This window comes from Aquimarina algiphila (assembly GCF_947494415.1).
In the GTDB taxonomy this organism is placed as follows: Bacteria; Bacteroidota; Bacteroidia; order Flavobacteriales; family Flavobacteriaceae; genus Aquimarina; species Aquimarina algiphila.
The window spans coordinates 1-57,671 of sequence record NZ_CANLVC010000018.1; the positions used below are offsets into that span (position 1 = coordinate 1).

61 protein-coding genes and 1 pseudogene (1 of these 62 running past the window's edge) are annotated in these 57,671 nt (G+C 32.1%); 47 read left to right on the forward strand and 15 right to left on the reverse strand.

Going from position 1 to position 57,671, the window contains the following annotated elements:
• Positions 1-195, reverse strand: a pseudogene (locus tag PQF96_RS28145) (GNAT family N-acetyltransferase); the annotation flags it as partial.
• Between the two features lie 21 nt (positions 196-216).
• Complete coding sequence (locus PQF96_RS28150) at positions 217-669, reverse strand: SRPBCC family protein (protein WP_271770345.1); 453 nt, start codon at positions 667-669, stop codon at positions 217-219.
• Between the two features lie 168 nt (positions 670-837).
• On the opposite strand from PQF96_RS28150, the gene PQF96_RS28155 reads away from it, so the two are divergent.
• From PQF96_RS28155 to PQF96_RS28185, 7 genes are all read left to right on the forward strand, one after another.
• Positions 838-2,793 carry a peptidylprolyl isomerase gene (locus tag PQF96_RS28155; RefSeq protein ID WP_271770347.1) on the forward strand — a complete coding sequence of 652 codons (1,956 nt, stop codon included), beginning with the start codon at positions 838-840 and terminating at the stop codon, positions 2,791-2,793.
• 104 nt (positions 2,794-2,897) lie between these two features.
• Positions 2,898-3,746: a peptidyl-prolyl cis-trans isomerase gene (locus tag PQF96_RS28160; RefSeq protein ID WP_143917750.1), complete on the forward strand. Its 849-nt coding sequence runs from the start codon at positions 2,898-2,900 to the stop codon at positions 3,744-3,746.
• On the forward strand, positions 3,709-5,217 hold the full coding sequence (locus PQF96_RS28165) for a peptidylprolyl isomerase (RefSeq protein ID WP_109438072.1): 1,509 nt from the start codon (positions 3,709-3,711) through the stop codon (positions 5,215-5,217). The genes PQF96_RS28160 and PQF96_RS28165 overlap by 38 nt, the downstream gene beginning before the upstream one ends.
• A gap of 1 nt (position 5,218) precedes the next feature.
• Positions 5,219-6,175 (forward strand): AAA family ATPase, encoded by a 957-nt coding sequence (locus PQF96_RS28170; RefSeq protein ID WP_109438073.1) that lies wholly within the window; start codon positions 5,219-5,221, stop codon positions 6,173-6,175.
• A 187-nt stretch (positions 6,176-6,362) separates the two neighbouring features.
• Positions 6,363-6,794 (forward strand): hypothetical protein, encoded by a 432-nt coding sequence (locus PQF96_RS28175; RefSeq protein ID WP_271770349.1) that lies wholly within the window; start codon positions 6,363-6,365, stop codon positions 6,792-6,794.
• A 628-nt stretch (positions 6,795-7,422) separates the two neighbouring features.
• The gene (locus PQF96_RS28180; protein WP_271770350.1) at positions 7,423-10,200 is read left to right on the forward strand and encodes a bifunctional aconitate hydratase 2/2-methylisocitrate dehydratase; all 2,778 of its coding nucleotides are present in this window, start codon (positions 7,423-7,425) and stop codon (positions 10,198-10,200) included.
• 204 nt (positions 10,201-10,404) lie between these two features.
• On the forward strand, positions 10,405-12,672 hold the full coding sequence (locus PQF96_RS28185) for an aconitate hydratase (protein WP_271770352.1): 2,268 nt from the start codon (positions 10,405-10,407) through the stop codon (positions 12,670-12,672).
• 131 nt (positions 12,673-12,803) lie between these two features.
• Here PQF96_RS28185 and PQF96_RS28190 read toward each other — a convergent pair whose 3' ends face one another.
• On the reverse strand, positions 12,804-12,986 hold the full coding sequence (locus PQF96_RS28190) for a hypothetical protein (protein WP_271770354.1): 183 nt from the start codon (positions 12,984-12,986) through the stop codon (positions 12,804-12,806).
• A gap of 213 nt (positions 12,987-13,199) precedes the next feature.
• Between PQF96_RS28190 and PQF96_RS28195 the strand changes: the two genes are divergently transcribed.
• The 3 genes from PQF96_RS28195 (at position 13,200) to PQF96_RS28205 (ending at position 16,186) form a co-directional block, all read left to right on the forward strand.
• Positions 13,200-13,868 carry a Crp/Fnr family transcriptional regulator gene (locus PQF96_RS28195; protein WP_109438078.1) on the forward strand — a complete coding sequence of 223 codons (669 nt, stop codon included), beginning with the start codon at positions 13,200-13,202 and terminating at the stop codon, positions 13,866-13,868.
• 72 nt (positions 13,869-13,940) lie between these two features.
• Complete coding sequence (locus PQF96_RS28200; RefSeq protein WP_271770356.1) at positions 13,941-15,359, forward strand: hypothetical protein; 1,419 nt, start codon at positions 13,941-13,943, stop codon at positions 15,357-15,359.
• Between the two features lie 266 nt (positions 15,360-15,625).
• Positions 15,626-16,186 carry a TlpA family protein disulfide reductase gene (locus PQF96_RS28205; protein WP_271770357.1) on the forward strand — a complete coding sequence of 187 codons (561 nt, stop codon included), beginning with the start codon at positions 15,626-15,628 and terminating at the stop codon, positions 16,184-16,186.
• Between the two features lie 13 nt (positions 16,187-16,199).
• Here the strand turns inward: PQF96_RS28205 and PQF96_RS28210 are convergent, their stop codons facing one another.
• The 5 genes from PQF96_RS28210 to PQF96_RS28230 all read right to left on the reverse strand — a co-directional run bounded on the left by PQF96_RS28210 (position 16,200) and on the right by PQF96_RS28230 (position 20,723).
• Positions 16,200-16,655: a sterol desaturase family protein gene (locus PQF96_RS28210; RefSeq protein ID WP_370444677.1), complete on the reverse strand. Its 456-nt coding sequence runs from the start codon at positions 16,653-16,655 to the stop codon at positions 16,200-16,202.
• 21 nt (positions 16,656-16,676) lie between these two features.
• Positions 16,677-17,516, reverse strand: coding sequence for a phytoene/squalene synthase family protein (locus tag PQF96_RS28215; protein WP_109438083.1), 840 nt, complete (start codon positions 17,514-17,516; stop codon positions 16,677-16,679).
• Between the two features lie 35 nt (positions 17,517-17,551).
• A complete protein-coding gene (locus PQF96_RS28220) occupies positions 17,552-19,045 on the reverse strand; it encodes a phytoene desaturase family protein (protein WP_143916554.1) in 1,494 nt (497 codons plus the stop codon).
• A 25-nt stretch (positions 19,046-19,070) separates the two neighbouring features.
• Positions 19,071-19,967, reverse strand: coding sequence for a MerR family transcriptional regulator (locus PQF96_RS28225; protein WP_109438085.1), 897 nt, complete (start codon positions 19,965-19,967; stop codon positions 19,071-19,073).
• Positions 19,968-20,165: 198 nt separating this feature from the next.
• Positions 20,166-20,723 carry an RNA polymerase sigma factor gene (locus PQF96_RS28230; RefSeq protein WP_109438086.1) on the reverse strand — a complete coding sequence of 186 codons (558 nt, stop codon included), beginning with the start codon at positions 20,721-20,723 and terminating at the stop codon, positions 20,166-20,168.
• Between the two features lie 88 nt (positions 20,724-20,811).
• Here PQF96_RS28230 and PQF96_RS28235 point away from each other — a divergent pair, with 88 nt between their 5' ends.
• A complete protein-coding gene (locus PQF96_RS28235) occupies positions 20,812-21,984 on the forward strand; it encodes a FecR family protein (protein WP_271770359.1) in 1,173 nt (390 codons plus the stop codon).
• A 165-nt stretch (positions 21,985-22,149) separates the two neighbouring features.
• Positions 22,150-25,392, forward strand: coding sequence for a TonB-dependent receptor (locus PQF96_RS28240; protein WP_271770361.1), 3,243 nt, complete (start codon positions 22,150-22,152; stop codon positions 25,390-25,392).
• Positions 25,393-25,966: 574 nt separating this feature from the next.
• Here PQF96_RS28240 and PQF96_RS28245 read toward each other — a convergent pair.
• Positions 25,967-27,208, reverse strand: coding sequence for an OmpP1/FadL family transporter (locus tag PQF96_RS28245; RefSeq protein WP_271770363.1), 1,242 nt, complete (start codon positions 27,206-27,208; stop codon positions 25,967-25,969).
• A complete protein-coding gene (locus PQF96_RS28250; protein ID WP_271770365.1) occupies positions 27,201-28,520 on the reverse strand; it encodes a DUF4270 family protein in 1,320 nt (439 codons plus the stop codon). The genes PQF96_RS28245 and PQF96_RS28250 overlap by 8 nt, the downstream gene beginning before the upstream one ends.
• A gap of 223 nt (positions 28,521-28,743) precedes the next feature.
• Between PQF96_RS28250 and PQF96_RS28255 the strand changes: the two genes are divergently transcribed.
• From PQF96_RS28255 to PQF96_RS28275, 5 genes are all read left to right on the forward strand, one after another.
• The gene (locus PQF96_RS28255) at positions 28,744-29,628 is read left to right on the forward strand and encodes a DUF6268 family outer membrane beta-barrel protein (RefSeq protein WP_271770367.1); all 885 of its coding nucleotides are present in this window, start codon (positions 28,744-28,746) and stop codon (positions 29,626-29,628) included.
• Between the two features lie 3 nt (positions 29,629-29,631).
• Entirely contained in the window at positions 29,632-30,645 is a 1,014-nt protein-coding gene (locus tag PQF96_RS28260) for a Kelch repeat-containing protein (protein WP_271770369.1), read from the forward strand.
• A gap of 64 nt (positions 30,646-30,709) precedes the next feature.
• Positions 30,710-31,060, forward strand: a complete 351-nt coding sequence (locus tag PQF96_RS28265) for a DUF4907 domain-containing protein (RefSeq protein ID WP_271770371.1) — start codon at positions 30,710-30,712, stop codon at positions 31,058-31,060.
• Positions 31,061-31,081: 21 nt separating this feature from the next.
• Entirely contained in the window at positions 31,082-32,113 is a 1,032-nt protein-coding gene (locus PQF96_RS28270; RefSeq protein WP_271770373.1) for a sensor histidine kinase, read from the forward strand.
• Position 32,114: 1 nt separating this feature from the next.
• A complete protein-coding gene (locus tag PQF96_RS28275; RefSeq protein ID WP_109438094.1) occupies positions 32,115-32,849 on the forward strand; it encodes a LytR/AlgR family response regulator transcription factor in 735 nt (244 codons plus the stop codon).
• Positions 32,850-32,886: 37 nt separating this feature from the next.
• On the opposite strand, the gene PQF96_RS28280 is transcribed toward PQF96_RS28275, so the two are convergent.
• Positions 32,887-33,768 carry a helix-turn-helix domain-containing protein gene (locus PQF96_RS28280; protein WP_109438095.1) on the reverse strand — a complete coding sequence of 294 codons (882 nt, stop codon included), beginning with the start codon at positions 33,766-33,768 and terminating at the stop codon, positions 32,887-32,889.
• A 159-nt stretch (positions 33,769-33,927) separates the two neighbouring features.
• Between PQF96_RS28280 and PQF96_RS28285 the strand changes: the two genes are divergently transcribed.
• The 6 genes from PQF96_RS28285 to PQF96_RS28310 all read left to right on the forward strand — a co-directional run bounded on the left by PQF96_RS28285 (position 33,928) and on the right by PQF96_RS28310 (position 41,186).
• On the forward strand, positions 33,928-35,106 hold the full coding sequence (locus PQF96_RS28285) for an AGE family epimerase/isomerase (protein WP_271770375.1): 1,179 nt from the start codon (positions 33,928-33,930) through the stop codon (positions 35,104-35,106).
• Positions 35,107-35,421: 315 nt separating this feature from the next.
• Positions 35,422-36,492, forward strand: coding sequence for a glycoside hydrolase family 26 protein (locus PQF96_RS28290; protein WP_271770377.1), 1,071 nt, complete (start codon positions 35,422-35,424; stop codon positions 36,490-36,492).
• Between the two features lie 38 nt (positions 36,493-36,530).
• On the forward strand, positions 36,531-37,925 hold the full coding sequence (locus tag PQF96_RS28295) for an MFS transporter (protein WP_271770379.1): 1,395 nt from the start codon (positions 36,531-36,533) through the stop codon (positions 37,923-37,925).
• A gap of 12 nt (positions 37,926-37,937) precedes the next feature.
• Positions 37,938-39,125: a glycoside hydrolase family 130 protein gene (locus PQF96_RS28300; RefSeq protein WP_271770381.1), complete on the forward strand. Its 1,188-nt coding sequence runs from the start codon at positions 37,938-37,940 to the stop codon at positions 39,123-39,125.
• Positions 39,126-39,385: 260 nt separating this feature from the next.
• Positions 39,386-39,640: a hypothetical protein gene (locus PQF96_RS28305; protein ID WP_271770384.1), complete on the forward strand. Its 255-nt coding sequence runs from the start codon at positions 39,386-39,388 to the stop codon at positions 39,638-39,640.
• 253 nt (positions 39,641-39,893) lie between these two features.
• Entirely contained in the window at positions 39,894-41,186 is a 1,293-nt protein-coding gene (locus tag PQF96_RS28310) for a tyrosine-type recombinase/integrase (protein WP_271770386.1), read from the forward strand.
• A 37-nt stretch (positions 41,187-41,223) separates the two neighbouring features.
• Here the strand turns inward: PQF96_RS28310 and PQF96_RS28315 are convergent, their stop codons facing one another.
• Both PQF96_RS28315 and PQF96_RS28320 read right to left on the reverse strand, forming a co-directional pair.
• Positions 41,224-41,712 (reverse strand): hypothetical protein, encoded by a 489-nt coding sequence (locus tag PQF96_RS28315; protein ID WP_271770388.1) that lies wholly within the window; start codon positions 41,710-41,712, stop codon positions 41,224-41,226.
• A 20-nt stretch (positions 41,713-41,732) separates the two neighbouring features.
• Positions 41,733-41,894 carry a hypothetical protein gene (locus PQF96_RS28320; protein ID WP_271770390.1) on the reverse strand — a complete coding sequence of 54 codons (162 nt, stop codon included), beginning with the start codon at positions 41,892-41,894 and terminating at the stop codon, positions 41,733-41,735.
• 519 nt (positions 41,895-42,413) lie between these two features.
• Here PQF96_RS28320 and PQF96_RS28325 point away from each other — a divergent pair.
• The 4 genes from PQF96_RS28325 to PQF96_RS28340 all read left to right on the forward strand — a co-directional run bounded on the left by PQF96_RS28325 (position 42,414) and on the right by PQF96_RS28340 (position 44,484).
• Entirely contained in the window at positions 42,414-43,034 is a 621-nt protein-coding gene (locus tag PQF96_RS28325) for a hypothetical protein (RefSeq protein ID WP_271770392.1), read from the forward strand.
• A gap of 228 nt (positions 43,035-43,262) precedes the next feature.
• Complete coding sequence (locus PQF96_RS28330; protein WP_271770394.1) at positions 43,263-43,424, forward strand: hypothetical protein; 162 nt, start codon at positions 43,263-43,265, stop codon at positions 43,422-43,424.
• Entirely contained in the window at positions 43,387-44,193 is an 807-nt protein-coding gene (locus PQF96_RS28335) for a hypothetical protein (protein WP_271770396.1), read from the forward strand. Before PQF96_RS28330 ends, PQF96_RS28335 begins: the two co-directional genes overlap by 38 nt.
• Before the next feature lie 18 nt (positions 44,194-44,211).
• Positions 44,212-44,484, forward strand: coding sequence for a hypothetical protein (locus tag PQF96_RS28340; RefSeq protein WP_271770398.1), 273 nt, complete (start codon positions 44,212-44,214; stop codon positions 44,482-44,484).
• 2 nt (positions 44,485-44,486) lie between these two features.
• Here PQF96_RS28340 and PQF96_RS28345 read toward each other — a convergent pair whose 3' ends face one another.
• Positions 44,487-44,918 carry a hypothetical protein gene (locus tag PQF96_RS28345; RefSeq protein ID WP_271770400.1) on the reverse strand — a complete coding sequence of 144 codons (432 nt, stop codon included), beginning with the start codon at positions 44,916-44,918 and terminating at the stop codon, positions 44,487-44,489.
• A 107-nt stretch (positions 44,919-45,025) separates the two neighbouring features.
• On the opposite strand from PQF96_RS28345, the gene PQF96_RS28350 reads away from it, so the two are divergent.
• The 19 genes from PQF96_RS28350 (at position 45,026) to PQF96_RS28440 (ending at position 54,992) form a co-directional block, all read left to right on the forward strand.
• Complete coding sequence (locus tag PQF96_RS28350; RefSeq protein WP_271770402.1) at positions 45,026-45,358, forward strand: hypothetical protein; 333 nt, start codon at positions 45,026-45,028, stop codon at positions 45,356-45,358.
• Complete coding sequence (locus PQF96_RS28355; protein WP_271770405.1) at positions 45,351-45,578, forward strand: helix-turn-helix domain-containing protein; 228 nt, start codon at positions 45,351-45,353, stop codon at positions 45,576-45,578. Before PQF96_RS28350 ends, PQF96_RS28355 begins: the two co-directional genes overlap by 8 nt.
• Before the next feature lie 205 nt (positions 45,579-45,783).
• On the forward strand, positions 45,784-45,972 hold the full coding sequence (locus PQF96_RS28360; RefSeq protein WP_271770407.1) for a hypothetical protein: 189 nt from the start codon (positions 45,784-45,786) through the stop codon (positions 45,970-45,972).
• A gap of 62 nt (positions 45,973-46,034) precedes the next feature.
• Complete coding sequence (locus PQF96_RS28365) at positions 46,035-46,250, forward strand: hypothetical protein (protein ID WP_271770409.1); 216 nt, start codon at positions 46,035-46,037, stop codon at positions 46,248-46,250.
• 2 nt (positions 46,251-46,252) lie between these two features.
• The gene (locus tag PQF96_RS28370; protein ID WP_271770411.1) at positions 46,253-46,642 is read left to right on the forward strand and encodes a hypothetical protein; all 390 of its coding nucleotides are present in this window, start codon (positions 46,253-46,255) and stop codon (positions 46,640-46,642) included.
• A 7-nt stretch (positions 46,643-46,649) separates the two neighbouring features.
• Entirely contained in the window at positions 46,650-48,002 is a 1,353-nt protein-coding gene (locus PQF96_RS28375) for a hypothetical protein (RefSeq protein WP_271770413.1), read from the forward strand.
• Positions 48,002-48,253 (forward strand): hypothetical protein, encoded by a 252-nt coding sequence (locus PQF96_RS28380; protein ID WP_271770415.1) that lies wholly within the window; start codon positions 48,002-48,004, stop codon positions 48,251-48,253. Before PQF96_RS28375 ends, PQF96_RS28380 begins: the two co-directional genes overlap by 1 nt.
• A 27-nt stretch (positions 48,254-48,280) precedes the next feature.
• Positions 48,281-48,598: a hypothetical protein gene (locus PQF96_RS28385; protein ID WP_271770417.1), complete on the forward strand. Its 318-nt coding sequence runs from the start codon at positions 48,281-48,283 to the stop codon at positions 48,596-48,598.
• Between the two features lie 33 nt (positions 48,599-48,631).
• Complete coding sequence (locus tag PQF96_RS28390; protein WP_271770418.1) at positions 48,632-48,910, forward strand: hypothetical protein; 279 nt, start codon at positions 48,632-48,634, stop codon at positions 48,908-48,910.
• A complete protein-coding gene (locus tag PQF96_RS28395) occupies positions 48,897-49,160 on the forward strand; it encodes a hypothetical protein (RefSeq protein WP_271728726.1) in 264 nt (87 codons plus the stop codon). The genes PQF96_RS28390 and PQF96_RS28395 overlap by 14 nt, the downstream gene beginning before the upstream one ends.
• A gap of 118 nt (positions 49,161-49,278) precedes the next feature.
• Positions 49,279-50,154: a phosphoadenosine phosphosulfate reductase family protein gene (locus tag PQF96_RS28400; protein ID WP_271770420.1), complete on the forward strand. Its 876-nt coding sequence runs from the start codon at positions 49,279-49,281 to the stop codon at positions 50,152-50,154.
• Positions 50,155-50,165: 11 nt separating this feature from the next.
• The gene (locus PQF96_RS28405; RefSeq protein ID WP_271770422.1) at positions 50,166-50,660 is read left to right on the forward strand and encodes a hypothetical protein; all 495 of its coding nucleotides are present in this window, start codon (positions 50,166-50,168) and stop codon (positions 50,658-50,660) included.
• A 3-nt stretch (positions 50,661-50,663) separates the two neighbouring features.
• On the forward strand, positions 50,664-51,281 hold the full coding sequence (locus PQF96_RS28410; RefSeq protein ID WP_271770424.1) for a hypothetical protein: 618 nt from the start codon (positions 50,664-50,666) through the stop codon (positions 51,279-51,281).
• A gap of 17 nt (positions 51,282-51,298) precedes the next feature.
• Positions 51,299-51,478, forward strand: a complete 180-nt coding sequence (locus PQF96_RS28415) for a hypothetical protein (RefSeq protein ID WP_271770426.1) — start codon at positions 51,299-51,301, stop codon at positions 51,476-51,478.
• Between the two features lie 11 nt (positions 51,479-51,489).
• Positions 51,490-52,596, forward strand: coding sequence for a DNA cytosine methyltransferase (locus PQF96_RS28420; RefSeq protein WP_271770428.1), 1,107 nt, complete (start codon positions 51,490-51,492; stop codon positions 52,594-52,596).
• The gene (locus PQF96_RS28425; protein ID WP_271770430.1) at positions 52,586-53,446 is read left to right on the forward strand and encodes a DNA adenine methylase; all 861 of its coding nucleotides are present in this window, start codon (positions 52,586-52,588) and stop codon (positions 53,444-53,446) included. Before PQF96_RS28420 ends, PQF96_RS28425 begins: the two co-directional genes overlap by 11 nt.
• 268 nt (positions 53,447-53,714) lie before the next feature.
• The gene (locus PQF96_RS28430) at positions 53,715-53,975 is read left to right on the forward strand and encodes a hypothetical protein (protein ID WP_271770432.1); all 261 of its coding nucleotides are present in this window, start codon (positions 53,715-53,717) and stop codon (positions 53,973-53,975) included.
• The gene (locus PQF96_RS28435) at positions 53,959-54,525 is read left to right on the forward strand and encodes a hypothetical protein (protein ID WP_271770434.1); all 567 of its coding nucleotides are present in this window, start codon (positions 53,959-53,961) and stop codon (positions 54,523-54,525) included. Before PQF96_RS28430 ends, PQF96_RS28435 begins: the two co-directional genes overlap by 17 nt.
• A 323-nt stretch (positions 54,526-54,848) precedes the next feature.
• Positions 54,849-54,992, forward strand: a complete 144-nt coding sequence (locus PQF96_RS28440; protein ID WP_271770436.1) for a hypothetical protein — start codon at positions 54,849-54,851, stop codon at positions 54,990-54,992.
• A gap of 619 nt (positions 54,993-55,611) precedes the next feature.
• Here the strand turns inward: PQF96_RS28440 and PQF96_RS28445 are convergent.
• Positions 55,612-55,917 carry a hypothetical protein gene (locus PQF96_RS28445; RefSeq protein ID WP_271770438.1) on the reverse strand — a complete coding sequence of 102 codons (306 nt, stop codon included), beginning with the start codon at positions 55,915-55,917 and terminating at the stop codon, positions 55,612-55,614.
• A gap of 284 nt (positions 55,918-56,201) precedes the next feature.
• On the opposite strand from PQF96_RS28445, the gene PQF96_RS28450 reads away from it, so the two are divergent.
• Positions 56,202-57,671: the 5' portion of a hypothetical protein gene (locus tag PQF96_RS28450; protein ID WP_271770440.1), read on the forward strand. Its footprint extends 99 nt past the window's final position; only the first 1,470 of its 1,569 coding nucleotides appear in the window; its start codon is at positions 56,202-56,204; its stop codon lies off the right edge, out of view.

Here is a 57,671-nt window from a genome sequence, read left to right on the forward strand (position 1 = left end):
GTAAGAGCATAATGAAGCAATTCCGACTATTTTTTTATTTAGTGTATAGCAAGCAAAAATTAGAGAGTCGTTTGTTTCTGATAGTAGGTCTTTTATTGGGATTTGTACTTTATTATGGCTTAACTGTCTAAATAACTTTTGGATATCTTCTGAGATATAAGAATTTATAGTTTTTTTACTTAAAATTTCAATCAATCTTTATCAATTTTAGAATTACTAATTGTTGATTACACTTTTTCCTTCTTCAGCAAAAGATTTAAAATCCTGCATATACGAATATGACTGTTTCTTAAAAGCACTTGGCATGATAAATCCCATAAACTTCATAAAACCACTAAATTTGAATTCATTTTTTGAAGTCCATTTTGTATTTCCATTAGAAAGTTCTTCAAAATAATTTTCTTGAATATTATATACATTTTTAGCATCAAATGTAAGGTGAAGCGCCTCAGGAAGATCAAGAAAAGTAATTGTTTCAATCATTTCTATTTCTCGTTTACCCATTTTGTACGTTAATTTTGAAATAGCTCCCGTTTTTCCTTTTTGACCGCTAAGATGTTCCATGCCTATAAAACCTTTTTGCCAATATTTTAGGTTTTCTTCATTGTCGAATTTTTCAATCACCTGATTTCTAGGTAATTTGATCTCTATGTCTAGTGTATATTCCATTGTGTGATTTATTGTTTGTTAGTTGTGTAATTTGAATACAATATACGTAGATCATAAAAATTTTAAAAGCTAATACTACAGCAGTATTTATGTCGTTAGAAAAGAAGCTTGTAAAACGTCTTAATATTATTATTTTTGTCCGATTGAGGACTTCATTATACACAAATCATGCGCAAAAAGTCATTATTGTTTTTTTTAGGAGGTGTTTTTTTAACATTAACTTATGCTCAGGAACCCAAAGATGTATTATTTACTATAGATAATTCTCCGGTTTATATTTCCGAATTTAAAAAGGTATATCTAAAAAATATTGATCTTGTTAAGGACGATTCGCAAAAAGATGTAGATGAATATTTAGATCTTTTTATAAACTATAAACTAAAACTCAAGGAAGCAAAGAAACTTGGTTTAGATAAGAAAGAGAGTTATTTAAAGGAATTAGATGGGTATAGAAAGCAATTAGCAAAGGGATACCTTACAGATACCAAAACGTCTGATGCGTTGATAAAAGAGGCATATGATCGATCATTGGAGCGAATACATGCAAGCCATATATTGATCACTGTGAAACCAAATGCATTAGAAAAAGATACGATAGCAGCTTATGAAAAAATAATTGAAGCCAGAAATAAGATTATTAATGGAGATTCATTTGATGCTGTAGCCAAAGCCTATAGCCAGGATCCATCTGCCATCAAAAATGGTGGAGATTTGGGATGGTTTTCTGCTTTTAGAATGGTATACCCATTTGAAGATGCAGCATTTAAAACTAAGGTCGGTGAAGTTTCTGAACCATTTAGGACACAATTTGGATATCATATTGTAAAAGTTAATGGTAGAGAGAAAAAAAGGGAAGAAGTCACAGTGGCACATATAATGGTTGCTATTAATGGAAATAGAACAGCAGAAGAAGCGAAGAGTAGAGTTCAGGAAATCAATCAGCAACTTCAACAAGGAATTTCTTTTGCTTCTTTGGCAAAACAGTATAGCGATGATCCCAGTACAGCTATTAATGGGGGTAAAATTCGACGTTTCGGACAAGGAGCATTAAATTCAGAGAAATTTGAAAAAACAGCATTTAGTTTAACAGAAAAAAATGAAATTTCTGAGCCAATACAAACAAAATATGGTTGGCATATTATTCAGTTAATAGAGAAACATCCTCCAAAAACTTTTGAAGAACAAAAAGAAGAGCTTACCAAAAAAGTGAAGAGAGATAGCAGATCTAAACTCGTTACCGTATCATTTATTAATTCACTAAAAGAAAAGTATTCCATCAACAGAAATGAAGAGGCTGTTTCGTATTTCAAAAAAATTGTTCCTGATACTTTTCTTACTACAGAATGGAATATTCCTGAGGATAAGAATCTAGAGAAGCAATTTTTTAGGATAAAGGAAAAAGGATTTTCATACATGGATTTTGCAAAATTCTTACAGAACAATCAGGGCAGGGTAGCTGGTTACCAAGATGTTTCTGTTTTTCTAGAAGAAATGTACGATCGATTTGAATCTTCTTCGTTACTAGAATATTATGAGAATCATCTTGAAGAAGATAATCCAGATTTTGCAAGTGTCATTGGAGAATATCGTGACGGACTTTTACTTTTTGATCTTATGGAATCTAAAATATGGAATGTATCTAAGACTGATTCTGTTGGGCTTAAGAAATTTTACGAGATTCAAAAAGATAAGTATACACAGAATGAAACGTATAAGGTAGTCAAGGCTTCTTCTTCAAAACCAGAAGTGATAACTAAAGTAGAGAAGTTGTTAAAAACTCAAAAATCAATAGAAGAAATCAAAAAAGAAATCAATAAGGATGATATTGTTCTAGTGATTTTTTCTGAAGAGGAATTCATAAAAGGTGAGGATACATTCCCTAAAGATTTGTCTCCAGAAAAAGGGAAAATAATGATTACAGAAGGAGAGAGTTTTGTGACTTTGATTATGATAAAAGAAATCTTACCTTCAAGGATCAAAACATTTGAAGAAATCAAAGGCGAAGTTATTAATGATTTTCAAGAAAATGTAGAAGAACTATGGCTTAATCAATTGAGAACAAAATACTCGGTAAAGGTCAATAAGAAAATATTAAAAAGGGCTAAAAAAGAATTATCTATATAAATAAAGTAAATATAATAACCTCTAAATATTTACTTCGAACCGAAATTATTATTGGTTTTACAATTTTTGGGATTGTTTTTGGATAAATAAAAAGATTAAGACTTGTGAAATATTATAACTTAATACTATTGTTATTAATAGTTGTTTCTTGCCAGAATTTTAAAAATCAAATTAAAAAAGAAGCAATAGCTAGAGTAAATGAGACCTATTTGTATAAAGAGGACATCAAAACACTAGTGCCCAAAAACACTTCTGAAGCGGACAGCGTAAATATTGTCAATAATTATATCAATACCTGGGCGACTCGTCAATTATTTATTGATAAGGCTAAACTAAACCTTACTGAAGAAGAATTAAAAGAATTTGATGATTTAGTAGAAAGTTATAAAAGTACTTTATATATCAATGCGTATAAGAATGCTGTTATTAATAAGGCGATCAATATGGATATAACAAATCAGGATTTGGAGACGTATTATGATCAAAATTTGAAAAATTTTAATCTCAATGAGGAGTTAGTAAAATTACGTTACTTACATTTGCCACCTGATTATGGAAATATTGTTGCAACGCAACGACAATTAAATCGTTTTAATGAAGAGGATGTAGAGGAATTAGGAGGAAAAAAAAATGAATACCTATCCTATTCTTTAAATGATTCTGTCTGGATAAAGCTAGAACAGGTGTTTAGTAAAATACCAGTTTTAAGAAAACAGGAGAAGACAAAATTTCTGAAAGAAGGAAAATATATACAACTTAGAGATTCTACTGGGGTATATATGGTAAAAATAAAAGATGTTTTAAAACATAATGAAATAGCTCCATTAGAGTATATAAAACCTACAATACGGCAAATTATCCTGAATAGGAGAAAGCTGGAACTGATTAAAAAAATAGAAAAAGATATTACAAGAGATGCAGTTGAGAACAAACAATTTGAAGTCTATGATTAAAACTACCGCGCTTTGCGTTATGTTCATTATTGGTGTAGGAGTAGAACTTTATTCCCAAGAGATTATTGAAGAAGTATCTCAGGATACCATAGTGAAACAAGATACCATCGCAGGCCAGAGTGCTGCTATTGTTAATGATAGTATCAATCCAAAAATCGATACTGTAAAACCACCTTTCCAAAGAGTAAAAATAGATGGTGTAGCGGCAGTGATTGGAGAAAATGTGATTCTGGATAGTGATGTTGATATAGCTTACAGACAATTACTTAGTGAAGGAGTTTCATCCTCGGATGTAAGCCGTTGTGAGCTTGCCGGAAGTTTGTTTGAAACAAAATTATATGCGCATCATGCCGTTCAGGATAGTATAGTAGTAAAAGATGCCGAAGTTAATTCTATGGTTGATCAACAGTTAAACTATATGACGAATGAGTTGGGGACTGTAGAAAAAGTATTAAGATTTTATAAAAAAGATAACTTAGAAGATTTTAAGAAAGAACTTTTTGAAATCAACAAATCAAATAGGTTATCAGAGCAGATGAGAGCTAAGATTATTGAAGATATTGAAATCACACCAGAAGAAATTAGAGAATTCTTTGATGATATTCCAGAAGAAGAAAGACCGCTTTTTGGAACCGAACTCGAGCTAGCTCAAATTGTTATAGAACCAGAAATTCCTCAAGAGGAAGAACAAAAGGTGATCGATAGGTTAAATCAGTTTAGAGAAGATATTGTTGAGAATGGGAGCAGTTTTGCAACCAAAGCGGTACTGTATTCTCAAGATCCGGGATCTAAATCTACAGGTGGTAAATATACATTAGATCGCCAGACAAACTTTGCAAAAGAATTTAAAGATGTTGCTTTTAGCTTACAAGAAGAAGAAGTAAGCGAACCTTTTAAAACAGATTTTGGATGGCATATTGTAAAAGTAGATAAAATAAGAGGAGAAGAAATAGATGTAAGACATATACTTCTTGTTCCTGATGTAACAAGAGCAAGTGTAGACGAAGCTAAAAGATTAATAGATTCTCTTCGTACAAGTATCGTTTCTGGTTCTATTGAATTTAAGGAAGCTGCTAGAAAATTCAGTGATGAAAAAGAGACTAGAGAAGACGGTGGACAACTACTTAATCCAACTACAGGAGATACTCATTTTGAACTTACCAAAATTGACCCTATATTGTACGATCAAGTATCCAAATTAAAAACGAATGACATCTCTTTGGTTATTCCAGATCAGGATCGTCAAGGTAGAAAAAAGTTTAAATTGATTACAGTACTTAACCGATATGATGAACATATAGCAGATTATGCTAATGATTATCGAAAAATACAAGAATTAGCGTTGAGGAAAAAACAAATTGACGCTATTCGTAAATGGCAGAGTGAAAAAATCATGGATACCTATATAAAAGTAAACGGTGAGTACAGAGACTGCGAGTATAGTGGTAACTGGTTAAAAAACGAAAAATAATATGTCAGACGACGTAGCAGCTATTGAAACCTTAGTAAAAAAACATTCAGAACTTAAAAAAGAAATTTCCAAAGTAATTATTGGGCAGGAGAAGGTTATCGATCAGATACTTCTTTCAGTTTTTTCTGGGGGGCATGCATTACTTATCGGTGTGCCTGGTTTGGCTAAAACACTCATGGTAAATACAATTTCGCAAGCTCTGGGATTAGATTTTAAAAGAATTCAATTTACGCCGGATTTAATGCCTAGTGATATATTAGGTAGTGAGATTTTAGATGAAACAAGGCATTTTAAATTTATTAAAGGTCCTATTTTTTCTAACATTATTCTTGCAGACGAGATAAACCGTACTCCTCCTAAAACTCAAGCTGCACTATTAGAGGCTATGCAAGAAAGAGCTGTAACCGTTGCAGGACATCATTATAAACTTGATTTACCCTACTTTGTTTTGGCAACACAGAACCCTATAGAACAAGAAGGGACATATCCTTTGCCAGAAGCACAATTGGATAGATTTATGTTTGCAATAGAATTAAAGTATCCAAGTTTTCAGGAAGAAGTAGATGTTGTAAAGAGTACCACAGGAGATAAAACTAATACTGTTAATTCGTTATTTAAAGCACAGGAAATTATTGATTTTCAACATCTGATTCGTAGAATACCAGTTGCAGATAATGTAATCGAATATGCAGTAGGTATGGTTGGTAAAACAAGACCTAATGGAGAAACAGCTACAGAATTAGTGAAAAATTATATTGACTGGGGAGCAGGGCCAAGAGCATCTCAAAACCTTATTCTTGCTGCCAAGGCTAATGCTGCGGTAAAAGGTAAATTTTCTCCTGATATAGAAGATGTGCAAGCAGTTGCTATGGGAATTCTTCGCCATAGAATTATAAAGAATTATAAAGCTGAAGCTGAAAATGTAACTGTAGAAGATGTGATTAGTAGCTTATTCTAAAAAACTACTATAATTATTATCTTAATATAAAAAACTTATAAAGTTTTTGCTCTTGTACGAATAAAATTTACAGATTCTTCACTAATTACTATTGTGTCAATCAAAATTAAACCTTCTTTATTTTTGAAAGTCTAATGTATAGAACGTTCAAAAGAAATGTATTGTTTAATAAAAAGATAATAATAGAATGAAAAATTATGTAATATATGCTTTGGTGTTTTCGGTATTTATTGGAGTTTCATCAGTCTCTGCACAATCAAATGAAGAACATGTAAAGCGTAAAGAATTAAGAAAAGAGTTTCATCAAAGTCTCTCAGAAAATCAAAAGGCTCAATTAGAAATCAAAAAGAAATTACGAAAGGAGCATAAAAATACTATGAAAGCTACCTTTACCGAAGAACAACTTGCTATTGTTAAAAATCGTGAGATTTCTAGAAAAGAGAGAAAAAAAACCTTGGACTCTACCTTAAGTGCCGAACAAAAAGAATTGTCCAAAAATCATAAAGAGATGATGAAAATAGAGGATGAAAAATTTAAAGCAACACTTTCAGAGACTCAATTGATACAATATGAAGAATTAAGGAAGAGAAAAGGTAAAAAAAAAAGAGGACGTAAATAGGGATAATTAATATTTGCAGATAAAAATGAAGTTGTAATATGACTTCATTTTTTATATATAGACAATTTTGCTATTATTTTAATTAATTTTTAAGAGTTAACTATAACGTTTTCGTAAATCGATTTAATGAGCAAGTATTTTCTTTTATAAAATTTTATTGATTCTGTAGTATTCATAAATTTAATTTGTGAATTTCGATAAATGACCCCCCTATTTTTTTTAAAAACGTAAAAAGATAGGATTAGAACTATTCATTTAAGAAAATCCTTTAAAATTCGTATTTTCGCAGGACTTTTCAATACTTAAAAATAATAAGATATGGCATTCGATATCAATATGATAAAAATGGTATATGCCTGAATTGTAGAAGAAGTATGTATTACATGTAAAGTCTTACATATCTGTTATTATATATTGAAAAAGTTTTATGTTCACACCTTTTGAAAACTAAAACAATTAGAATATATACAAGCTGTAAGGATGATGTAGATTTATCTACTGATTTTATAATTTGTCATGAGACAACTATACAAATTGAATTGTTGTAATTTCAAGAGGCAAGAAAAGGAAATTTATGTGCTATCTAAATAATCACATTTGACATTCGAAGAATTCTATTTTATACTATATGAACACTTATAAGGATTACATCAGGGAGATCGAAGAAAGAAAATCTATGGGATTACACCCTAAGCCAATTGATGGAGCTGAGTTATTAAGCGAAATTATTTCGCAAATCAAAGATAAGAATAACGAACATCGAGAAGATTCCCTTAGTTTTTTTATATATAATACTTTACCTGGTACGACAAGTGCCGCTAGTGTAAAAGCTAAATTTTTAAAAGAAATTATTCTTGGTGAATCTGTTGTTGAAGAGATTACGCCTGCTTTTGCATTTGAGCAATTATCACATATGAAAGGTGGTCCTTCAGTAGAAGTATTATTAGATTTAACTTTGGGGAATGATGAGGCTGTTTCTCAAGAAGCAGCTAAAGTTTTAAAAACGCAAGTTTTTCTTTATGAGGCAGATACAGAACGTTTGAAACTGGCTTATGATGCAGGAAGTGTTGTTGCTAAAGATATTATTGAAAGCTATGCTCAAGCAGAATTTTTTACTAAATTACCAGAGATTGATGAAGAAATAGAGGTTGTTACCTATATCGCGGGAGTAGGTGATATTTCTACAGATTTATTATCTCCGGGAGCAGATGCACATTCAAGATCAGATCGTGAATTACATGGTCAGTGTATGTTTGAGCACAATAAAGATATGCAAAATGAATTGTTAGCGCTAAAAGAGCAACACCCTGATAAACGTGTAATGTTAATTGCAGAAAAAGGAACCATGGGAGTGGGATCTTCACGAATGTCAGGTGTAAACAATGTAGCATTATGGACTGGTATTTCATCTAGCCCATATGTTCCATTTATTAATATAGCGCCAGTAATAGCTGGTACAAATGGTATTGCACCAATTTTCTTAACAACAGTTGGGGTAACAGGTGGTATTGGTATTGATTTAAAAAACTGGGTGAAGCAAAAAGATGCTGATGGAAACACGGTCGTTGATGAAGATGGAGAACCAGTATTAAAGCAAGCATATTCCGTTGATACAGGTACAGTACTTACCATAAATACGAAGACAAAGAAATTGTATAACGGAGATAAAGAATTAAAAGATATTTCAACAGCGTTGACTCCTCAAAAAATGGAGTTTATCAAGGCAGGAGGTTCTTATGCTGTCGTTTTTGGTAAAAAATTACAAACGTTTGCCGCTAAAACTTTAGGAATTGATGTTCCTCAAGTATATGCTGAATCAAAAGAAATCTCTATAGAAGGACAAGGGTTAACTGCTGTTGAAAAAATATTCAATAAAAATGCAGTAGGAACTACTCCGGGTAAAACATTACATGCTGGTTCTAACGTTAGAGTTGAAGTAAACATTGTAGGTTCTCAAGACACTACTGGTTTAATGACTTCTCAAGAATTAGAGATGATGGCTGCTACAGTAATCTCTCCAATTGTAGATGCAGGGTATCAATCAGGATGTCATACAGCTTCAGTTTGGGATGATAAGTCTAAAGCTAATATTCCAAGATTAATGAAGTTTATGAATGACTTCGGATTAGTTACTGCGCGTCATCCTGAAGGGAAATATCATGCAATGACTGATGTAATTCATAAAGTATTAAATGATATAGCAGTTGATGATTGGGATGTAATCATTGGTGGAGATTCGCATACACGTATGGCAAAAGGTGTTGCCTTTGGAGCGGATTCCGGAACAGTTGCTTTAGCATTAGCTACAGGTGAGGCTACGATGCCAATTCCACAATCTGTAAAAGTAACTTTTAAAGGCAATATGAAAAGTTACATGGATTTCCGTGATGTTGTTCATGCTACTCAGGAACAGATGTTAAATCAGTTTGAAGGTGAAAATGTTTTCCAAGGAAAAATTATAGAAGTGCATATTGGTACATTAACTTCTGATCAAGCATTTACATTTACAGATTGGACTGCCGAAATGAAAGCAAAAGCATCTATCTGTATTTCTGAGGATGATACTTTAATCGAGTCATTAGAAATCTCTAGAGATCGTATTCAGATTATGATTGATAAAGGGATGGATAATCCGAAGTTGGATCTTAAAGGGTTAGTTGATAAAGCAAACAACCGTATCACTGAAATTAAAACAGGAACTAAATCGGCATTAAAACCAGATGCAGACGCTAAATATTATGCTGAAGTTGTCATTGATCTAGATAAGATTGTGGAACCAATGATAGCTGATCCAGATGTGAATAATGAAGATGTATCTAAGCGTTATACGCATGATAATATTCAACCATTATCTTTCTATGGTGGAACAAAGAAGGTAGATTTAGGTTTCGTAGGATCTTGTATGATCCATAAAGGAGATATGAAAATTTTAGCTCAAATGTTAAAAAACATTGAAGCTCAACAGGGTGAAGTTAACTTTAATGCTCCCTTAGTTGTAGCGCCTCCAACATACAATATTGTGGATGAGTTAAAAGCAGAAGGCGATTGGGATGTTTTAGTTAAATATTCAGGTTTTGAGTTCGATGATAGTGCACCAAAAGGGTTGGCACGTACAAAGTATGAGAATATGTTATACTTAGAACGTCCTGGATGTAACCTATGTATGGGTAACCAAGAAAAAGCAGAACCGGGGGATACGGTGATGGCTACTTCTACACGTTTATTTCAAGGAAGAGTTGTTAGAGATGCTGATGATAAAAAAGGAGAATCTCTGTTATCTTCTACGCCAGTTGTGGTTTTATCTGCTATTTTAGGTAGAACGCCTACTATGGAAGAGTATGAAGCTGCTGTTGATGGAATTATATTAACTAAATTTAAACCCTCACAAAAACAATTAGTAGTTTAGTAATTAAGTTACTTTTTTAAAAATAAAAATAAAGCCTGAGTGAAAACTTGGGCTTCTTTTATTTATAAATCATGTTTCTTTTGTGATAAGTGTACTATCAATTTTTTGCTTATTTATAATCGATATAATCAATAGCATTCTGGGTGTTTTCAATTTGTTTTTTTGTTAAATTCGTAGAGATAACATAAATAAAATAATTGTCCTATGGCATTCGATATCGAAATGATAAAAAAGGTCTACAATCAAATAGCTGATCGTGTAAATGCGGCACGTGAGGTTACTGGTAAGCCTTTAACATTAGCAGAGAAAATTTTATATGCCCACCTTTGGGATGGTAAAGTAGAAACCGCATTTGTAAGAGGTAAAGATTATGTTGATTTTGCCCCCGATCGTATTGCTTGTCAGGATGCTACAGCTCAGATGGCGTTGCTGCAATTTATGCAAGCGGGTAAAAACAAAGTTGCAGTTCCAACAACTGTACATTGTGATCATTTAATTCAGGCTAAAGTAGGAGCTGATAAAGATTTGCAATCTGCATTAAACACGAGTAGTGAAGTATTTAATTTCTTAGAGTCTGTATCAAATAAATATGGAATTGGATTTTGGAAACCTGGTGCAGGTATTATTCATCAGGTAGTGTTGGAGAATTATGCATTTCCAGGAGGTATGATGATAGGAACTGATTCTCATACTGTAAATGCAGGAGGTCTAGGTATGGTTGCTATTGGAGTTGGTGGAGCAGATGCGGTAGATGTAATGGCAGGAATGCCTTGGGAATTAAAGTTTCCTAAGTTAATAGGTGTAAAATTAACTGGTAAGTTATCAGGTTGGACAGCACCAAAAGATGTGATATTAAAAGTAGCTGAAATTCTTACTGTAAAGGGAGGAACAGGAGCTATTGTAGAGTATTTTGGTCCTGGAGCCATTGCAATGTCATGTACAGGTAAAGGTACAATTTGTAATATGGGTGCCGAGATTGGAGCTACTACATCAACATTTGGTTATGATGAATCTATGGAGCGTTATTTGAGAGCTACAGATCGTAGTGATATCGCTGATGCAGCTAATGCTGTAAAGGAACATCTTACCGGTGATGTCGAAGTATATGCAAATCCAGAACAATATTTTGATCAGGTAATTGAAATTAACTTATCTGAATTAGGCCCATTATTAAATGGACCTTTTACTCCTGATTTATCTACAGAAGTTGGTGATACAATGACCGAAAAAGCAAAAGCTAATGATTGGCCATTAAAAGTAGAATGGGGATTAATAGGTTCTTGTACAAACTCTTCTTATGAAGATTTGTCTAGAGCGTCTTCTATTGCTCAGCAGGCAATTGATAAAGGCTTGAAAATGAAGTCAGAATTAGGAATTAACCCTGGTTCTGAGCAAGTACGTTTTACCGCAGAGCGAGATGGGTTATTAGATATTTTTGAAAAATTAGATGCCAAGATTTTTACTAATGCTTGTGGACCTTGTATCGGGCAATGGGCTAGGTATAGTGATCCCAAAAATGCACCTAAGAATAGTATTGTCCACTCTTTTAATAGAAATTTTGCAAAACGAGCAGATGGTAATCCAAATACACATGCTTTTGTTGCATCTCCAGAGTTAACTGCGGCAATAGCAGTTGCAGGACGTTTGGACTTTAATCCGTTAACGGATAAATTAATTAATGAAGATGGACAAGAGGTAATGTTTGATGAGCCTACTGGATGGGAGTTACCTCCAAAAGGTTTTGAAGTAGAAGATGCTGGATATATAGCTCCAGAAGAAGATGGTGCAGGTGTTGAAGTTTCTGTAGATCCAAACTCAGAACGTTTAGAATTATTAACTCCTTTTGAGCCTTGGGATGGTAAAAACATAACAGGAGCTAAACTATTAATTAAAGCATTTGGTAAGTGTACAACAGATCATATCTCTATGGCAGGTCCTTGGTTACGTTACCGTGGTCATTTAGATAATATATCGAACAACTGTTTAATTGGAGCTGTAAATGCATACAATAAAAAAACCAATTTTGTAAAAAGCCAGTTGAACGGTGAATATGATGGTGTACCTAATGTGCAAAGAACATATAAAGCTGCAGGAGTACCTACTGTAGTTGTAGGAGATCATAATTATGGAGAAGGATCATCACGTGAGCATGCCGCTATGGAACCTCGTCACCTTGGTGTACGTGCAGTAATTGTGAAATCATTCGCACGTATTCATGAAACAAACCTTAAAAAACAAGGAATGTTAGGTTTAACGTTTGCAAATGAGGCAGATTACGATTTGATCTTAGAAGATGATACTTTTAACTTTACAGATTTAGATCAATTTGCTCCTGGTAAACAACTAACATTAGAAGTTGTCCATGCTGATGGTTCTAGTGATACTATTATGCTTAATCATACATATAATGATTCGCAAATAGATTGGTTTAGAGAGGGGTCTGCGTTGAACTTAATCAAGAAACAAAATTAATAAGAGATAAATAAATTATTAAATAAAAAAACTCCTAAAATTTAAATTTTAGGAGTTTTTATTTTAAGCTATCATATATTTCTAAGTTATTTTGAATAAGAAATAATGTAGTGCTTCAAAATGGTGATTAATTAAATAGGAAAGCATTCTACGCTAATCATAACGCAAAATTTGTATTCTGGAGGAAGTGCTTCATATTCACTGCAAGAAACTACTATAGGTCCTGTGTAACCACTGCAAGGTCCACCTCCGTTAATTTTCCTTTGTTGAGCTCTGTTTAAGCTTTTTCCAAAATTTAAAAGTGTTTTTTTCATATTGTTTTTGTGTAATACTCCCCGAACTTAAATAAAACACTCAGGGAATGTGTCTTTACACTAAAATAATGCTTTTTCTAAAGGAAATTATTAGAGTAATGTTAATATGATATAGTTTATAAAACTTTAAATAAAGTTGTGTAAATAATAATGTAAGGATGCTAAGCGTTTTACGACTTAAATGCATAACTAACATCTTAAAACATAATCATCATGGGTGCTGTCTGGTTTTTCGAGGATGCAAACCTCTTCAAAGTATTATGTCCTCATAAATTTAAAAGGTATAAAAAAGACCACGATTTTGACGCTTATCGAAAGAATGACTATATCTATTTTGAGGAAGATTCTGCTAATAAAGTATATCTTATCGAAAAAGGAAAAGTTAAGATAGGATATTATGCAGAAGATGGTTGCGAAGTCGTAAAAGCAATCTTAACTAAGGGAGAGATTTTTGGAGAAAAAGCTATTTTAGGAGAAAATATAAGAACAGAATTTGCTCAATCTGTGGATAATACAACTTCTATTTGTCCTATTGGAGTAGAAACCATGCACGGGCTTATGAGAGATAATCAATCTTTTAGTCTTAGAATTTATAAATTTATTGGTATGCGTTTTAAACGTTTAGAAAGAAGATTGCAATTACTTCTTTTTAAAGATACTAAAACAAGATTGTTAGAATTCTTAAACGAACTTAAAGAGGATTATGGACATTGCTGTCCTGATACAGGAGATATGGTAATAGAACATCCTTACACTCAAAAAGATATCGCAAACTTGATAGGAACATCAAGACCTACCTTAAATATCATTCTAAACGAATTAAAAGAATCTAATATTATCGATTTTAATAGAAAAGAAATTCGATTAAAAATTGTTGCCTAATGTTAGATGGCTAACATTTTAAAAGTATAGTTGTTAATATTTTTATGGTCTAATAATCATAAAAACAAAGCAATGTTAAAAAAACTAATTATAGGGGTGTTAGCTGTAGGTTTTATAGCTGTCTCTTGTAGTGATGACGATGACAATACAATAGTGGTCAACGCGGGAACTATCTCAGGAGGTCCTTTCTCCTTTGATGTTGATGGAGAACCTGATCTTGTAACAGGTATATCTTTAGATGATACAAATGTTTCAGGATCTAATAGTACTTGGGTAATTACAGATGATGCAGGAACTATTCTAGGATTACCACCAAATATAACAGCGGTAGAAGGAGTGAATTTTGATGACGCAGGTACAGGAACTTGTTTTATTTGGTATTTACGTTATGAAGATGGATTGGACGGATTAGAAGCTATGAGTAATACTAGTGATCTAAACGGAACTTTTGATTTTTCGAATTCTATTGAAGTAGTTCGTAATCAGGTAACGAATGCAGGAAGAATCTCGGGAGGTCCATTCGAATTTAATGTGGATGGAGAGGCAGATATGGTAAGTGGTATCGAATTAGATGATTCTAATGTTTTTGGAGCTAACGGTACTTGGGTGATTACTGATGATATGGGTACAATTCTTGGGTTACCACCAACACTAGCAGATGTAGAAGGTGTGAATTTTGATGGAGCAGGAGCAGGAGTTTGTTTCATTTGGTATTTACGTTATGAAGATGGTTTACAAGGATTAGCGGCTATGAATAACACCAGTGATCTAAACGGAACCTTTGACTTTTCGAATTCTATTGAAGTAGTTCGTAACCAGGTAACGAATGCTGGGACTTTATCAGGAGGACCTTATACTTTTTGCGTAGATGGTACACCTGATATGGTAAGTGGTATTATGTTAGATAATACTAATGCATTTGGAGCAAATAGTACTTGGGTGATTACTGATGATATGGGTACAATTCTTGGATTACCACCAACATTAGCAGATGTAGAAAATGTTGATTTTGATGATGCAGGAGCAGGAACTTGTTTTATTTGGTATTTACGTTATGAAGATGGTCTACAAGGATTAGCAGCTATGAATAATACTAGCGACCTTGTTGGTACATTTGACTTTTCTAACTCTGTTGAAGTGGTGCGTAATAAGCCTGATGGAGGAACAATTACTGGAGGTCCTTTTACCATTACAGTAGATGGTACACCTGATATGGTAAGCGGTATTGCATTAGATAATACTAATGTTTCTGGTAAAAACGGAACATGGGTAATTACTGATGATACTGGTGTAATTCTTGGGTTACCATCAACAATAGCAGATGTAGAAAATGTAGATTTTAATGCAGCAGGAGTGGGAACTTGTTTTATCTGGTATTTACGTTATGAAGATGGATTACAAGGGTTAACAGCAATGAGTAATACTAGTGGTCTTGATGGATGTTACGATTTTTCAAATTCTATTGAAGTTACTCGTAATCCTGTCCCTTAAAAAAATACACAAACAATCGGTTATACAATTGGACTTAATGATTTAACCTTTTTTATAAAGGTATAAAATAACAGTTCGTTGTTTATTTGTTAGTTTTTAAAGCGCAATCTTAGATTGCGCTTTATTAGTTTTACAATTGAGTTAAATATAAAATATGTGGATACTATAACTTATTAAGATCTCAGGGATATCATAATTTTGTTTGTGTAATTTTGTAAGTTGCAGTGTTTTTTAAGACGAAACATGTATTGAATAATTTTTGGAATATGAAATTTAATAAAAAGAACATTTCTAACATCGTTTTTGCTATCGTATTGGTATTGTTTTTTATCCCAAATACTAGAGGGATGATGCAGATATTTCTAACTAGAATTTTCTCCTTTAGTCCAGGAATTGTTGAAGTAGATGAACGAACACAAGTTGCTTCTTATAATTGGAAATTACATGGTGTAAATACAGCGTCGATTAATTTTGATACAGCCAAAGATAAAGTTGTTTTAATAAATTATTGGGCTACATGGTGTCCACCATGCATTGCTGAAATGCCTTCTTTGCAAAAACTCTATAACGATTATAAGGATAAGGTTGTGTTTTTATTTGTTACTACAGATGACGACCCCGAGCTTCATAAGTTTATGAATAATAAAAATTATGATTTCCCTGTGTATAGATCTTTATCAGAACTACCAAAACCATTTGTAAATAATCCTATTCCTCAGACCTATATTATTAGTAAAAAGGGAGATATAGTTATAGATAAAACAAATGCTGCAAATTGGAATTCATCCAAAGTAAGAGAAACTATAGATAATCTTTTGGCAGAATAAATAGTAAATAATACTACTTTTTGAAATATTTAAATGGAACTACTAGCATTCCAAAACATTCTCCTTTTTCTTTGCCAATATTTTTATGATGCATTTTATGAGCTCTTCTAACACCTTTTGCGTACCAATTATTTGCATTTCTCAATAGCTTAAAACGTTGATGAATAAAAATATCATGAACCACAAAATATGCAATACCATATGCCAAAATCCCTAGACCTATCGGTCTTCCTACCCAAAATGTGAGGGAATCATGAAATAAAATACAAGACATACTGACTACTGCATAAAACACAAAGAATAAATCATTGCGTTCCCACCAACTACCATGATCTTTATGATGATGATCTCTATGCAAAGACCATAAAAAACCATGCATTACATATTTATGAGTAAACCAAGCCATAAACTCCATAATAGAAAATGCGGCTAGAAAAACTAATATTTGAATAAAGATTTTCACAAGCATAAGATTTGTACAAAAATACGGTTAAATTAGATTTAATCTATAGTCAAAATATGATTTGGCTAATAAACCAAATTTTTGGTAATTTGGGACTCGTATGCGAGCATTTTTTATTTCCAGAGAAGGAGTTTTTTTAAGTTTTTTTAACAATTTACGATAATAAATAAATGCAGTATATACCCCAAACTTTGCTTCGACAGGAAGTTTTAAAATTCCTTTAAGCCCTTTTTCAAAATCGTCTTCTATCTCTTTTATAATCCTAAGTTTTGAATCTTCATCTAACCTGTTAAGATCAGTATTAGGGAAATAAGTTCTTTCCAAATTTTCGTAGTCGGCTTTAAGGTCCCGTAAAAAGTTAACTTTTTGAAATGCAGATCCTAAATGCATTGCACTTTCTTTGAGTCCGTCATACTTATTCTGGTCTCCATTAACAAAAACCTTCAAACACATCAATCCAACCACATCTGCAGATCCGTAAATATATTCTTTGTATTCTAAATCCGTTAGGTATTTGGTCTTATGAAGATCTAGTCTCATGCTTTTCATAAAGGCTTCATAAAGTTCGGGATTAATATTGTATTGATGTACAGTTTTTTGAAAAGCATTAAGAATAGGGTTTAAGCTAATTCTATTTTCAATTGCTTTATACATTTCTTCTTCAAAATCATTAAATAATTTTTCTTTGTCATAATCATGAAATGTGTCTACAATTTCATCTGCAAACCTTACAAAACCATAAATATTGTATATGTCTTGTCGTATAGAATCTGATAACATTTTTGATGCTAGCGAAAATGAAGTACTGTATGAATTGGTGACAATTTTACTACAACTATAGGATACTGTATCAAAAATTGCTTTCATATGGATTGAGTTTAGTTAAGAGTTGTTGAGATGGTTTATGTTGTGATTAGTTCTAGTTCTTTATGTTGTTGATATTCGGCTTCAATTAATCCTGCTACTAGCTTACCAGAAATTAGTGATGGTGGCACCCCAGGGCCAGGAACAGTAAGCTGTCCTGTGAAGAATAAATCTTTTACTTTTTTACTTTTCAATTTGGGTCTAAGGAAAGCAGTTTGTAAAAGTGTATTCGCCATTCCATATGCATTTCCTTTATACGAATTATATTCTTTAATAAAGTCTTTTACACAAAAGGACTCTTTAAAGATAATATTATTTTTAACATTTTGTTCTGTTAAAGCTTCGAAACGGGTAATAATTTTATCAAAATACTGTTCTCTTAATTCATCTGTATCTTCTATACCTGGAGCTAATGGAATAAGAAAAAAACCATTTTCATTACCTTCCGGAGCAGATTTAGCATCTGTTAATGAGGTGAAATTAGCGTAAAATAGAGGTTGATCAGGCCATTTAGGAGAATCATATATATCTTTTGCGTGTTTATCAAAATCAGTATCAAAAAATAAGTTATGATGATTTATGTTTTTTAATTTCTTATCAAAGCCTACATAAAATAATAAGGAAGAAGGAGCAAAGGTTTTTTTGTCCCAATATTTTTCAGAATACTGTCGATGTTCTATATTTAATAATGTTTCTCCATGGTGATAATCTGCGCCACATAATACAATATCGGCATCGATCTTTTTATCATTTACTACAATACCATTAGCTTTTCCGTTTTCAACGACAATTTTTTTGACATTAGAATCCGTATGAATTTTAACACCCAGAGATTGGGCTAATTTTCCCATTCCAAGTATTACTTCATACATGCCTCCTCTTGGGTGCCATGTTCCTAATCCAAAATCTGCATAATTCATGAAACTATAAAATGCAGGAGTATCGCTTGGTTTGGCTCCCAGAAACAGGACTGGAAATTCGAGTATTTGAATTAGTTTTGGGTTTTTGAAATCTTTACGAACCTCTTTAGAAATTGTGCTGAAAAACTGACCTATCCTTTGGATGGTTTCTTTAGTTACTAATTCTAATGGAGAAACCCCGGGTCTATAAACCAGATTTTTTATGGCTATCTCATAATTGTTTTGAGCAGTAGCGATAAATTTTTTCAATTTAGTAGAACTCCCTTTTTCTTCATTCTCAAAGGCTGTATATATTTTGTCTAACGTGTCTTCTATCGCAATACTTTCTTTGTTTTCAAAAAATACTTTGTATGCTGGGTTTAGTTTATCAAGAGTGTAAAAGTTAGAAGCAGTTGTATTAAAATCATTGAAAAAACTCTCAAATACGTCGGGCATCCAATACCAAGAAGGGCCAATATCAAATGTGAACCCCTCCTTTTTTAATTGTCTTGCTCTCCCTCCAATAGTAGAGTTTTTTTCATAAATAGTAACCTCATATCCTAGTTGCGCGAGGTAACACGAAGCAGAAAGAGAAGAGAAGCCAGAACCAATGATCGTTATTTTTTTTGACATAACTAGAGAAATGGATGTTTACTTTTTAAAGTTCGGAAATTAATGCACTAATTGTATTGAAATAACGATGATTTTGCACATTACTTTTATCAATATGCATAATCTGCTTACCTAGCATCCAAAGTTCATTTGCCTTTTCTGTACAGACAATTTTGTTAAAATCATCTACATAACTAGAAATATTATCTTTTTCAGGTTTTATAGTAAAATAGGATACAAATATAGTTTCTTCATGAAAAGAAAGCATATTAGGTAAACTATCTAAAGGAATACTTGGCCCGAGATATATCGCTTTGTACCCATGTAATAAAATCTCATAATTTACATATAATAACCCCAATTCATGTATTTCATTCTCGGGAAGAAATAATACAAATGCTTTATCTTGTTTTGTTGGTTTAGAATATTGAAGTTTTTCTATGTTTAATAACAATTTTTGTTTAATCAAATTAGTGATAAAATGTTCATGCGAAGGACTAATAGTATTCGTTTGCCATAATAATCCTATCTCTTTGAGAAGTGGTATGAAAACATCTACAAATATTTGCCTGAAATTTCTCTTACTTTCAAGTTGTTCGTAGGTTCCTAAAAATAATTCAAGATCATAATTAAGCATTGCAATCTTAAAGGAATTTATCGCTTGATTTTTAGTACTGTTATCGGATACAATACTTCTAACATATTCATTAATTTGTTGTTCATCCAGTTTAGAGATTCTGGATATTTTGTATCCACTATTAACCAAATAGGTAACATTAAGTAGCTTTTGAAGACTCTTTAAGTTGTAAGTCCTTATATTAGTTTCAGTACGATTAGGAGAAAGTAGATTATAGCGTTTTTCCCATATTCTTATGGTGTGAGCTTTTACACCACAAAGATTTTCTAAGTCCTTAATACTAAAAATTTGTTTAACGTTGTTCACCTTTTTTCAAAAATAGTTAAACAAACTTAAGCAAAAGAAAACACTTATTTTTCCATTATTTGTTAAAATAATTAAGATAATTGTTAAAAAAAGATTCTATTATGGTAATAACTGCCTTTTCTTGATGGTATCTAATACTAAAGTTTAATAAAACTTAATTTTTTAAAAAATGAAATTAAAATTTTGATTTTGAATTGTTTATAAGAAAAAAATAGAAACATTAGTTTTTAGAAAGCGCAACGCTTTACTAATATGAACTTCGACAGTTTTGGTAGAAATTCCCAAAATAACAGCAATTTCTTTATGTTTTTTTTGTTCTAATCGACTTAACTTAAATACTTCCCTACATTTTTTTGGGAGCTTTTCAATAGCTTTTTCAAGTTTGGACCAATCTGTGTCTAATTGACTTTCTTCTATCTCATTGTATGTATCAAATATTACTTCCCACTTTAACGTATCCAAAGCATCGTATTCTTTCTTCTTTTTTCTTAGATGCATCAAGAATTCATTATGACAAGCTCTAAAAAGATAGTTTTTTAAAGAAGTAGTAATGTTTAATGAAGACTTTTTTTCCCAAAGTCTGAGTAGAACATTTTGCACAAGGTCTTCTGATAATGAAGAATCGTGAGATAGTTTATATACATAGTTATAAAGCCACGAATAATATCTATCAAATAATATTCTATAGCTATGCTGATCGCCTTTTGTAAGCCCTTGAATCAGTAATTTTTCTATGTCACGTGTATTAGTATTCATTATGAAAATCGTAGACTAAATTAAAAAAAATAAAATAAAGTAAGGGATTTGTGGTTTTTCTGCATCTTTTAATTAGAAAATGCAAAGAATGGATAATTATTTAACAATAATTGAAAGATATCTTGAAGGTAGTATCTCAGCTTCAGAGAAAAAAACTTTACAAGAATGGCTTGCTGAAGAAGAAAATCATGAGATACTTTTCAGACAAAAAATAAAAGAATGGTATGCTAAACAAAAAGATATCCCGGTAGATTCAAATGATGCTTATATACGTTTTAAGCAAACTATAGATGAAAAGGCTAAAGAAGAAATTGTATTTAGACCATGGATTAAGATTATAAAATATGCTGCAATTTTAGGAGGAGTAATTTTAGCAGGATACTATTATACTACACTAGACAGGTTTACTCATAAGACAAATACAGAGATTGTAGAGTCAAGTACATCATCAATGGATAAGATCAAAATAACGGATGAAGAAGGTGCTATAACCTTAATGAGTTTTGATGATAAAACAGATATAACAAACGCAAGTGGAAATTTAATAGGGAAAAAAGATCAACATCAATTTATAGTGCAGCCAAATGAGGCTACAACTGAGACTAAATATATGGAAATCTCCATTCCGAAAGGAAAGCTCTTTCAACTAACACTGTCTGATGGGACAAAAGTCTGGTTGAATGCGGCTAGTACTCTAAAATTTCCACAACACTTTATTGCATCTGAAAAACATAGAACCGTTTACCTCGAAGGAGAAGCATTTTTTGATGTCACTACGAATAAAAAACAACCTTTTGTTGTAAAAACATCTACTGTGGATGTAGAAGTGTTAGGTACACAATTCAATGTGTCTTCTTATGCAGAGGATACAACAGTAAAGACCACTTTGGTAGAAGGTGCAGTAGTTGTAAATGATCAGAGTGAAAATACAGGTTCATTAAAACTCTCTCCAAGTTATCAGGCTATTTATAGTAAAGAAAAGAATGTTTTAGATAAGAAGAAAGTAAACACCATGTTATATACTTCATGGATGGATAGGAAGATTATTCTACAAAATGAATCTTTTGCAGAAGCATATAAAAGAATCGAACGAGCGTATAATGTTACTATAATTAGTCAGAATAGAAAATTAAATAACACAAATTTTACAGGAGAATTTGACATAGAAAATATTGAAGAAATCCTAAAAACATTTTCAGGAACTTTAAAATTTACTTATGAAATAGATCAAAATAAAATTTTAATACATCCAGAAAACTAATGGCAAGATTCATTAGTAATATTAAAAACAATAAAAACCTCATTGCTTATGTAAACACAAAATGATTACAATTTATTAGTAAAAAAAAAGGAAGTGCTGCTACACTTCCCTTACTGATTCGATTATTATATAACTGAGTACTTAACAATCAAACTTTTCAAAAATATGAAAAAAATGGGTAATCGTGCGCTATTTTCACACATAGCACACCAATCAATTGCATTAAAAATGAAACTCACACTAGTCTTATTTTGTTTTTCTATCTTTCAGATGATGGCTACATCTGGCTTTTCGCAAGGTAAAATAGAACTAGACTTTAAAGAAACTCCAATATCAGAAGTTCTTGAAGCTATTAAAAATCAGACATCTTACAAATTTTTCTATATTAATGATGAAATAAACCTTAAAAAAAAGACGACCATACGAGTTGATCGAGAAACCTTAGATAATGTTTTGCAACTCTTGTTTGACCATACAGATATTTCTTATACCATTATTGGTAAACAAGTTGTGTTGAAAAAAACTCCATTACTTGAAAATAAAACGGAGGTTCAACGAGAGATTAAAGGAAATGTAAAAGATTCTAATGGAAGTCCCCTACCAGGAGCAAACGTACTGGTAAAAGGAACGTCAACTGGGGCGCAAACAGATTTTGAAGGTAACTTTGTTATCGATTTACCAGAAGAAAACAATATTTTGGTGATTTCTTATATTGGTTTTGAGACTACAGAAGTAGATGCAGAAGGTAAAGACTTTATATCGGTAACTTTAAAAGATGCATCAGCACAATTAGATGATGTTGTAATAGTTGGTTCTAGAAACCCTAGTCGTACAGCTACAGAGACTGCAGTAGCTATTGATGTTATCGATATTACAGAAATTGCATCACAAGGCCCGCAGACTTCTGTAAACGAAATCTTAAATTATGTTGCTCCTTCTTTTACTTCTCAGACTCAAACTGTTTCTGATGGAACAGATCATATAGATCCTGCATCTCTACGAGGCCTGGGACCAGATCAGGTTTTGGTATTAATCAATGGAAAAAGAAGACATAATACTTCTTTGGTTAATGTAAATGGTACTGTTGGAGCTGGTAGTGTGGGAACAGATATGAATGCAATTCCTACTGCTGCTATTAGACGAATAGAAGTGCTACGTGATGGAGCTGCAGCACAATATGGTTCGGATGCTATAGCAGGTGTGATTAATATCGTATTGAAAAAAGCAACCGGGAAATTAGATCTTACCGTTACTACAGGAGCTAATTTTAGTGAAAATTCTAATCAGTTTGAAGGAGGGAGTGATGGTGAAAAAGTAAAATTAGAAGCTAATTATGGTTTAGCCATAGGAGAAAATGGAGGCTTTATAAATTTTACGGGATCTTTGTCCACAAGAGAACCTGCATTACGTAATCGTGATTATCAAGGAGATATTTTTAGAGGATTTCATGGTGCAGAACGAGTTTTTGCTACAGGTGGAGGAAATGTGGCAGAAATGACATTAGCAGATTACCAAACAGCAGCACAAGGGATAACCTATCTCGATCAAGCTACTAGAGACCAAATAGCAACATTAGATGTTGGTAATGCAGCTGATGTAGAAACTTTAAGAGGTTTACTGGATGTTGATGTTGATGAAGATGAATTAACAGCCCGTGGGTTAACTCGTGAAGATTTTAGATTTAAAGTAGGAACGGCCAAATTAAGAGAAGGTAAATTCTTTGCAAATATGTCAATTCCGCTTAGTGAAGATACAGAGTTATATAGCTTTGGGGGAATTAGTTATCGACAAGGATTAGCTTCTGGATTTTATCGAAGACCAGCACAAGGAGATGGTAGAGCAAATACTCCTGCTTTTCCTAATGGTTTTTTACCTAGTATAGGAACCGATATTGTTGATAAATCAATCGCATTAGGAATCAAAGGTAAAATTAAGGATTGGAATATAGACTTTTCAAATACTTATGGTATTAATATTTTTGATATCACTGTTGGTAATTCGAGTAATGGAACCTTGGGAGTGGCAACACCCAGAACTTTTGATGCCGGTGCATTAAGCTTTATGCAAAATACCACGAATTTGGATATTACAAAATTTCATGAGGATATTTTTAGTGGACTTAACGTGGCAATGGGTGCAGAATATAAAGTTGAAAATTATACCATCACAGCGGGAGAAGAAGCTTCTTATACTAGTTATGATGTTAATGGGAACCCCGTAACTAGTATTACTACTGATGCAGAATTAGTTCGTAATAATTTTACTGGAACTCCACTTGGTGGAGGGTCACAAGTATTTAGAGGGTATGATCCAAATAACGAAACCGATAAATATAGAAATAGTATTGCAGGGTATATAGATCTCGAAGCTGATTTTACAGAGAAATGGTTAGTAAGTTTAGCAGCCAGATATGAAAACTTTTCTGACTTTGGAGATACGTTTAATTATAAATTAGCTACTCGCTATAAAATAACAGAGAATTTTTCTGTTCGAGGAGCAAATAGTACAGGATTTAGGGCGCCATCATTACATCAACAATTCTTTAGTAGAACAAGTACTGTTTTTGTGGATAACCAACCTTTTGAACAAGGTACTTTTACTAATGATAGTAGGGCAGCAGCTCTTATCGGAATTGCAGAATTAAAAGAAGAAACTTCTGATAGTTATAGTGTTGGTGTCACTGCAAAAATTCAAAATTTTACAATTACCGCAGATGCATATTTGATCAATATTGATGATAGAATTGTGTATAGTGGTAGTTTTGGAAATGGAGGAGATCCTGAACTTACAAGAATATTTCAAGATGCAGGAGCGACGAGTGCTCGTTTCTTTGTAAATGCAATTGATACAAAATCACAGGGGATTGATGTTGTAATCTCACATAAGCTAGATATTGGATCAAATGCAACATTGAGGAATGACCTCTCTGGTACTTTTGCAGAAACAGAAGTTGAAGAGATTCGAGTGCCTGAGAGAATAGCCAATGCTGGCGAAAGTGGTAACTTTTTTGATGCTCAAGAAGAGGCTTTTTTAACATTAGCACAACCAAGAACCAAGGTGAGTCTTACCAATGCTTTATCTATAGGCAAGTATAATATACTGTTGAGAAATGTATTCTTTGGAGAAGTTACCGATCCTGATGATTTTAACGGAGATTCACGAGTAGAAGGAACTACAGTAAGCGATGATGCCGTTTATGGAGGAAAAGTAGTTACAGACCTTTCTTTTTCTACCACGATCTTTGAAAATTTGAATATTACAATAGGAGCCAATAATTTATTAGACGTATATCCAGATGAAAACCGAGCTGGAGGGACAGCAGGTGATCAATTTGTGTACTCTAGAAGGACATCACAATTTGGATATACTGGAAGATTCTTATTCGCAAGAGTTAATTTTAGTTTATAGCTAGAATTGATATTGTTAATTTAGTTTTGTTTGCAAAAACAGGCAAGGATCGTCATTTGTCCCTGCCTGTTTTTTTATAACATCATTACAATAGCCAAAAGTGATGTTGCGCTGAATAAAAGACAAAGTTTAGCAACAAAATAGCTGTCAATTTTTAGAACAGTTTTCATAGTTGATGGTTTTAATAGTTAAGAAGATAAATACCGATTTTTTTTAATGAATTATCTGTGAATGGCATGACTGCAAGCTCCTGGGAGACTTGATAAAAATTCTAGTACAGCTTTGAAATTGAATCTGATTTTGGTTTTAAATGGATTCATAATGTATTTTTTTTAATATCTGATATTGAATTAAAATTCTTAAGTTTTAAATAACTTGGTGATGCAAAGGTAATTAGAGGCTTTATTGTTGTAAATACGTGGGGATACGTAATTTTATGTAATGACACGTAGAGTTTTTTTATGAAGAATATGATTGTTTTGATGTTATAATGAGTATAACCAGATTAGTAGCGAATAGAATTAAGTTCAATGAATAAAGGTTTTTGTTTTTTTAAAATACTAAAGAAAGTGTTCTAATTAAATTTTATTTTTTTAAACCAAATATCCTTAAGGCTTAAGTTGATATTAATGAGGTTGAATTTTTCCTCTATCAGAATACCTTCTACACTACCTCTTTGCCCAGAGGTAAAAGATATGTTGAGCATAGAATTACCACTTCTACTTATTGGAAATCCTATTCCTGCACTAAAACTGTAATTATCGATAACTTCGGTATTTACTTTTAGATATCCAGAATCATAATTGATTCCCGCTCTAAATTCTACGTTTTGCCAATATTTAAGACCTCTCTCTCTTGCACGATATTGTGCTCCAAGACTAATAATGGATTGATCCACAAATTTTCCTATTTCATCTCTTTGATCGGTAGTACTCCATAAATTTCTTTTATAGTCAATGTTTAAAGTTAAACCATTCATAGGTTTTGCACGTACGCCAAAACCAATTTCTAAAGGTAATTTGAAATTAGAAATATCTAGTCCTTTTTCACTTTCCTCATCAGTGGCAACAAAATCTAAAGTTTTAGTTACAAATCGATCTTGCGAACCATTTAATGATGTTGGTAGATCAGTTGTAAGGCCAATTGTATAGGTGTCATTGATATCATACTGAAACCCGAAACCAAATCTAAATCCGTTATAAAAATTCTCTTCAGTAATATTCAGGAAAGCTTCTCCGATTACAACATTTTCTGTTTCCTTAATAGATCCAAATAAATATGAAGTGGTAAGGCCAATTCTGAAGTTGTCAAAGAGCTGGTAGCCATAGTTCAGTTTTAAATCACTAAGCCCTCCAGATCCTGTTATGTTACTAACAAATTCGTTTTGAGATCCCTCGATATTACTCCTTATGCCAACTAATGAATATCCCACATCTGTAAACGGAATGATAGATATGCCTAGTCCAGAACGATCACTTACACTAAAAGCAAAAGCCAGATTAGAGAAGTTAGCAGCTAATCTTAATTCATCTTTACTACTGTTCGAAACTTCATTTAGTTCTCCTAAAAAACCAATATCGAGTAAAAAACTTTGTTTAGGAATTGAAGCGAAAGAAGCTGGATTATAAATATTAATTAGATGATTGCTTTCGAGAGCTATACCACCTCTTCCTAATGCGTTATTTTTTCCAATGTTGGAGTTAGATTGAACACCTAGACCAAAGAGAGAATAAGGAGACCCTGTAAGGTTATTGGTTTGAGCAAACATACAATGTGTTGACCAGAAAATTAAGAGGATGCTTAAATGTTTATTCATCTTTACCATATATCGCATAGGTGATAATTAATTGAGCTTCAAAATCAGTACTGTTCTCTCCTTCTAGTACAATTCGGTTTACCGTATCATTAAAATTTTGAGGAAAAATAGCAATGCCATTATCAATTTCTGGAGCTTCTGATATTTCACTTTCTAAATAAACACCAATAGGAATTTCATACACGATTTCATTAAATTCTTTATCACTTTCATCGATTGTGGCAAACACATTATTTGTTCCATTGGCTAATTGATTTCCTATATTGTTATTTTGGTCAATGTTGTTGACAAAAAGAGAATCACGTATCGGAAGAATATTGCTATAAACCTGTAGAGGTGATTTTATTCGTAGTGTTGCATCCACTATTGTACCGGTACCTGGAATTTCTTGAATTTTTTTTATCGTAGGAAATTGAATTTTTGTGATAATTCCAACTCCAGCTTGGATATAGCTTCGGTTATTAGATTCTGTAGATGAGAGGTTTATTTCTTGATCGGTAAGTGTAGTAAAAAAGGTTCCATCTGTATTGCTTTGAATATTATTAAAATAGGTAGGGAATGATTCGCTTACATTTATACCCAAGTCAAAAGTTTGTTCATCATCTTCGAACTCAGAGTCTTCGAGTGTATAGAAAAATCTAAGATAGGTTACAGTATTATCTGTTGAAAAGCCAATTATTGAGGAGTTGTCTAATTCGCCAGGTAGTAATGCAAAACCTTTTAGCTCATTACGCAACTCCTCTTTATCATTTATATCCCCTTCTTGTATTTTGTCAAATAACGTCTGGCCAATATCTATCGGAATCGAAATATGAAGAGAATCCTCACGTATCGGTTCGGGTTTATAATTTTTTGTTGCAATTGGAGCCTCTTCATACGGTATTGTGCTTGTATTATAAAATACATCATCTTCGGGTCTTACTTCATCTTTTAATAAGTGTACATTAATAGATGATGTTTTCAAGGTGTCATTGTAAAAATAGTTGTCATAATTAAGGATTAATGCAATACTATCTAATTTGGCGTCATTAGGAATAGAATAACTTTCGGGTGTGAGTTCCATATAGCTTTTTGCTATAGTGATGCCAAATATCTCATCGATATACTGACCTACCAAAATTCGACTTGGTGATGATGTAGTTATACTATCTATTTTGTATGTAGATAATTCTACTGTAAATGTATCTATAGATATTACTCTAACATTTGAGCTAGTAAAATCTTGACCTACTTCTAATGTAGGTATATCTTCTTCTTTAGAACAGGCTATTGTTAAAATGCCACAACACAATAAGAATGGTAAAAATTTCATTTAGACTATTAATTTCTCTAACAAATGAAATAGAGAAGCTTCTAATCTGAAACTATATTATACCTATTCATAATATGTATAGACAGATATGTGTTTTTTAGAGACGAAACATATATCTATAGATTGGTAGATAAAAAATACAATTCTGTCTATAGAGTTCTAATCTCGGTATATTTTTTTTTCTTCCGTAAGACTACCTAAATACTTTTATCAAAAATTAATAATGCAACGTAGTTTAAAATACATTGTTTTGGTATTTGGAGTAGGGAATGTCTTGTGGGCGCAAAATCCTGATATGGGGGTTGCGGGATTTGAATATACTGTTATTCCTGGTTTAGGAGAGGTTGGTATAGAAAAATATACTGCGAATCTAAATTTTGGAAAGAAATTCAATAAAAGTGTTTTGGGCTTTGGGGCATCATATGACTCCTACAATTTTATGTTTAATAATGCTGCCATAGATTTTGATACCCAATCGTATGAAACTATACATACCATAAAGACACGGTTGTTTTATAGGTATTCTATAAATAATTCATGGTTTGCTACTGTACTGTTTTCTCCGTCATTATCATCCAATTTAGAGGGGAGTTTGAGCAGTGAAGACTTAATAATGAGTTCTGCGGCTACGGTCTCAAAAAGTTGGGATAATGAAACCAAATCATCCGTATTGACTTTTGGAATCAGCTTCGGTACTGCATTTGGTAAACCTCAATTTATTCCTGTGATCTCATATCAGAAAAAGATAAATACACAGTGGAGTTATAACTTGGGTATACCTCGAACAAAGCTTAATTACAGTTTTGATTTACGACATAAAGTTTCTATATCCGCAAGTTTTAAAGGGCTCTTTGGAAATGTATCTTCCACAATGAACTTTAAAGATTTAGGGAATTTAACAGATACTAAATTGCAATACAATGCGCTGGATACTAGTGTAGAATATAACTATAGAATACAACCTAATTGGACTACTGTAATCAGAATAGGGTATTCTCCATGGAATCAATTAAAAATTCTGGATAAAGAAAATAAAGAAATATATGATTTTGAGATAGATAACACTGTGTTTATATCTATGGGGTTAAAATTTAATTTAAACAAATAAAAAATGAAAACAAATGACAAACTAATGCAATTCGTAAGTAAAGAAGCTAAAACTGTATTATACTTCTTCATTACTCTTTGTATGCTAAGCTGCTCTAGTGATGATGATGATAGTAGATTAGGAAATTGGGTAGATAGCTCAGTTTTTGACGGAACACCAAGAAGTAGCGCAGTAGCATTTACAATTGGAGATAAAGGATATATGGGTACTGGTTATGATGGAGATGACTATTTAAATGATTTTTGGTCCTATGACATGACAGGTAATTTTTGGAGTCAATTAGCAGATTTCTCAGGAAGCGCTCGTAGTTCTGCCGTAGCTTTTGCTGTTGGTAATCAGGGGTTTGTAGGATCTGGTTTTGATGGAGATAACGAATTAGGAGATTTTTATAGATATAATCCCTCAACAAATAGTTGGAATCCAATTGCTGAATTTAAAGGACTTCCAAGACGTGCGGCCATAGCATTTAATTCTGAAACCACAGGATATGTTGGGACAGGTTTTGATGGAGATAATGATAGAAAAGATTTTTGGAAATACTCTCCAGAAACAGATACATGGGAAGAATTAGTAGGCTTTGGAGGTGATAAAAGAAGAGAAGCCACCACATTTAGTATAGGTGATAAAGTATATATGGGGACCGGAATTTCTAATGGATTAGATCAGGATGATTTTTGGGTTTTTGACACTACTACAGAAGTATGGAGTCCTTTAGGAGATCTTGATACAGATGATTATGATGTTAAGCGTAGTAGCGCGGTTGGATTTAGTATTGGGGATAAAGGATATTTGGCAGGTGGAAGTATTAGTGGTGGAGTTACAACATCTATTTGGGAATACAACCCTGTAACAGATTTTTGGGATGAAAAAACATCATTTGAAGGAGCTTCAAGACAAGATGCAATAACATTTTATAATGGGACAAAAGCATTTGTAGCTCTGGGAAGAAGTTCTAATTTATATCTAGATGATAATTGGGAGTTCTTTCCCCTACAAGAAGAAAACGATGATGATTAATTGATTGATTGTGTATTCATTTGTTTGTTTGTCAGTCAGCTCCCAAACCTTTTTTTCAAAAGAAATGAAAAGAACATTAACTTATTTATTGATTTTTGAAATTATAGTATTCGGCGTATTAGCAGGAAATTATTTTCTCGAAAGAAAAACAAAGCCCGATTTATATTCTAAATATTATAGGGTGAAGGTAAAGGAGCTCTCTGATGACAACGGGTGGTATTATGAGATATACAAGGATAGTCGTTTGTTTATACAACAAAAAAATATACCCGGAGCTTTGGGAAATCAATATTTTAAATCTAAAAAAGATGCTCAAAAAATAGCTCTTCTAGTGGTTGATAAGCTAGAATGTAGAATTTTACCATATATAACCAAAGCAGAATTGGATAGTTGTAACATAGATTTTAAAAATTAGTTATGTATAAAAACAAAGATTTTGAAAAAGACTTTTAGAATTAAAGAGATTTGGGTTCATGTCATCTCTTGGGTTTGTCTATTATCATTCCCTTTGGGAATTTCTCTTATTCAAGTTGGGACAATACGACCGGGTTTCTTTACACAAGTTTTCTTTAATCCAATTGTGTTTTATGCTAATTACTCTATACTAGCACCAAAACTTCTTTTAAAAAAGAAAATTGTATTCTATATTATTAGTTCAGTAGGATTTTTACTCATATTTAATTTTATAGTTAGTAACTATATTCCTAAACATTTTCCTCTAGGTAGATTTGACAGTATTATTCAATATGGTAATGAATTTCCAAGAGCAGGATATTTAAAACACACCATACGAGGTGTTTTTTTCTTTGCTTTTTTTCTTTTGGGAGGAATCTTCTGTCTAATGAGGGACTTTTATAAAAGAGATAAAATGACCAAAGAAACCGAAGCGCATCGTGCAGAAACTGAGCTTCAGTTCTTAAAAGCACAATTAAATCCGCATTTTCTTTTTAATTCTTTAAACAGTGTATATTCTTTAGTTCGTAATAAATCTAATGACGCCCCAGAAGCAGTATTAACGTTGTCAGAACTAATGCGATATATGCTCTATGAAGCCAATCAGGAGATTGTGCCTTTAATTAAAGAAATTGAGTATATTAAAAATTATGTTTCCCTGCAAAGATTACGTCTTTCGAATAGTGAAGATGTAAAATTGTCAATACGAGGAGAATATGAAAAGAAAAATATATATCCACTGTTATTGATATCCTTTATAGAAAATGCATTTAAATATGGTACTGATTTTAAAGGAGTAACTGATATACTTATAAAAATAGAAGTGATAGAAAATAGACTCACGTTTAACGTAAGTAATATCATAGGAGTGTATAGAAAGAACATAGACAATTCTGGAGTTGGTTTAACTAATATTAAAAATCGATTAGAACTTCTATATCCAGATTTACATACTCTTGATATTAGAGAAGAGAATAATCGTTACATAGTAGATTTAACCCTAATTCTTGAATGATATGAGATGTATAATAATAGATGATGAACCATTGGCTTTGGGAATTATTAGATCGTATTGTGAGGATATTGGAACTCTGGAAATTGTAGGAGCATTTACCAATGCATTAGAGGCTATTCCGTTTTTGAATGATACTCACGTGGATCTTGTCTTTCTGGACATAGAGATGCCTCAAATCAATGGAATTGATTTTATCAAAACGTTAGACCATAAACCTCTCTTTATTTTTACTACAGCGTATTCTCAATATGCATTAGAAGGGTTTGAGATTAATGCAGTCGATTATCTGGTAAAGCCAATTTCTTTCCCAAGATTTGTAAAAGCAGTAAATAGGGCAAAAGAAATTTATGAACTCAAAAAAAGAAATAAAAAATCATTAAAGATTTCTATGTCTGATGCTAGTTCGACTGCCATGTCTCATATAGATCAGTTTGTTTTTGTAAAATGTGATTATGGTACAGTAAAGATCAAACTAAAAGGCATTAAATATATTCAAGGATTGAAGGATTATTTAAAGATTCATGTTTTAGAGGAAAAACCAATACTTACCCTAATGACGTTTAAAGACTTACAAACAAAATTACCAGATGATCAGTTTTTAAGAGTACATAGATCATATGTTGTTAATATCAGAAGTATTGATGCAATTCAGCGAAGCAAAGTTATTATTGATAATGTAAGAATTCCTATTGGCGATAGTTATAAAACAGATTTTCTAAAAAGAATAGGAGTGTAGTTATAGGTAAATAGAAGAGTGTGACTACTTTTGATGTCTAAAGAACACGTTTTATTCCTTCAAAATCTTTTTTGTATTCAGTAGGAGTACATCCTTTATGTGCTTTAAAAACACGATTAAAATTAGAAACGTTATTAAAACCACAACCATAAGCAATTTCAGAAATAGAAACTTTTTTTTCAAGTAACCATTGTGAGGCAAATCCCACTCTAACATCATTTAGGTATTCAATAAATGTTTTACCTGTTCTTTTTTTGATAAACCGGCTAAAGGATACTTCAGTCATATTTAACATAGAAGCCATATCCTGAACCTTTATTTTGGTATGAAAGTTTTCTTGCAAATAATTATATACGATTTTGATCTTATCACTATTATGAAATTCTTCTGTCGTAGGAGAGTAAATTGAAAGCTTTTGTTGCCCATTCGATATTGCCAGGAAATGTAAAATAGAAATAAAAGAGAGGAAATACTCTAACCCTTGAAGCGTGGAAAGATTTTTAATTTTAGGATATATCTCTTCAGCTGTAGATTTTGAAAAAAGGATACCATGCGATGAGCGTTCGAACATATCCTTAATGGGTTTCATTATTGATCTGCTTAAAAGTTGATCTTGAAGTAAATCATTGTGAAACTGAATGGTGATTTCATGAATATTTTTTTGAGTACAATTATGTAATGTCCAGCCATGAAAAAGGTTTGGCCCTACCAGAACCAATTCGATATTGTCGATCTCCATCATATGGTCCCCTATAATACGACGTACTCCTTTGCCATTATGTATAAAATTAAGCTCGAATTCTGGATGAAAATGTATAGGGAAATCAAAATCATCTTTTACCCTGTCAAAAACAAGAAAACAGTCTTTAGAAGTTAAAGGAGTAATTTCTCTATGTATATTTTGCTCTAAAAGCTTCATTTTTTAGAATTAGCTTACAAATTGACAAAATAGTGCTAAATCTTCAATTAATACAACACTACTTTTGTAAAAATATAAAATTGATCGAACTATGTACCCTTAGCGCAAAATGTAACATTTGCCTGAAAATGATGTTCGACCAGAGGTAAAGTTAAGCAAATGGATATATTAGGAAATCTAAAAAAACATCTTACAACAGAATTAGAAAGTATACTTAACTATTGGAAAAATAATACAATAGATAATAAGTATGGAGGTTTTATTGGTCATATAGATTACCCTGATATTAAGAAAACTAAAATGAATAAAGGGATTATTCTTAATTCTAGAATATTATGGACATTCTCGGCAGCTTCTAATTTCTATAAAGACAATAGATATGCTGATCTGTGTGAAAGAAGCTTTTCTTATCTCAAAGATTTTTTTAGAGATAATGAAGAAGGAGGAGTATTTTGGGAAGTTGATTATAAAGGCGTACCAATAAATAAAAGAAAACAAATCTATGCACAGGCATTTACAATTTATGCACTTTCTGAATACTATCTTTTTTCAAAAAATGAAGAAGCAAAATCTTGGGCTATAGAAATTTTTGAAACCATAGAAAATATAGCTTTAGATACTAAGTATGGTGGTTATATCGAAGCGTTTAATCAAAATTGGAGTACCATAGAAGATATGCGTTTAAGCAAAAAAGATGATAATGCGGCCAAAACAATGAATACCCATCTTCATATTTTAGAAGCTTATACTACATTATATAAGATTTACCCCATCAAAAAAGTGCAAATGGCTTTGCAGAACTTATTGCAAATATTTACTGATAAATTACTTAGTCATGATGGACATTTTAATTTATTTTTTGATGAACACTGGAGTTTAAAAAGTTCAATTTACTCTTATGGGCATGATATAGAAACCTCTTGGTTATTGGTTGAAGCAGCGAAAACATTGAATAATGAAGAATTACTTGAAAAAATAGAAAATATTGCTATTCTAGTTGTAAATACCTTTGTTAATGAAGCTATTGATGATAAAGATGGAGTGATGAACGAAATAGATATTACCACAGGAAATATAGATACAGACAGACATTGGTGGCCACAGGCAGAAGCTATTGTTGGATTATACAACGCATATAGAATTACTAAAAAAGAGAAGTATCTCGATATTGCATTTAAAATATGGAAATTTACCAATACATACATTATTGATCATAAGTATGGTGAATGGCATTGGTTGGTAGATAAAAATGGAAAATATAACCCCCAACATGAAAAAGTCGGAATGTGGAAATGCCCATATCATAATAGTAGAGCATGTATCCAAATTATAAAATAAATAAACCCGTGTTTTCTTTTCTAACTCAAAAATCAACCTAAATGGAGTTTATTTCGTCGAATCTGTATAGTAAATGATAAAATAGTATTACATCTGTATTTGTTCTGAAATTACTTTTGTGACATCGATTTTGATAAGAATATTTTATAGATTTTTAAATATTCTTATCAATTATTCAAAATAATGAGTTTAATGATGTTAAAAAAAATTCTGACTTTGTGTTTAAGTAGTAATGGGTTTTTAGTAAATGTAGATTTTTCATTACTAAGAAATAATTTAGTTTTCATTTTTGTTTTTATCTATTCATTATTTCTCATGTCTTGTAAGCCTACTTCTGATTTGATGAAAAAAGAAGCTTTTTTAGTAGATATTAAAGCCAAACAACAAACAAAATATTTATATCATAGAATTAAAGAAATTTCTAAACTAGGATATGCTTTTGGTCATCAGGATGCAACTGCTTATGGTATAGGATGGAAAAATGACGGAACGATGTATAAAAGTGATGTTCAGGAGGTTTCTGGTCAGTATCCTGCAGTTTATGGTTTTGATATTGGTCATATAGAGTTAGATCATGAACATAATTTGGATACGGTTAATTTTAAATTAATGAAAAAATTAATCAAAAAAGCACATAAGAGTGGAGGTATAGTCACCATAAGCTGGCATCCAGATAATCCTTTATCTAATAAGAGTAGTTGGGATACTACATCTACAGTAAAGCAAATTCTTAGAGGAGGAATATTGCATGACAAATATAAAAATTGGTTAAAAAGAGTAGCTAATTTTATGAATGGACTTAAAAAAATTATTGGGCCGCAAGTTCCTATTGTTTTTCGACCTTTTCATGAAATGAACGGAGATTGGTTTTGGTGGGGTGCAGCAAGCTGTACTGAAGAAGAGTATAAACGCCTATGGCGAGAGACTGTTTACATTCTTAAGGATGAATATAAAGTTCATAATTTATTGTATTTATACTCTCCAAACACATTGAACACCGAAAGTGAATTCCTAAAATATTACCCAGGTGATGAATATGTAGATATGTTAGGAGTAGATATATATCAATATGGTACAGAAGCTGAGTATATGAATACGTTAAAAAGAGATATTGCTGTATTGAAAAAAGTAGGTGCAGAAAAAGATAAACCATTTGCTCTTTCAGAAACAGGATTTAGTATGCTAAAAGGAGTACCGCAGTGGTGGACAAAGGTTCTGGATAAAAGTGTTTCGGATTCAGGAATTGCTTGGGCATTATTCTGGAGAAACGCATGGATGAATCATTTTTATGTACCTTATAAAGGACAGGAGACTAGTAAAGATTTTTTAAATTTTAAAAACTTACCACACGTTCTTTTTTTGGATGAAATACAGAAAATAAAATAGATTAAATATCGAAAATAATATTCAATAAAAACTTAATAATGCAGCAATTAAAACTCAAAGAAAAAGTGGGGTATGGGTTTGGCGATTTCGCCTCATCTATGTTTTGGAAACTCTTTTCAATGTATTTGTTATTCTTCTACACCGATGTCTTTGGGGTTTCTGCTGCAATGGTAGGGACTATGTTCCTGGTTACAAGGATATTTGATGGTGTAAATGATCCTATAATGGGAATTATAGCAGATAGAACAAATACCAAATGGGGTAAATTTAGACCTTATCTCCTCTGGATGGCTATTCCGTTTGCAATAATAGGTATACTTACTTTTACAACTCCAGATCTTGAGACTCCCCATAAATTGATATATGCTTATATCACATATACACTTATGATGATTGTGTATACAACTGTAAATGTGCCTTATGCATCATTATTAGGAGTAATGACTTCTAATATTAAAGAAAGAACTTCATTAGCAACGTATAGATTTGTTTTTGCCTTTGCAGGAAGTATTTTGGTTCTTGCTTTTGCAGAGCCATTAGTAAGTATATTTAGTAAAACTGATTCGGGGATAGAAGATGCTGCAAAAGGATGGCAATATGCTGTAATTATATTCGGAATTATTGCTGCATTACTTTTTTATTTTACATTTTCCTTTACCAGGGAAAGAATTAGTCCTCCTAAAGGACAAAAAATATCCCTTACCTCAGACTTGAAGGATCTAGCCAAAAATAAACCTTGGTTTATTCTTTTGGGAGCGGGAGTATGTTCTTTGATTTTCAATTCACTTAGAGATGGTTCTACGATATATTATTTTAAATATTATTTTGAAAATCAAGATGCTTTCCATCTTCCTGTTATAAATGTTGACATAACATATAGCACTTTGTATCTGGTACTTGGGCAAATAGCAAATATTATCGGTGTTGTATTGGCTAAGCCGGTTTCAAGCAGAATAGGTAAAAAAGATACATTTTTATTCGCTATGATTTTGGCTACAATACTAAGTTGTATTTTCTTTTGGTTTAAAGAAAGCAACATAGAACTAATATTTATTTTTCAGTTTTTGATTAGTATATGTGCAGGAATTATTTTCCCATTGTTGTGGTCTATGTATGCAGATATAGCTGATTTTTCAGAATGGAAAACAGGAAGAAGGGCGACGGGATTAATTTTTTCATCTTCTTCGATGTCTCAAAAAATGGGATGGACTCTGGGAGGCGCTCTCACGGGTTGGATGTTGGCGTACTATGGATTCGAAGCTAATGCCGTTCAAACCGAAGATGCAAAAGTTGGAATTCGAATGATGCTTAGTTTTATTCCCGCAATTGGAGCAATTGGCTCTGCGATCTTCATCTATTTTTACAAGCTTGATGATCAATTTGTGCTACAGATTAATAAGGAATTAACAGAAAGAAGAGAAAAAGAACTTTAATATTAATATGATATGTCGAACGAAATACAGCTACCTCCAGTAAAAGGGTTTGAGGAATTATTTAAAGAACACGAAAATTTACTAAATACAAGGAATAATCCAATAACAGAAAATAACGGAATTTATCAGAGATATGAATACCCTATAATAACTGCTGATCATGTTCCATTACATTGGAGATATGACTTAAATATAAAAACTAACCCATGGAGACAAGAGCGTATTGGGGTTAATGCGACTTTTAATGCAGGTGCAATTAAATGGAATGATGGGTATGTTTTATGTGTAAGAGTAGAGGGGTATGATCGAAAATCCTTTTTTGCTATTGCAGAAAGCCCAAATGGAATCGATAACTTTCGATTTTGGGAAAAGCCCATTCATATGCCCGAAACAGGAGATCCGGATACTAATGTGTATGATATGCGTTTAATACCTCATGAGGATGGATGGGTTTATGGGGTTTTTTGTACAGAACGAAAAGATCCTAAAGCTCCTTTGGGAGATGTTTCTAGTGCTATTGCAAATGCAGGAATTGCAAGAACTAAAGATTTATTGCATTGGGAACGACTCCCAGATTTAGTAACACCATCAAATCAACAACGAAATGTGGTGTTGCATCCCGAATTTGTAAACGGAAAATATTGCTTATATACAAGACCACAGGATGGTTTTATTGAAACAGGATCTGGAGGAGGAATAGGAATAGGATATGCTGAATCAATGAGCAAAGCTATTATTAAGGAAGAGAGAGTTATTTTTAATAAAAAGTTTCATACCATATATGAGCTAAAAAATGGTTTAGGTCCAGCGCCTTTAAAAACAAAAGAAGGTTGGTTGCATATGGCTCATGGAGTACGTAATACTGCTGCAGGTCTAAGATATGTGCTGTATGTGTTTATGACTGAATTAGAAGATATTACAAAAATAAAATATCAGCCTGGAGGATATTTTATGGCGCCTAACGATAAGGAGATTATTGGAGATGTAGGTAATGTATTATTTTCAAATGGTTGGATCAAAGATGAGGATGGAACAGTCTTTATTTACTATGCCTCTTCTGATGTTCGTATGCATGTAGCAGTTTCTTCTATAGATAAATTGATTGATTATTGTAAAAATACTCCAGAAGACTCTTATAGTAGTATAGGATCAGTAAATTCTATTTTTAAACTTATAGAACAAAATCAGCATTATCTATAAAGAGATGATTTATGCACGAGTTTTGATTCCAGAGTTTTTAGTATAAAGGATATAATTACTATCTATTTGAAAAAACCGAATTGTGATTGTAAAAAGTAATAAATTTTGATAAGTTTAAAATTGATTATAGTAGTCTGAATTTAACCGAATTGATAGATTTGTAGATATTTGCAATTAAAAATTGAAGATTTTATATATATTAGTCTCTATTTTTTAAAATTCAATAAAGTTTTTAAAATTTTATTTAAACTCAACGGCTAATGAAGATTGATGAAAATTTAATAGTAGAGTATGTGCGAGAAGCAATGAAAAAAGGCTATTTGAAAATTGTTGACCATCGTAAAAATATTTTAGTCATTGATGATGGAGTCTTTAAATTAAATGGTTGGAAACAGCCAAAAGAAAAAAATGCTCTCGAATATATTTTTTTAGAAGCTTTTAGATTAACCCGATATATTAAATTTAATACTTTAGAATTTGAAAGAAGAGGTTCTAGGTGGTCAAAGAAGAGCTAGCTACTTATTTCTATTTCAAGATATTCTTACTACTCCGTTTTAATTATTAATTATAGTTCATTTTTGAAATAGTGCCCAGAGCGGGAGCGCGAATAATAGTTTATGAAATGATAGATTTTGTTGTATTGTGTTATTTTTCAGTGTGTGGGTTGATTTTTTGATTGGTGGTATAATATTTAATATTATATTATTTACTATAAAACTTACCACGATACTTACCACTATATTATCTTTGGGGTAAATTAAAACCAGAATGTACTTTTATCTAAAAGAACCAAAATCAAACAAAGAAACACTTATTATTATACAATATTATATAAAAAGTGAAAAAAAAATATTTAAGTATTCCACAGGGGAGAAGATACATCCAGAAGATTGGAATTTTGAAGAAAGAACGCCAAAATCAAAAAGAGGTTCTGCAGGAGTTCAATTAAAAAAGGTATCTTCTAATATCAGTCATTTTAATAACTTACTTGAAAAGTTAATTGATAATTACAAAATCAATAGAGAAGAAATCACTCGAGATAAGTTAAAGATTAGTTTTGATAAGCATTTCAAAAAAGACAAAGAAGTTACAAATAAGAAATTTTTGTATTTAACTGATTTTATAGATGACTTTGTTATCAAAGCTCCAGATCTAATAAACAGAACTACTAAAAGGAAAAATAGTCCAAAAAAGATAAAACAATATAAAAGAGCAGGGAATAGGTTAAAGGAATTTGAGAGGCACATAGGTAGCAGGATAAAAATGGACGAATTTAATTTAGATAGATACGATCAGTTTGTTTCTTATCTTTCGGATAATCAAAAGTATTCAACCAACAATATTGGTGATTTGATTAAGAACATTAAAGTATTGTTGAAAAGAGCTGAAGACTTTGGATATAGTGTGCATCAAGATTGTAAAAAAACCGAGTTTGCGGTTTTGCAAGAGGAGAGTATATCTATTGCATTGACAGAAAAAGAAATTCAACAAATCTATGATCACGATTTTTCCGATAATGAAAAACTTCAAAACGTCAGAGATTTAGCCATAATTGGATTATGGACTGGATTAAGGGTTTCTGATTTTTTAGCATTACCAAAAATAAAAGTTACAGATAAATTCATAGAGGTTCAACCAAAAAAAACCAAAAATTCTTCAGGGGTAAAGGTTGTGATTCCTTTACATCATCATATTAAAGGTATTATTGAACAAAGAGGGATGCCTCGAATGATTTCTGATGTAAAATTTAATTTATATATCAAAGATGTTTGTGAAGAAGTTGAAATAAAAGAACTGGTTAAAGGAGGTCTAATGAACCCCAAAACCAAAAGAAAAGAAATAGGAATGTATCCTAAATTTAAATTAATAAGCTCCCATACATGTAGAAGATCTTTTGCAACAAATCTTTATAAAATGAATTTCCCCACGTTATCTATTATGAATATCACTGGGCATACTTCTGAAAGGAGTTTTCTTAAATATATCAAGGTTACTCCTCGCGAACATGCTGAGAAGCTTTTACAGCATTGGAACGAATACTATGGGAACAATATTAATTAGTGATGTTTATAACTAACTGCTTAAGGCATAAAAGGAGTTAGACGCCAAGATTTCCTATCTGTAAATTTATATCATATTCTTCAACAAAGTATTGAAGGATTAATCCAAATGTTGTAAGAATATTAATTTTTTTTGAGTTCATGAAAAAGCAAAAGGTTAAATCACCAATTTCGATTTTAAAAAAATTAAACTCATCATTATCATCTAAACTGACCATAGATTCAATTAATTGATGTTTTAAAGAATTGGTTGGAACACTTATATATATTATTCTATTATCATACCTAAATAAGATTGAATCAAAAATATGCTTAATGGTGAAAACTAATGACTTACAATATGATTCTCGAAGTTCAGATACTCGAACTACTTCCATTTCAAAAATATTATTTTGCAAGAAGTCATTTTCAAAGGAAATAAGTTCAGGTTCTACCCTGGAAAATTTTAAAATATGTAAAGTTTCTAATTGAGTTCTTATAAAAAAATGAGAGCCGTCAGGTCTCTCATTAGTATCGTATTCTAACATGAATAAGTAATATTAAGTTCTTAGCTTTGTGGTGTTAACACTCCACTTTTGTAATCTTCGATAAGTTTGTTCAAACTTTCTTTCTTTTTCTTCATTAAAACACTCAACTTTTCTCGAGTGTCATCAGATATTTCTCCTACAGCTGTCAAAGAAATTCCTTTTGTGTTAGTTTTTGCACTCATTTTATATAGAATTTTACGTTTGTTTACTTAATAAATATAGTAATATTATTAAGGCTTGCAAATATATTAAATAAAAATTATAGACTTTGTTAATGTTTTATAAAAACTATTTAGCAATAATTATACCACATTTTTAGAAAATATAAGCTAAAGCAAACATATATTTTTTTTCTTTTTTAGACTAATATTTTACCCATTATTGTATTAGATTCTTAAATCTTACTGAAAGACCATAATCTCGGCAAGGTTTTTGCTTATAATTACACAATCCTACCCATTAATATATTTATCAGAATAAATGAAAAATCATCTATTTTAGATGATAAATATATTATTTAGAAATAAATATTTAACAGAATTAAGAATACAGAAAATTGAAAGCCAATTATTACGGGAAACCGCACTATAGTTACGTTTTTAGAAAAAATTTTGCGGTTTTACCGTAACCGTTTTGGCCTTTTGTCTATGTATATTTGTGCTTTTAATTAAAATATATATTAACCTAAAACTAATATACCTATGAGAAAATTAATACTCATTTCAATTCTATTTTTAAATTTTATTACTTATGGGCAAACACACTTATATGAAAATCCAAAATTTGATGAAATTGCTGGGAATCATAAAATAATTGCAGTTATTCCTTTTTCATCATCTGTAGAGTTAAGACCTAAACAAATGAAGAAGCTTTCTGATTCCGATTTAAAAAAGCTAGAGAAAGATGAAGGTTATAGTATTCAAAGCGCAATGTACTCTTGGTTTCTAAAAAGAAAAAAAAGAGGAGCTTTAAAAATCGATATTCAGGATATATCTAAAACAAATGCGGTATTATTAAAAAAGAAAATTTCACTAAATAATTATAAGGAATATACACCAAAAGAATTAGCTGATATTTTAGAGGTTGACGCGATAATAATGGGAGATTTTAGCACTAATAAACCTGTGTCAGAATTAGTTGGTGTTTTTTGGGGAAATACTAATTCTGCTACTGTTAATTTAAATATCTATAATGCAAAGGATGGAGAGTTGTTAGTTAATTATAATAAAAATGTAAAAGGAAGTTTAGGTAGCAGTCCAGACGATCTAATAAATAAGATAATGAGAAAAGCTTCAAGAAGAATAGCTTACACAAAAGACTAATTATTACGGGAAACCGTACTATAGTTGCGTTTTGAGAGAATATTTTGCGGTTTAACCGTAACCGTTAAAGTCCGTTTCTATAGTATCTTAGCAAAATAAAAATAACACAAATCACAAGTATATGATATACAACTACTATTGTTAATAATACACTTACTAATTAATTAAAATACCTGACTTTTTTAGTTTTTTGAGGTCTATTTTTGTATAAACCCAAAAAATAAAAAAATGAAAAAATTAATAGTAGTATTTGCTGTAGTATTTGGAATGTCATTAATAAGTTCTTGTGAATCAACAGATATTAATGATGAAATCAGCGAAACAGAATTACAGCTCACCGACCCCGGAGACGATGGAACGATCGACGATGGTGACATCGACGAATATTAAAAATAAAATAATTCCAATTATAAAAGGTGTGGTTGCTTTTCTAGTAGTCACACTTTCTTTGTTTCATGTGTTTTTCAGCAATACAACTCCTGAAATTGAAAAACAAAAACAAGTTTATAAGAGTCTTGTAAAAGAGAGAGATACCTTTTTTGAAAAAAATCTAGTAAGTTTTCAAGAAGGAAAGCTATCGAAAGACGAATACATTGAGTTAACATCTAAAGCTTTTATCGATTATAAATCGAGATTAAAGGAAATAGTAAAAACTAAAAATGCCTATGCTATCGAATTTTCCTTTCAGGGTAGATCTAGTTTTCATTTCTGGATTTTTGTTTTTGGCTTGGTTGCTGCTTTATTCTTCTTCAGTTGTAAGTCCCTAAAGGACGATTTTTTGAGAGGGAGTACTTTTAAATTTCATTTTGTATCACTTTCAGGAATCTTAGTTTCTGGATTTTGGTTTATCCATCTTATTTTTCTTACTCAAAAAGACTTCAATCAAAATAAGTATGTTTGGACGTTGCTTGCTTGTGCAGTTCTATTTAGCGTTTTTACTTATTTCCTTGTTAAACATTACACTTATAAAGATGATATAATTTATAAACAACTCTCTTTTATTATGAGAGTTAGAACATTATACTTCCCGCGATTGGCTATAAAAGCTAAATTCGCAGAAAATAATAATTGCACACCTGAAGGATATGAAGATAAAAGTGTAAGTGAAGATATAGACGAATTTCAAGAAGATTTAAGAGCAACTACTGCAAATTTATAGGTTGTTAAATACATTGTTATGTTAAAGAGATTACTAGAATTATTTAGAAAACCAAAAAAGTATTTAACGAGGGAGGGTAGAAAGATTATTGATTCAGATTTAAATGATGAAGTCAATAGAAAACTTACAAACCTTTATGAAAGTTCAAATAATCTTTATCAGATAGAAAAAAGAAAACTTATTGAAATTCAAGTTTTAATTGAATTAATACAAGAAAATAATAATATTTATAGTGATACTGAAATAACAAAATTATATAACGAGATATTAAGGGAAATGGAACTTAATTAATGTTATTCTTTAGTATTCTGTTTTTTAAGTATAATATCTTTTAGTTTCTTCATTTCAATAATCCTTTCTGATCGTAAATCTTCAGCCTGAAGTCTTTTTATATTAGCCCTAATGTATTTTCTGAAATCTTCATCCTTCAATAAGTTTTCGTTTTGATCGATTAGATTGTTGATTAGTTCAATATTAGATAAATTACTTGAATCATTTTTCATATTACCTTCACCAGTTAGTAACCACTTACAATTTATCTCAGGAAAAGTTACAGCTATCCTATTCAAAATATCAAAAGAGGGATTCCTATTTTCCTTTATTAACCTTCCAATTGTTACATTATTGGTTAGTTTTAACTTTTTGCTAAAACTTGTATAATTGAAATTATAATATTGCATAACTAGTTCTATTCTTGAGCTCACACTTTCTGTCTTAGACAACATTAGTTTGTTTTTATAGGTGTTAAAGTAATTAAAAACTACATAAAGTTTGTTTTACTACACAAAGTTTGTATATTTGTATCGTATAGCAACCATAATACAACAAATATATGCAAACTACCTCAAATAATACAGTTAATCGTACGGTTAAACCGTATGATGATAAAATAGAAATCCAAACACAAGCGCTACAGATCTACAATATAATGCCAAAAGGCTCTAGAGAGTTGGCTGCGATTAAATATGGTTGTGCGCGATGGTATCTTAAAAACTTAATCACAGATATCAAAACAGATACATCTAAAGTGCTATCAATAGTCAAGATTTTGGCAGAGGCGAGTAATGAGCATACAAATGATGTTATAAGAACCAATAAAGATCTGCAACAGATGGCGAATGATTTTAATACCAGAATCGAATTTAAAAAAGAATTAAATGACTAAACAAGAAGCAATAGAGGCTAACCTAAAAGCATTATTGATTTTTAGTGCCAATGACGCCATGTTAACTGTAGATGAATGCGCAAGTTATCTTAAGAAACACAGAAATACAGTTACTCGATTAATACATGAAAAGCAGATAAAAGCAAAACTGGTAGGGGGACATTGGATCATTCCTAAACTACAATTCTTGGATTATTTATTAGAAGATTTAGAAAATTGATTTCTAAAATAACAAAACTAATCTCATAAAACCCAAAATATTATGATAACCATTATAAGCATTCTTTTGCTAGTGATTACACTAAGTGTTATAGCCTACAGAGCTGATCAATTCTATAAAAAAGTAAAATTCTAATTAAACAATAATCGCAAAACAATCGAACAGTTACAACACGATTTAATACATCAAAAACAAGACATCCACTATGGAATTATTTACAAAAAATAATATTGAAATCACTGATCGAATTCGAGACGGTAGAACAACATTTTTTGAAGGAGCTAACAGACAAGAGGCAAAGGAATTTGCAAAACAAACAGGGAGTTATCCATATGAAGTTTTTAAAGATAAGGATAAGAAAAGAGTTTTTGCAGGATTTGCAGTTCCTAAATAAACCGCTATTGAACCGTACGGTTAAATAGTGGTTAGTACCATCTAATTAATACCATTAATACTATGAACGAGGAAGAATTTAATGTTACCCCCAGTAAAATAGATCGCAATGTGTTTTTCATTCTTAGAGAGAGTGGGAGCGAGGTAAAAGTAATTGTTACCGATTCTAATGAGAATGAAAAAATCTATTACGCGATTAGAAATCAATACCTGGTTAGTCCGGTATCGCTTACAGATGATGAAATACAGTATTTCCAAACCAACCTTAAAACAGCATAATCATGGTGCCAGAGTTTATAAAAGCATCTAGTATAGGACTTATATTCATTTTTATTCCTTCGATTTTATTGTCAGGTGTTATTATCGATGGTTCCATGGCTAATGAAGAACGGTTTAACGGTACTGTTATCGACAAGCATTTTGTGGATAATCATTCGAATCTACAGGTAGGTACCATTTATGATCTTAACGGAAAACAAAAAGCAATCACTACAGTAGAATATCAACCAGATAAATTTACCATAATTGTAAAAACAAAGGATAACGCAATACATCGCATTACCATCTCCTCTAACATATACTATACAACTGCTATTAATGATACGGTTAACTGTGTCATTACTAAAGGTTTTTTTACAGGTCTTACTTGGAACACCTATATACTTAAATAATACCATCATGTCAGATCATATATCTATACCCCGTCACACATTTGATTTCTCTAAGCTATTTATAGCCACTAAAGATTTTATAGATAAGCACAACCAATCAGAAGTAGAACTGAAGAGCAAGCTCAATGCGAATCACCGTGCCACGGCAGAACTCATTACCAGGTTGTACGCAAAACAATTAAATCACTCTCTGGCCTTAGGTGATACCTTGGAGGATGGATTACCGGGATTTAGAACCTATAATAGTTCAATGGCAACTTCTAAAGGATGCACTATAAAAACGATCAAAAACCATAGGAAACGCCTTCAAAGTGCAGGATTCATTACCGGAGAGATTAATCATGGCGCAATGGGTATCGAATTACTGATTAATGAACGTGTTTTTTCACTGGGAAAACAGACTAAAAACTACAATTTTCTGGAGGCTGAAAAAAGCCCCGAAAATTACCCAAATAGGGGAGAAAGGAAAAATTTACCCCCATTAGTTCATGTACATCAAGAACAAAATAATATAAATAGCATTGTGAATAATAAGGAACGTCGTCTATCGACTCCTCCCGATAATGAGACCTACGGTACAAGTACACCACAAGAACAACACATGAACACGGGTGAAAGTAAAAACTCCAAAATAGAACACACCAAGGGGGGCGCGAAAAATTCAAAAGAAAATCAAGATACGGGTGGAAGTGAAATAGCTGTTACCGATGATAGTACCAAAAAGTCGGTTTCAGTTTCTTCCAAACAAGGCTGTCCGGGGGACTCACCAAATAAAAAGGTTAACAGAGGCGTGAAAAGCCCTCACATTGTCAGTGGTGATACCCCGGATATGTCTTTTTTACTGGGATTAGTACAACAATTCTGGTTCTATGCAAAGAATATCCTTTATCCAGATATGATTTTAACCCAAGTAGAACATGACCAGATTTTAAATCTTATTTGGGCATCTGTATACAGAAAATTCAGGGTTAAGGGAACGATTAAAGACTACCAGGATAATCAAAAAATTCTAGAAAAACGTATTGATATGGTTGCCAGATGGCTTAGTCGAAGCTCTAATCGATGGATACCGGTACCAGAGGTGTATTTCAATAAAAATAATGAGAGAAACGGCTTTGATAAAACCTATCAATGGTTTTTAAAACAAGAAGCCTTAAAAGCTGCGGTTCGTAATGATTTAGTGTTACAACGGGCAAAAAAGGAGTGGGAAGACCATGATAAAGGCCAAGGGCAGTTTAAAAATAAATCCCGTCTGCAGCTCTTTGAGGTTCAAAGAAAACGTATAGGTAAAATTAAAGATGAAAATCTACACCGTGAATACCAAACTTTAATTCATAACTATTTACAAACCAAAACATAATGATAGCAAATATTGATAATAAAAACGCCCTGACCAAATGCATAGTGTATTTCTATGATGGTAATTGTCGAACGTTTTATAGTCTTGATAAAAAACATAAAAACGGGCAGCAAAATAAAGCCTTAGGCATGCGACGGTTAGATAAAATGTTAAGAGAAACTTTTAAGGGACAATGGGAAACCGCCATCATCTATGATAACAGACCCAATGGTGATGAACTGGCCAAATACAAAAGAGGGGTAAGGGTGTAGTCAAAGTTGGTAAAAACGGAAAGTGATATGAAGAAAATTAAAATCATGGTCAATACGATGGAGATCGAAGTATTAAACGAAATATTCTCCTTGATTAACAGAATAACCGATCCTACCCGAGAATCGAGAGTAGCCAGAAGTGCTTTATTATCTGTCTGTCAACGGTTAAAAAGCAAATCGGTTAACGGTTATCTTAAAAACAAAAAGTTGAGTTTTAGCATGGCTTTTTATGAGGCTCATTATCTCGAGATGTTTTTAAGAGATGTGTATAAGTATGACTATGGAGAATATGCATGGAATGTCATTCTGACCGTAAAAAATGAACTGAACCAACAATTAGCATAATCATTTAAATAACCACTTAAATCAAAATCTAACATGAATATCTATACCATTATTACTTCCATCCTTTCTATTTTCTTTCTGATCGTAGTAGGAAGCCTTCTTATTAGGAAATATAAAGAAAGGAAACTACAAAAAGCATTTAATAAAAATCAACATGATGAAAATCTGCTAAGAAAGCAAGGATTTAAACCGTTCGATTTTTTCCCTAAAGGTAGAACAAAACCATCAATAAAAGTATGGGCTAGAAACTATAAAGAAGCTCAAAATCAATATCACAGTAATCTAAAAGGAGGAATGTATGGAGGCATATAAAACCAATAACAAACGCCCTTTGCCATGGTCGCCATCAAAGAGCGAAGTGTTCAGAATTTATGTAAAGCTTAACCAAGTTACAGTAAAAGAAGAAATACGAGAGGTAATGATAAAACATCGAAATAAAACAGTAGATGAAGTTAGAAATGTTAGGATTTTACTTCATCCTGAGTTTGTAACGATTGTAAAATTGTTTGGGATTCCACAGGGTTACTACCCTCCAGAAGGTTTTTTTGATGAACCCAAATAATTGTACCCATGAAAAAACCGCTACGGTTGTATTAGAGACCATCGTAACGATAGAAGTGACACAGCAATATTGTTGTGATTGTAAAACGTATTTAGGTAAACCTGAAATCGAAGTTTAAATGAAAATAATTGTACAATATTCCGGAGGAAAAGATAGTCAGGCCAGTCTTATACGGGCGGTTAAACTGTACGGTTCAAAAAATATAACCGCAGTATTTACTGATACCAATTGGGAACATGAAGTTACTTACAAGCATTTAAAAACTACCACCACCGATCTGGGGGTAGAATTAGTTGTTCTTAAGTCAAAAAAGTATAACGGTCTTATTGATCTTTCCTTAAAAAAGAAACGGTTTCCCTCGACCAAAGCCAGATTTTGTACACAAGAACTTAAGGTAAAACCTTTTATAGATTACATACTCGATGAAGTAAAAGACCATGTTATAGTTATTCAGGGTATACGGGCAGATGAAAGCGCAGCACGATCAAGAATGAATCAGCAATGCCGATTATTTAAATTTTATACCGAGCCGTTTGGAACCGATAGAAAAGGAAAGAAAAAATATCACACCTATAGAAAAAAAGAGGTGCTGAATTTCATTTCAAATTATGCCGATGACATTATAAGACCTGTATTTAAATGGTCAGGACAACGGGTAATTGATTACATCATTGAGAATGACCAAAAACCCAATCCATTATACAAAGAAGGATTTAAGCGTGTAGGGTGTTTTCCTTGTGTCATGTCGAATTTATCTTCAGTTAAGCAATTGGTTAATCGATACCCGGAAAGAATACAAGAGATTCGTTCATATGAAAAAATGACTAAATCTTCTTTTTTTCCTCCTGATAAGATTCCGAAATACGCCCGAACTAATGGAATATACCCCACCATTATAGATGTGAAAAACTATGTAGATGGAAAATCCTCTACGATTGATCTTTTTGAAACCGATAAAACCAGTTGCATGAGTTTCTACAGCTTATGTGAGTAAACAAAACAATTATGAAAGACTACAAACAAATAATTATAGATAGGGATAAAGAACGTGAGTTATTAAATGCTGCTAAGTATGAAGAAAGGCAAACAAAGGCTTATTTAGCTCGATACAGTGCTTTTTGTGAATATCACAAAAATACAGTTGTTCCCATAGAGCTTAAGCTAGGAAAGCCCGAAACAAGAATAGTATATACTATTTGTGGTTATAGTGAGAAGCACGGTTATTTTAGAAATAAGTATGATGTAGTGGATACTTTAAAAGAAGCAAAGAAAACAGCTTTAGAGTTAAAAAATGATAAGGATTGGGGTATTCCCACTTTGATTTTAGAAGTGACTTTTTTTAGATCAGAGACTTTGGGGTGTTATGATTTTGATAATAACGAACCTCATAATTTAGGATTTAGCCAAGATCAAAAAATTGTGTGGAAGCACAAATGTGGATATACTTCAGAGAGTTGGGAAGATATTTTAAATGGGCTTGGAAACGATTATACCTATTAGATCATGGAAAAATTTCTAAACTCAATAACCGTCGTAATCATTGCAATGATCTCTATTATGATTGCATTTACAATCAAGGCAGCGGCTTTATTTTATACTCTTTTTGAGATTCCTCAACCAGAACTACGGTTAACCGCTTCGGTTTTATTTGCTATTGCAGCTTCCCTTACCATGTTAGCAGCTAGTGTAAACTCAAAATTATTTATAGATACCGAGGGAAACCACAAGTTTAGTTTTCCGGAAGCCTTTGGGATCTGCAGCTTGGTTTTAATGCTCATTGTATTCAAAGTTTTTGAGCCTGAGGTGCATCATTGGACCTGGTATTTTAAAAGAATCTTTTTAGCCTTCTTTCTGGCGTTGCTAGAATATGTGTTTTCAAAAATGTTTGTTAAGAAATATGAGGAACATAACAAGACGGTTAACCGAACGATTGAACTGGATAAAGTTCAAAAGGAGCTCAACAAAGTTCGTAAGGAACTTTTAGGAACTCAAAAGGAACTCCAAAAAGTTCAAACAGAGTTCCCGTGCAAACATTGTGGAACTATTCTAAAGTCTACAAGTAGTAAAAAGAAGCACGAAGCCTCATGTAAAGAGAATCCTAGAAATCAAAAAGAAAACTAATTCTTAAAACCTAAAAAATGAAAAATATAAATCAAATCGAAATTATAGAAAAAACATTTACTAGACAAGAGCTCGTTGATGCTCAACTAAAGTTCAATAAAGAGTTTCTATATAATCCAGAAGAATTTGGAGAAATAACACAAAGTGTTGAATGTGCAGAAATGCAAATTGATAATTTATTAATAAGAGTTAAATAAAACAGAATAATGTGGATAGTACCAAAGAATATATTGCCGAAGAACAACGAGTATTATCTTTTTGCTATGGATACGGAGGACTCGAAAGAGGTGTTAAATCAGTTATCCCAATTAAGCCAGTCACTTACCTGGAGATCGAAGCTTTTCAAAACTTCAACTTGGTGGCTGCGATGGAAAAGGGTTTGGTGGATCCGGCACCTATTTGGACGGATATTAAAACCTTCGATCCAGAACCTTTTCGCAACCGAGTACACGGATTCATTGGGGGTTATCCGTGTCAGGGAGAAAGCCATGCCGGAAAAAGAAAATTGTGGAATGATCCAAGATTCCTTTGGCCGTATATTGAAAAATGCATCGATACCATTAGACCTATTTGGTGCTACTTCGAAAACGTCTCAGGACACCTTACCGGGTCTTTTCCCTATGTTCTTGACAGCTTACGAAATATGGGTTACAGCGTTGAAGCGGGATTGTTTACAGCGTCAGAGGTTGGTGCGCCACATGAGAGAAAACGACTCTTTATACTTGCGATGGAGAACCCCAAATCTTCCTTCTGGAGGAAAACAACCAAATTACGAAATACGTCCGAGTGGAAACAAAGTCCAAATAAACTTGGCCATGCAAGTGGAAAAGAATTGGCTAACACCAACAGCTTCGGAGACAGAACACAATTTGGAGAATTTTCAGGAAAGAATGAAGAAATACAACAACAATACCAAGATACCGAGTCTATCCAACCAGGTAAAGAATTGGCAAACTCCTGCAGCACGAGATGCGACGGGAACGGATTGTCCGGCGGATCGGAAAAGGAATTCACCCAATCTACCGAGTCAAGTAATGAATTATCCAACTCCACAAGCAAGCGAGACGGAAAAAGCAGCGAAGAATACCAAATAGGAAAGCTTATCCAGAATGGCAATAAATGGCCAGCTCGACAAGGGAAATCACAGTATGAATGGGAAGAGCCAAGAACGACTCAACCCGGCATGGGTATCACAGTTAATGGGTACAACTTTAGAACAGAGCTTCTTCGCCAGTATGGCAACGGAGTAGTAAGTGAGCAAGCAGCATATGCGTTTGAAACATTATTAGATAAACATTTAAGTAATGAGCGGTAATACATCAAAACTAATAGCATTTAATTATTTCGGCGGAAAGTTTTCTCATTGTGATGAAATATACCCCTATTTCCCTGCAAAATTTAATCATTTAGTAGATGTATTTGCCGGCTCATTTGCTATGAGTTTAAATTATCATGGTAGTGTTATAAAAACTGCTAATGAGATTAACGGAGAAGTAACTAATTTCTTTACGGTTTTACGAGATCATACCAGTGAGTTAATCGAACGCTTATTACTTACTCCATGCAGTAAAGAGGAATATGATAAATGTTGGATTAATCATCCAACAGATAAGATCGAAAATGCCAGACGATATTTTGTAAGAGTTCGTCAATCTTTTTATGGTTTAGGAGCACAACGAAAGAATAAGGGTTGGCATATGGCTAAAACTAAAGTAAATGCCAATGGAGGTGAAACTGTCAGTAAATGGAATAATGCCATTCCTAAACTATTTGAAGTTGCTGAAATCTTAAGAAGTGAATTTCAGATTATCAATTATGACTATAAAGATGCAGTTTTAAAAACTGACACTCCAGATACTTTTTTCTATTACGATCCTCCTTACCCAAAAGAATGTCGTAAAAGCTTTAATGATTATCGTTTTGAGTTTACAGATGATAACCATAAAGAACTCGCAGAACTCGCGCATAATACAAAAGGCTATGGGATGGTTAGCGGATATGACTGTAACCTTATGAATACTTTATATAGTGACTGGACTAAGATTAAACTTCCTAAGAAAAAGAACAACATTCGATCTTCGGAGGTACAGGAAGTTATTTGGTTTAACTATCCTGAACAGTTAACCGCAAAAGCACAATCAAACCTATTTGAAAATACTATTTAATCTAATACTTAAAATTATACATATGAATACTATTAAAATTAAAGTCGCAAAGAAACATTTCGATTCATTGTTAAAATCAATCTGCACCGTTTATGGTACTGAATTGATACGCAAAAAAACACTTAAATCTGGATATATAAAAGTTTGGATATCCTTTCAAAGAAATGAGGAAGCTTTTAGGCTTGGTCAACATTTCGCTGAGCAATTAGACAGAGATAGAAAAAAGTGTTGTAAGCAATGTAATTGAATAAACAAAGAACCAATAGCAATGAGTAGAGTAAAAATACCAATCACCATTAAGATAAACGAATTAGAATATTTAGAAAGTTATCTTCTTGATAAAATTGGTAAGCGATTTAATCCAGATTTCAAAATAATACATAAGGATAAAGATCATGATTACATGAACATCGAAATAGATTTAGAAAATGGTGTAGCGGCTTATTTATTGGGTTGCGCAGAATATTCTAGCCCATTAAATAGATTTATTTACGATATGAAAAATAGAAACAATGACAATACAATGTAGCACCAAGTGGCCGGATAAGATGGGGAAACTTAAAGGAGAACAAACGGTTTTTGTTCCTCAAATCCTTAATTCATTATATCATAATGGTTTGATTTCTGCGGACGAAATCACAGATTATGAGCGTAGATATTATGAGTTTACAGATTTACAATTCTTATGTTCAGAGAGAAGAAAACCTCATACTATAAGAGAAGACAAAACTAACCGTTGGTATGCTGGACGGGATATTCATTTTAAAGTATGGCAAAGGGCGCCTTATCATTCTGATACATTTCAGTTTGCACCAATCATTAAATGTGTTAGTGTTCAGAAAATAGTAATTAAGTATTCTCCTTTATTACATAGGGAGGAAAAGGTACAGAAAGTAAATGTTTGGATTGATGGTAATTTAAGTTCATGCTTTATTAGAGCAGGTAAAATTATTGATTGTTCTTTGACAATTGAACGGTTAGCTAGAAATGATGGTTTCCAATCCGTAGAACATTTTTTAATGTGGTTTAATCAGAATTTCTCAGGTAACATTATCCACTGGACAGATTTAAAGTATTAAATAAAAAAACAAGGAAAAATGAATATAAATATGATCAATGATAATCGAAGAAAAATACATTTCTAATAGAAGAAAAATAAAGTATCACAAAGTATAAAAACATGTAATCACAAAACACTTTAGTTTTATGGAAATCATTATAAAAACAATACTTATTCTATGGCTAATATCACCCATATTATGCTTCATATTTTATCAGATGTATATATCAGAAAAGAAAGCTTTATCACAATTGAAAGAAGATTATGAAGAATGTAAACGATACTATAAAAAATTAACCAACACTAGAATTCAGAAACATCATTAAGGATTAAAACACATTTATGAAAAAAACTCATATCTCAATATATGTTATTCTTATAATTATTGTAGCCGTTATTTTTTCTTTATCAGGTTTTAATGTTGATAAAAAAGAAATTATACCTATTGGGGCTAAAGCATATGACCAAGATGAAGATTATAACTAAATATTAAACAAAAGACTAAACAATATTATGTTATTATATATACTCGTATTTCATCTTTTTGATTTTATTTTAACCTTTTTTTGTAAGCTAATTTCAAAAGCCAATCGATTAATAAAAACTGTAGTAAAAGGGAAATAAATTCAATTGAAATTAAAACTTTAAATGATCAATTAAATAGGTATTCTAAATATAGAAAAAATGAGTGTAAAACGATTATCTCAAAAAATATATAAGTATTTATTATAGATTTGCCTTCCGCCAGAGTTGAGTCGGTAAAATCAGTATTTCTTTCGGTAAATACTAAAATGAAATACTTAGGTACTATAATGCTTGAAATCAAACACCAAGATATTGTTAGCGCAAAAGTAACCAATAAAGCAATCCATAAACCATGCTTTTGTATCAATTCATTATTATAAAAATAAATTGACAAAAACCATAAATTAAAAGAACTGATAAAAGCTAAGAAACTGATTAAATAGGGAATTTTAATTTTGGATAAAACTTTGAGAGTTTCGTGAGTGTTGAAATTGATATTCATTTAGAAAAAGTAATCTATTGGTTTTAAGATATAATAAAAGTACATAATTATTAACTAAAAAGAAGTAGGTTTGAGGTATCAATGTACTTCCATCCACATCCAAACCCCTGAGTTATCATTAAAGTAATATTCAATATCATCACATTCAAAATTCTTATGTCTATCAATCAATCCAGTGAAAATTTTAATTGATGCTCGCTCACTTCTTTTACCAGAGTATTCCTTAACACCATCAAAATAAGAGTATACCTTATTTTTAAGAGTAGCATATTTCTTTCCACAGTCTTTCACAGTAATGTATGATATTCCACAATATGCACGGCTTATTTTAAGCTTAATGAATTCAGAATTTACTTCTATAGCCTTTTGAGATTTACTTAACATAAAATTTGGAATATTTCCCAAAATTAGGAAATATTCCGTTAAAATTACGGTTTTACCGTAAAATATATTGTGCTAAACGAAACTAAACGAGGTTAGGTGAGACTAACCGAGGCTAAACTAAGCTAATCGTTACTAACCCAAGCCAAACAAGTCTAATCACAACTAAGCATTACTAATCACGGTTAACCGTGACTAACCAAGAAAGTGCCTTTGTTTTCTCACGTACTTGCACCCAAGTTCATTAACAAAAATAGATTGATTTGGATATACCTCAAAATTTTAACATGCTACAGCGCCCTCTAAAAGATGGGCAAGAGTTTGTTAATCTGATACCAAATTCGAGGTGCAGAGTTACTCGTTTAACTAAAGGCGATACAGATACTACAGTTAGTCACATGACAGATTGGGTCAATACACATTATAAACAAACTGTAAAGCTATCACCAAAGTTAAAACGAGCAACGCTTACCGGTACGGTTCAGGCGATATATGATTTTCTATATCATCATATCCAATATAAAGCAGATGGCAGAGAACAACAATTACGTTCACCGGCTTGCGCTTGGAAACAACGATATGAAGGTGTTGACTGTAAGAGTTACAGCATTTTTGCCAGTTGCATCCTTAAAAACTTAGGGATTCCACATTATATCAGGCAAGTAAGGCAACCTTATTTCCATCCAGATCAATTTACACATGTTTATGTAATCATACCTAAGAAAGGTAAAACTAACACTCGAGGAAACTACTACGTTATTGATGCTACCAAGCATGAAAACACAGAAGTAGATTTCTTAGAGGCAAAAGACTTATTTATGCAAGGATTACCACACATTGGATTAAATGGAGCTTCCTACCACGGTTTAGGAATGCCCGGTTTAGTAGATCAAGGATTCGAAGACTTTTTAATGTTCCTAAATGATAACGGAATTTCAATGCCAGTAACTGGTACTATTCGTCAGAAGGTAAAAAGCTATACAAGTAGAGGAATCGATCCTAGTTTTGCTATCACTGAGGCGGGTGTAGTAGTTCAGGGAGAACTTATCCCATTTCAAAGCACATTTCAAGGTGGATTGAATGCAGTAGCTACCACAGGAGCTATTGTTGCAGGAACAAAAGCCATCCTAAAAAGTGATTGGTTTAAAAGCTCTATAGGGTCAATTTTTAAAAACGGTTTCGATGTGAGTTGTTGGGGTAGTTCTTACTCTCCATCAAAAGCAAAGGCACACGTTGAAGTAGACATGCCTTTTATTGTAGAGCATAGTGGTTTATCTCGTGGTGTCAATACCGCAAGTCTTAATAAATTTCTAGATTTCTCCGCAGCATATTTGGCAGAATCCACTAATGGTACCAATGGTCGATTTGCAGGGTGTACCCGTAAAGGTCACGGACTTCGTAAGGCAGCTGTAGAAGCATTAATAGGACAGATATTGGCAGATGTCAGACTGAGCTATAATCTTAAATCAGCAGGACGAAAAGAAGGAAATTTCCAAGTGCCTTCAGGATTACCGGGATATGCTAAAGGGCGTTCTTACCAGTGGGGTCGTAGACACGGTACCGCACCGTATTATTTCCAAAGCTATACGGTTTCTCCAAAGGTGGTCAACCCTCCTGTAATAGTACCACCAAAACCAGTCGTAAAACCGGTTGTAAAACCAGTAGTTAAGCCAACGCCTGTAGTGGTTAAACCCACTCCCGTAACTCCTACACCTACACCAGTACAACCTACTACACAACCCATTGATGTAAAACCA

What these genes read in the sequence shown, in the direction of transcription:
- PQF96_RS28440 (WP_271770436.1), top strand. Translation starts at nt 54,849, where the DNA reads ATGAAAAAAACTCATATCTCAATATATGTTATTCTTATAATTATTGTA.
- PQF96_RS28265 (WP_271770371.1), top strand. Translation starts at nt 30,710, where the DNA reads ATGAAAAGAACATTAACTTATTTATTGATTTTTGAAATTATAGTATTC.
- PQF96_RS28300 (WP_271770381.1), top strand. Translation starts at nt 37,938, where the DNA reads ATGTCGAACGAAATACAGCTACCTCCAGTAAAAGGGTTTGAGGAATTA.
- PQF96_RS28255 (WP_271770367.1), top strand. Translation starts at nt 28,744, where the DNA reads ATGCAACGTAGTTTAAAATACATTGTTTTGGTATTTGGAGTAGGGAAT.
- PQF96_RS28205 (WP_271770357.1), top strand. Translation starts at nt 15,626, where the DNA reads ATGAAATTTAATAAAAAGAACATTTCTAACATCGTTTTTGCTATCGTA.
- PQF96_RS28200 (WP_271770356.1), top strand. Translation starts at nt 13,941, where the DNA reads ATGTTAAAAAAACTAATTATAGGGGTGTTAGCTGTAGGTTTTATAGCT.
- PQF96_RS28195 (WP_109438078.1), top strand. Translation starts at nt 13,200, where the DNA reads ATGGGTGCTGTCTGGTTTTTCGAGGATGCAAACCTCTTCAAAGTATTA.
- PQF96_RS28410 (WP_271770424.1), top strand. Translation starts at nt 50,664, where the DNA reads ATGGAAAAATTTCTAAACTCAATAACCGTCGTAATCATTGCAATGATC.
- PQF96_RS28155 (WP_271770347.1), top strand. Translation starts at nt 838, where the DNA reads ATGCGCAAAAAGTCATTATTGTTTTTTTTAGGAGGTGTTTTTTTAACA.
- PQF96_RS28350 (WP_271770402.1), top strand. Translation starts at nt 45,026, where the DNA reads ATGCAAACTACCTCAAATAATACAGTTAATCGTACGGTTAAACCGTAT.
- PQF96_RS28290 (WP_271770377.1), top strand. Translation starts at nt 35,422, where the DNA reads ATGTCTTGTAAGCCTACTTCTGATTTGATGAAAAAAGAAGCTTTTTTA.
- PQF96_RS28375 (WP_271770413.1), top strand. Translation starts at nt 46,650, where the DNA reads ATGTCAGATCATATATCTATACCCCGTCACACATTTGATTTCTCTAAG.
- PQF96_RS28295 (WP_271770379.1), top strand. Translation starts at nt 36,531, where the DNA reads ATGCAGCAATTAAAACTCAAAGAAAAAGTGGGGTATGGGTTTGGCGAT.
- PQF96_RS28235 (WP_271770359.1), top strand. Translation starts at nt 20,812, where the DNA reads ATGGATAATTATTTAACAATAATTGAAAGATATCTTGAAGGTAGTATC.
- PQF96_RS28285 (WP_271770375.1), top strand. Translation starts at nt 33,928, where the DNA reads ATGGATATATTAGGAAATCTAAAAAAACATCTTACAACAGAATTAGAA.
- PQF96_RS28215 (WP_109438083.1), bottom strand. Translation starts at nt 17,516, where the DNA reads ATGAAAGCAATTTTTGATACAGTATCCTATAGTTGTAGTAAAATTGTC.
- PQF96_RS28405 (WP_271770422.1), top strand. Translation starts at nt 50,166, where the DNA reads ATGAAAGACTACAAACAAATAATTATAGATAGGGATAAAGAACGTGAG.
- PQF96_RS28365 (WP_271770409.1), top strand. Translation starts at nt 46,035, where the DNA reads ATGAACGAGGAAGAATTTAATGTTACCCCCAGTAAAATAGATCGCAAT.
- PQF96_RS28170 (WP_109438073.1), top strand. Translation starts at nt 5,219, where the DNA reads ATGTCAGACGACGTAGCAGCTATTGAAACCTTAGTAAAAAAACATTCA.
- PQF96_RS28415 (WP_271770426.1), top strand. Translation starts at nt 51,299, where the DNA reads ATGAAAAATATAAATCAAATCGAAATTATAGAAAAAACATTTACTAGA.
- PQF96_RS28210 (WP_370444677.1), bottom strand. Translation starts at nt 16,655, where the DNA reads ATGCTTGTGAAAATCTTTATTCAAATATTAGTTTTTCTAGCCGCATTT.
- PQF96_RS28260 (WP_271770369.1), top strand. Translation starts at nt 29,632, where the DNA reads ATGAAAACAAATGACAAACTAATGCAATTCGTAAGTAAAGAAGCTAAA.
- PQF96_RS28340 (WP_271770398.1), top strand. Translation starts at nt 44,212, where the DNA reads ATGTTAAAGAGATTACTAGAATTATTTAGAAAACCAAAAAAGTATTTA.
- PQF96_RS28445 (WP_271770438.1), bottom strand. Translation starts at nt 55,917, where the DNA reads ATGTTAAGTAAATCTCAAAAGGCTATAGAAGTAAATTCTGAATTCATT.
- PQF96_RS28185 (WP_271770352.1), top strand. Translation starts at nt 10,405, where the DNA reads ATGGCATTCGATATCGAAATGATAAAAAAGGTCTACAATCAAATAGCT.
- PQF96_RS28180 (WP_271770350.1), top strand. Translation starts at nt 7,423, where the DNA reads ATGAACACTTATAAGGATTACATCAGGGAGATCGAAGAAAGAAAATCT.
- PQF96_RS28240 (WP_271770361.1), top strand. Translation starts at nt 22,150, where the DNA reads ATGAAAAAAATGGGTAATCGTGCGCTATTTTCACACATAGCACACCAA.
- PQF96_RS28150 (WP_271770345.1), bottom strand. Translation starts at nt 669, where the DNA reads ATGGAATATACACTAGACATAGAGATCAAATTACCTAGAAATCAGGTG.
- PQF96_RS28220 (WP_143916554.1), bottom strand. Translation starts at nt 19,045, where the DNA reads ATGTCAAAAAAAATAACGATCATTGGTTCTGGCTTCTCTTCTCTTTCT.
- PQF96_RS28315 (WP_271770388.1), bottom strand. Translation starts at nt 41,712, where the DNA reads ATGTTAGAATACGATACTAATGAGAGACCTGACGGCTCTCATTTTTTT.
- PQF96_RS28390 (WP_271770418.1), top strand. Translation starts at nt 48,632, where the DNA reads ATGAATATCTATACCATTATTACTTCCATCCTTTCTATTTTCTTTCTG.
- PQF96_RS28165 (WP_109438072.1), top strand. Translation starts at nt 3,709, where the DNA reads ATGCAGTTGAGAACAAACAATTTGAAGTCTATGATTAAAACTACCGCG.
- PQF96_RS28230 (WP_109438086.1), bottom strand. Translation starts at nt 20,723, where the DNA reads ATGAATACTAATACACGTGACATAGAAAAATTACTGATTCAAGGGCTT.
- PQF96_RS28275 (WP_109438094.1), top strand. Translation starts at nt 32,115, where the DNA reads ATGAGATGTATAATAATAGATGATGAACCATTGGCTTTGGGAATTATT.
- PQF96_RS28325 (WP_271770392.1), top strand. Translation starts at nt 42,414, where the DNA reads ATGAGAAAATTAATACTCATTTCAATTCTATTTTTAAATTTTATTACT.
- PQF96_RS28305 (WP_271770384.1), top strand. Translation starts at nt 39,386, where the DNA reads ATGAAGATTGATGAAAATTTAATAGTAGAGTATGTGCGAGAAGCAATG.
- PQF96_RS28310 (WP_271770386.1), top strand. Translation starts at nt 39,894, where the DNA reads ATGTACTTTTATCTAAAAGAACCAAAATCAAACAAAGAAACACTTATT.
- PQF96_RS28335 (WP_271770396.1), top strand. Translation starts at nt 43,387, where the DNA reads ATGGAACGATCGACGATGGTGACATCGACGAATATTAAAAATAAAATA.
- PQF96_RS28400 (WP_271770420.1), top strand. Translation starts at nt 49,279, where the DNA reads ATGAAAATAATTGTACAATATTCCGGAGGAAAAGATAGTCAGGCCAGT.
- PQF96_RS28370 (WP_271770411.1), top strand. Translation starts at nt 46,253, where the DNA reads ATGGTGCCAGAGTTTATAAAAGCATCTAGTATAGGACTTATATTCATT.
- PQF96_RS28430 (WP_271770432.1), top strand. Translation starts at nt 53,715, where the DNA reads ATGAGTAGAGTAAAAATACCAATCACCATTAAGATAAACGAATTAGAA.
- PQF96_RS28245 (WP_271770363.1), bottom strand. Translation starts at nt 27,208, where the DNA reads ATGAATAAACATTTAAGCATCCTCTTAATTTTCTGGTCAACACATTGT.
- PQF96_RS28330 (WP_271770394.1), top strand. Translation starts at nt 43,263, where the DNA reads ATGAAAAAATTAATAGTAGTATTTGCTGTAGTATTTGGAATGTCATTA.
- PQF96_RS28425 (WP_271770430.1), top strand. Translation starts at nt 52,586, where the DNA reads ATGAGCGGTAATACATCAAAACTAATAGCATTTAATTATTTCGGCGGA.
- PQF96_RS28320 (WP_271770390.1), bottom strand. Translation starts at nt 41,894, where the DNA reads ATGAGTGCAAAAACTAACACAAAAGGAATTTCTTTGACAGCTGTAGGA.
- PQF96_RS28395 (WP_271728726.1), top strand. Translation starts at nt 48,897, where the DNA reads ATGGAGGCATATAAAACCAATAACAAACGCCCTTTGCCATGGTCGCCA.
- PQF96_RS28355 (WP_271770405.1), top strand. Translation starts at nt 45,351, where the DNA reads ATGACTAAACAAGAAGCAATAGAGGCTAACCTAAAAGCATTATTGATT.
- PQF96_RS28435 (WP_271770434.1), top strand. Translation starts at nt 53,959, where the DNA reads ATGACAATACAATGTAGCACCAAGTGGCCGGATAAGATGGGGAAACTT.
- PQF96_RS28250 (WP_271770365.1), bottom strand. Translation starts at nt 28,520, where the DNA reads ATGAAATTTTTACCATTCTTATTGTGTTGTGGCATTTTAACAATAGCC.
- PQF96_RS28345 (WP_271770400.1), bottom strand. Translation starts at nt 44,918, where the DNA reads ATGTTGTCTAAGACAGAAAGTGTGAGCTCAAGAATAGAACTAGTTATG.
- PQF96_RS28380 (WP_271770415.1), top strand. Translation starts at nt 48,002, where the DNA reads ATGATAGCAAATATTGATAATAAAAACGCCCTGACCAAATGCATAGTG.
- PQF96_RS28280 (WP_109438095.1), bottom strand. Translation starts at nt 33,768, where the DNA reads ATGAAGCTTTTAGAGCAAAATATACATAGAGAAATTACTCCTTTAACT.
- PQF96_RS28360 (WP_271770407.1), top strand. Translation starts at nt 45,784, where the DNA reads ATGGAATTATTTACAAAAAATAATATTGAAATCACTGATCGAATTCGA.
- PQF96_RS28190 (WP_271770354.1), bottom strand. Translation starts at nt 12,986, where the DNA reads ATGAAAAAAACACTTTTAAATTTTGGAAAAAGCTTAAACAGAGCTCAA.
- PQF96_RS28175 (WP_271770349.1), top strand. Translation starts at nt 6,363, where the DNA reads ATGAAAAATTATGTAATATATGCTTTGGTGTTTTCGGTATTTATTGGA.
- PQF96_RS28385 (WP_271770417.1), top strand. Translation starts at nt 48,281, where the DNA reads ATGAAGAAAATTAAAATCATGGTCAATACGATGGAGATCGAAGTATTA.